The organism is Ruegeria sp. CDSA034 (assembly GCF_059612275.1).
In genome coordinates this window covers 1-55,721 of record NZ_JBXWQH010000005.1, presented here as the reverse complement: position 1 = coordinate 55,721, position 55,721 = coordinate 1, and the positions used below count along the sequence as shown (strand labels likewise).

Sequence of the window (55,721 nt, the reverse complement as noted above, 5' to 3'; positions counted from 1 at the left end):
AACAAGTCTCTCACAATTGCCTTAGAACTGTTTCCCACTGACTAGGGTTGAATTTTTTCGACCAGAGTGCACTCTTGATTGTGGATGAGCGTCTAAAGTCGATTGAGCTGAGAGAGGACTACTATAAATTGAACGAATTCTACGCACCGCGCAAACTTATGGGCAAAAAATGCAAACTTATGCGCAAATCTCGCGCAAGGTTATGGGCGTAGAATCCGTAATTTTCTGAATGTAATCAGTGTTGGGCGCGCAGCGATATGCGCGCGCCTACAGATATTGTGGAAGTTCGATATCGGGTTCATCTGCCTTGGAATCGTTATGATCTAAGGTGGTAAAATCTGGTTTGTAGATCGAATGGTCTGGGTCTGGCGCGACTTCCAAAAAAGTGGCGGGTCGTTGAGTGATCTTGAAACTGAGCGCTGAGGAATTGCCCTCTTGGAACAGTTCGCGGCTGCCTGTTCCCGTTTGGGTCAGATCGCACCCATTTTCCGGCGTAGATACTGCGCGAACTCCGCCACTCGGCGAGGTTGGGCTCGGCCGGGTGGAAACATCATTTGTAGCGGCTTGGGTGGTGGGAGGAATTCGCCTAACAGGGCCACAAGCTTTCCGGCTCTGACATCATCGCCAACATCCAGTTCCGATTTCAACACAATGCCATGGCCTGCCAGAGCCCAACTGCGGATAAGCGAGCCATCATTTACAATTCGGTTTCCCTTGACTGGGACAAGCTGGCGCTCTCGGCCTGCGACAAACTCCCAAACGTTGTCGAGCGAACCACCGAAACGCATAACCAGGCAGTTATGATTTGCGAGGTCTTCGGGCAGTTCTGGTGCTCCATATGTCGCCAGATAGCTGGGTGCTGCGCAGACGAAACGCTGGTAGCTTCCAAGGTTGCGTATTCGGAGTGAGCTGTCGGTGATGTCCCCAAACCGAACAGCCAAGTCAAAACCCTGACCCACGAGATCGACATAGCCATCGGATAGCGACAGTTCTATTGACACAGCCGGGTTCTCTTCGGTGAATTCAGAGATCACGTCAGAGACAACACCACGACCTAAATCAATAGGCGCACTGACGCGGATCAGGCCAGAAAGGGTTTCGGCGCCGAGGCGAATGCGGGTGTCGAGGTCGGTGACTTCACTGAGAACGCTCTTGGCGCCATCGATCAGGACCCGACCCTCTTCGGTCAAACTGATTGAGCGTGTCGTTCGGTTGAACAATACCACACCGTAGTGTGATTCCAGCGCAGCGAGCCGTTCGGAGACAGTTGTGCTCGATAAACCTGTCTCTCGGGCCGCCGCGACAAGGCTGCCTTTCTCGGCGATGGTCAGGAAGAGGCGGAGGTTGTCGAGCAGCATTAGTCGATATTTCCGGATTATATTTCCGATGAATGACTGTTTATCCCGTTTTGACGGCGGCGTAAATCTACGACACCAACGTAACAGCAAAGGAACGACCTGATGGCCAAGCTGACCATTGTCGCCAACATCAAAGCCAACCCCGGCAAGATCGACCTTGTCAAAGCAGAGCTCACCAAGCTCATCGACATAACGCGTGCCGAAGAGGGTTGCATTAACTATGACCTGCACCAGGACAACGACAACCCGGCACATTTTGTGTTCTACGAAAATTGGGAAAGCCGAGAGCTTTGGCAAAGCCACATGGGTGCTCAGCACCTTGCGGCTTACCTGGAGGCGACAGAGGGCGCCGTTGCAGAGTTCACGTTGAATGAGATGACAGTCATCGGTTGATACAGAACCGGACAAAGGAGCACGTTATGAAAGCCGTGGGATACCGTGAGGCAGGGTCGATTGATCGGGCGGATGCCTTAATCGACTTCGATACCGACAGACCGACGCCGAAGGGGCACGACTTGTTGGTCAAGGTGCAGGCCGTGTCAGTGAACCCAGTCGATACGAAAATTCGTCAAAAACGAGCTCCTGCAGGTGCAGCACCGGATATTCTGGGGTGGGACGCAGTAGGGATCGTCGAAGCAGTTGGCGAAACGGTTGAGACTTTCAGTCCGGGAGATACAGTTTGGTATGCCGGGGCGATAAACAGATTGGGAACCAATGCTGAGTTTCATCTGGTTGATGAACGTATTGTCGGAGCCGCGCCAAAATCCATACCTGCAAAAGCAGCTGCGGCGATGCCGCTAACGACGCTTACTGCCTTTGAGATGCTGTTCGACCGCTTGCGAGTCCAAGATGCCGTTCCCGGCGGGACAAAAACGTTGCTGGTTATAGGTGGCGCAGGCGGTGTCGGATCAATCACCATTCAATTGGCACGGGCTCTCACTGAATTGACAGTGATAGCGACGGCGTCCCGACCCGAAACACAAGACTGGGTTCGAGAGCTTGGCGCGCACCACGTCGTCAACCACGCGGAACCTTTTGGCTCACAACTCGAGGCTCTCGGTATCGACAGCGTGGATTTCATCTATTCAACGAGCCATTCCCAGCTTTATGCGTCTCAAGCCGGAGAGGTGATGACACCTCAAGGTCGGTTTGGGTTGATCGATGATCCTGAGACCTTTGACATCGCGCCATTCAAACCCAAATCGATCTCATTGCATTGGGAGTTCATGTACACTCGGTCGCTTTTTGGGACTAGAGATATGAACCGTCAAAGCGAAATACTGAATCAGGTTGCCGGGTTGATAGACGATGGAAAGATCAGATCCACAGCAACCGATACACTTGGTACAATCAATGCCGCAAACTTAATGAAAGCGCATGCTATCCTCGAAAGCGGCAAGGCCAAAGGAAAGCTCGTGCTTGAGGGTTTTTAGATGAGAATTGAGCGGCTAGATCATGTGAACATCGTAACAACTAAGTTGTCTGAAATGGCTACTTGGTATGAAGAGGTCTTGGGTTTGAAGCCTGGGGCCCGCCCTGATTTTCCGTTTCCCGGGGCTTGGTTGTATGCGGGTGATCACGCCGTGGTTCACCTTGTGGGTCACGAAGGCACGCCAAATGTCGGCTCCGAAGTGAGGCTTAAGCTCGAGCATTTTGCGCTCTCAGCCACGGGGCTGAGCGCATTCGAAGAAAAACTGATCTCGAGTCAAATCCAGTACCGCAAAACTGACGTCCCAGGGGCTCGAATGGTCCAAATTCACGTGGCGGATCCTGATGGGAATCATATTCATATTGACTTCGAAGAAACCGAGTAGGTGGCTAACCCGCGAAATAGATGGAACGCAAAATCAAGCTCGAAACTTCTTGTCGATTAGGGATTGAGATCCTTGCCGGGGTTGCTTCCTAGAACTACGCAGGTCAACATTTTCGGGAGGTGCAAACGTCGACTTGGAGATCAGCATGCCGGACCTCGAAACAAACAAGAAAAACGTCATCGCTTTCTACGAAATGATGTTCAACGAGTGTCGACCTGCCGAGGCCATAGCGACCTTTGTTGGTGAAACCTATACGCAGCACAACCCACATGTTGCCGACGGCAAGCAAGCCTTTGTCGAGTACTTCGAGCGCATGGCCGCCGAATACCCGGGAAAGCGAGTGGACATCAAACGTGCCTTTGCTGAAGACGATCACGTTATTCTGCATTGCCACCAAATCTGGCCCGATGGTCTCGAGTACGCAGGGATCGATATTTTTCGCCTGGATGCTGATGGTAAGGTTGTCGAGCACTGGGATGTTCTTCAGGAAATTCCAGCAAACAGCGCGAATGACAATTGCATGTTTTGACTTAACCATTCTGACAGCGGTGCATGGCACTTCGAAAGGCCCTGTTGGCTGAGCCACGATAGTCAAAAGTCATAAGTCTGATCCAAGAAACCCGCCGAAGCGTATTTATCGAGAACCCTTTAGCAAGGAGATAAATATGCTCCCGAAAAGTATTCTTGCGGCGACCCTTGGATTGCTTGCAGCTACTTCGCTTCAAGCTGGTGTACAAATTCGCTTCATAGAAGGCGCACCCAAGGACCGTTTTGTTCTGACAAATGTCGGAGCGTGCGAAGTAGATGCCTCGACCCTCAAAATCGACTTGTCGCAATCTGCCGGACGATTGATTTTTGACGTTACCGAAAAAGGTGCGGGCGTAGAGGTATTCCAACCTCTCGAATTCGTAGAGGGTGCGGATGCTCTGCGGCAAATTCCAGCGGTCGTGGACGGGCAAGATTCAATTGAACTTGAGATCACCTCCCTTCCAGCCGGGGACAAACTCGCCTTTACCATCGATGTAGACGACACCATCGGGCAACGCGAAATCACCGTAACAGGGTCGGAGATCGAAGGCGCTACGGTGTCTTATACTGATGAGGGAGAGACCAGTACTAAGACCTTCTCTTCCGAAGCGGTCGTCAACGTCACGACCAAAGACTGCTGAAAGCAGTCCCGAAATGTCGAACTTGTTGATCCGCATAGCATTTCTTGCGCTCATGTTGGGAGGCGGCATCCTGATCGGGACACTGACCGCACCTGGCGATTGGTATGCTCAGCTTTCTAAACCGGCTTTCAATCCACCAAATTGGGTATTTGGCCCGGTCTGGACGGTGCTTTATGTGTTGATCGCCATGGCGGGTTGGCGCCAGTTCGAAGCAGACCGAAGCTCGACTGCCATGAAGCTGTGGTGGGCGCAGATGGGTCTGAACTTTTTGTGGTCCCCAACCTTTTTCGTACTGCAACAGCCGTGGTTTGCGTTTGTGGTCATTGTCGGGTTGCTGATTGTCGTCGTCGTGTTCATCGCTCGGGTCAGGAATTCAGATCGGGTTTCCGCACTAGCTTTCCTGCCGTACTTTGCGTGGGTCGCATTTGCCACGGCCTTGAACTTTTCTATCGCGATACTGAACTGAGAAAGAACGATATGCGTGGAAACTTCGCTGGGCTTGTTTCAAGTCTTTTTATCATCGGATCTACAATGGCACTGGCTAGTGAAAATCTTGCAGAAGACTTCTCCGAGTCTCCGGAGACGCGTTGGGACTACGTTGCCGACACCGTCATGGGAGGAGTTTCCTCAGGGCAGGTGCAGTTTCGTTCAGACGGTGATGTTGCATTCGCGCGGTTGACCGGATCCGTCAGTACAAAAAACAACGGTGGCTTCATCCAGTTTCGACGCAAGTTGCCTGATCGGCCAGATGCGAGTGTATCGGGCGTCAGGCTGTTGGTACGGGGGAATGGCGAGCAATACTTCGTCCACCTCAGGACACGTGGCACGGTGCTTCCGTGGCAATACTATCAGGCCGAGTTCGCAACTTCTGACAAATGGACCGAAGTCTCTTTACCTCTGTCAGGCTTTAAGGCTTCAGGTGCCATGTTGCGCGCTATTCCCGTTGCTAACGAAATCACCTCTGTTGGAGTTGTAGCCTACGGGCGCGATCACGAGGCCAGCGTAGATGTCAGCGAGATTGGATTCTACTGAAGGTCTCTCAAACGAGGGCTGTGTTCTTCAAATAGGTCCGCAACGCCGGTATTTCTTCTTCTGTCAGTTCCTGAATGCGGATGTGCTGTTTCTTCTTTTTAGATGCTGAACCTGTCTTTTCTGAGCGAACATTCAGAGTGTGCTGCTTTCTGAAGAGACAACTCGACTGGCAGTCCCAAGTTAAAAATACTTAATCAAAGCAAAGTACTTTTAGCAAAAAACAACTCCCACATGACGCTTATCTAAAGGAGTGAGTATCATGAAGAGGATTGCAGCATTGGGCCTTGTTGCCCTGACCCTATCATTTGTTGGCACTGGTGCGTTTGCGGAGTGCTACTTTGGGAACGATGAGGTAACCGGGGCGGAAACGATCATCTGTGAGACAGAGAGTGGCTTTTCCAGCTGGGGCACAATGATCGCTGAAGCTTGAGCGCTTCGGGGCACAACACCAGGCTTTCTGTGAGTTAGGGTAAATCAGATCGAACTCTGCAATTGGTAGCACCAAAGCCGAGAAACACGCAGCGCCGAGAGTAGTGACTCAACAGACTCTTCGGTAGTTGTTGCACGACGCGGAACCTCGGGTTTCGCTGCGATTCAAAAAGCTGCTCCAGTTCTTCACCTTGGTTTGCGTCGCCGGAAATTTCAAACTCACGCAACATTGCGCAAATTCTTGGCGTTCTCCGGCTCTCTGGCCAGGCAATGTGATGGCCTCTTTTGTCAGGAGTTCTATTGTTCTTTGTATTGACCCGTCACGTCACTGCCCCACCTTTCCAACTCAGTTTTGGGAGCATCCTGAGTGTTTGTGAGGCCCACCGCCTTATTGATTTTTGCTGTGTCTACCCCGGGCATGGCACTGCAGCTTCGCGAAACAGGGCGTTATGATCTCAATCAACCCGCAAGTCTTCCCCCGGGGTCGAGATTGCATAATGTTCTAAGAATTTGGCTTCACATTCTGGCTAACACCAGTTTTTGCCTAGTCCCGTTCGCTGTCCAAAGCTTCGCGTATGAGCGTCAGATTCGGCAGAGAATTGTGAAATGGACTTGCCCCGAGTTCGGACAAAATTGGCACCAGAGATTCCGACATCTGCTCCATACAAGTTTCCAGGAACTCTGCGCCTTGCGGCGTTGACCGGGCAATTTTCGAACGCTTGTCCTTTGGGTTTGTCTCAAGAGTGATCAAGTTATGATTTTCAAGGCTGGCGAGCATATGCGTCATCGAAGTCTTGGGCACCTGAAACGCGTTTGAGAGTTGCAGTGGGGTTTCACCTTCGGGCCGCCGTACCAGATGGCCCAAAATTCCAAATTGAGTCGCCGTCATTCGACCAGGTAAGAACGCTTCAAGCTTGGTCGAGATCAACTGATTGATGATCCCGACCTCGGTGAAGAACCGGTAGACTTCGTTGGTCTCATCTTCAGGCTTCATTCAGAATTCGTGTCTCCAGCGGCCAGCGCGGTGTGGCGATTGGCTCGGGTCCATGCCCCAAACGCAGCAACATTTGCACTGTGTGGCCCGGTGACGCAAGAAGCTCATGAGCCAGCGCGTATTCGTTAGCCATCTCAGGATATTCCTGAAGGGCCTGACTGACCGGATGAACGCCCAGGCCCATTTCGGTTGTCTTCAAGTAAAAACGCATCAATTGACGTCCGGCATCGAGTTGATCGCTTCGCGTATTTGTGGCTGTCGTAAGGACTGCGTATTGCGGCGTCGCGTCTAGCATGGCGAAGTAGTCTCGCATGTGTGACTGAGTGCCTGGGTGGTCAACGTTCATCAGGGTCTCATTGTCCAATAGGCCGGTAAGTCGCAGCGTTTCCAGCATGGGATCGCGCAATTCAATCCCGTCCGGGTTGGCGTTGATTTCTTCTTTCCCGATCCGCATCAGGTCGACGGATTCTTTCAGGGTCTGCGGCGTTCGCATTTCGATTTCAAAAGCGCGTTTCGTAAGATCTTGAATACGGGTCACCAAATCTTCGTCGGTAATCAAAGTTGCATAGTCGCCAAGCGTAGCCACTTGATCGGCAGAGAGGCGCTGTTCAGTGTATGGTTCTTTGTTCGAATGCCGTTTGAGGATTTGATCTGATAGTGGATCGGATGCCCCGCCCGGCACAAACACTGCTTCTGCGACGGGTCCGTCATCCCCATCAGGCAGTAACTTGACCTCGGTATCAAACCCCTGTGCACCTGCCGCCAGGACCATAGTCTCAACAAATGCACCGAGGCCAATATAGAGCTGGCGGTGGTAAGGATCGGTTTCCGGAAGCTCGCGATCAGGATCACGGTGGATGCGCACCTTGTCTTGTCCAGCCAACTCAACCAGCCAAGGTTGCAAGTTGTGCGGATTGGGGGCGAGAATTGCGTAGGATAAAGCGGCTTTACGTGGGTCGTCATACGGTTTTGGCGTCCACGGAGCCAGCGCGTCATGCGGCGTGCGTGTAGCGAGGAACGCAACCGCGCCCGTTGCCGCCAGTATTGTGCCTCCGCCTAGAATCTTGAGAAAACGTCTTCGGTTTGGCATGTTGACTCTCCGGTAGTGCGATATCGGACTAATTTAATGCGAATTCGTACTACATCAACCCCAATCGATGCAGTGATTGGCTGAGTGATTTAAAAAAAGAAAATCAGAACAGCCGGGCTCAACTGCGGACTGCCTTGGCAGACAATTATTCGGAGCGCCTTTAACGCCGAAAACAAGCAGTTATTTTAGATGAGTAACGATTGAATACGAGAAGATCAGAGGCTGTTGAGCCGATGCTTTTCTAGTATCCCGCAAAGCATAGCCTGTGCTTGCAGCCTGTGTTCTCGATGGCGTTCACGGGCGACATCCGGTCGACCTTCACTAATCGCTTGGAAAACGACTCGGTGATCTTCATTGGATTTGACGGGCAGGGGCCTGATGAACAACGTCGTTGCGCGCGCGCGACGTACCTGGTCGCTCATCATGGCGACAATCGCTTCGACTCGTTTGTTGCCGCCCAACCGAACGAGCTCCTGGTGGAACAACTCGTCGGCCTCGGCCCAGGCTTCAAGGTCTTCGGCTTCGATGGCTTGGTCCATCTTTGCAATTGATCCGGCAAGTACCGCCAGTTCATCATCTGAATAACCCGCTTCGGCAGCGCGCTGTGCTGCGAGACTTTCGAGTTCCGTTAGGATGTCATAGATTTCGCGCATATCGTCCGACGAAACGGGCAGTATTCGCACACCTTTGCGGGGCCGCATTTCCAGCAACCCTTTACTTTCCAACATCAGCGCAGCTTCCCGTATCGGGGTGCGGGACATGCCAAGGGTCTCGGCGAGTTCCGACTCCAGATGGTCAGTTCCGGCTGCAAGTTCGCCGGACAGGATCATCTTTCGCAAATCCCTGACAGCGCGTTGCGTATTGGAAAGAGTTTTTGCGTCCTGATCCTTCACGGCGTCTCCAGGTTGATCTTTCGTCCCTCCGCGGCCGAGAGATAGATGTTCTCTTCGATGCGGATCACGTCCAAATAGTCGCGAGCCGTGTTTTCCAACGGCGTGCCCCGTAGAAGGCCTGAAACGACGTGACTTTGCAAGGCGTGGACACAGTCTCCTCCAAATCCATCGTGATCGCTTGGAGGTAGAATCTGCTGTCGCTCCTGTTTTCCAAAAGCGCGGAGTTCAACTGAACCGTCGCCGTTAAGAAACAGTGATCCTTCCGTTCCTTCGATGAGCGCTTCGCCCATGGTCTGACGCAGGTTTTCGGCGCTGTGGTCAAGGCATCTGTTGCCATCGAACAGAGCTCTTAAACCGTTGGCGTGGTCAAACAGGATGTAACCTGCGTCCTCGCCTGCGATAACTGGGTTAACTTGGCGCAAGTCCGCATAAACTGCGCTGGGCGCATCGAATAGAAACCGGAACGTGTCTACCCAGTGAACCGCTGTTTCATGAACCAGGAAACGCGGCATGTCCTGAAAGTACGGCTGCCGGTCTAGGTAGGCTCGTGGTCCCTGTCCGTCGCCGGGCCGAAGCCGGAAAGTAGCTTGGAGAGGTGTACCAATTCGACCCTCGGTCATCGCCTCTTTGATTGCGCGATACCAAGGCTGGAAGCGGAAGTTCTCGTGTACAACAATAGTTGCCCCAACCGCTTCAGCCTCTGAAACAATCTTCTCAGCTTCATCCAGAGATAAGCAAAATGGCTTTTGGCAGATCAGCCACTTGATACCAAATCGCAGTGCCGAGCGGATTGCCTCGGCCTGCGCCACAGGCGGAAGGATAATGTCTACGAGATCAGGTTCTTCCGCCTCCAGCATTTTTGACAGATCATCGTAAGCGGCCAGTCCTGTTTCTTTCGCCTTGTTGATATCACGGTTGCAGGATGCAATCGGAACCGCTCCGGGCATTCGGGACCAGCTTTCGTAGTGGAATTTGCTGAAGTATCCCGCTCCAACACACGCAACCCTGATGGCTTGTTGAGTATTCATGCCCGCAATGCTTCAGATACCGACGCGGCTGCATCCTGCGTTCCGGCGGTGCCACCTAGGTCACGGGTCAAGTTCTGTCCGTTCGCCGTCACCTTTTCCACGGCTTCACGCAATCGTTCGCCGTCGCTGGACAGGTCTGGATGATCATGGGTGAACCCCAACCATTCAAGCATCATTGCTGCGGACAGGATCATCGCAAACGGGTTGGCAATACCCTGTCCAGCAATGTCCGGAGCGGAGCCGTGGCAGGGTTGGAATACAGCGTGGTTCAACCCGATATCCGCTGACGGAGCCAGTCCCAGACCACCCATGAGACCCGCACCAAGGTCTGAGAGGATGTCTCCGAACATGTTCTCAGTCACCAAGACATCAAATTCCCAAGGCTTCTGGACCATCCACAGAGCGGTAGCATCAACATAAGCATGGTCTGCTTGTAATTCGGGATGGTGGGCGGCTTCTGCATCAAACATCGATCTGAAGAACGCAAAGGCGCGGAATACATTGGCTTTGTCGACACATGTAACTCGACCCCGACCGCGCCCGGTTCTTTTGCGGTTCTGGGCGAGTTCAAACGCGAACCGGAACAGTTTTTCGGACACCTCACGAGTGATCAGCAGAGTTTCACGTGCTTCGTCATCGGTAACTTCGCCAGCGCCTTGGGTGAAGAACAGCCCTTCTGTGCTTTCGCGTATCAAGACAAAGTCGATCTCTTTTCCACTGGGGAGCGACAAAGGGGTCATTTGTCCGCTGCTTACCTTTACTGGCCGCACACCAGCAAAAAGTCCCAGTTGCTTTCGCAGATCAATCTGCGGTGAAATCTCGGTTCCGTCAGGATATCGAACATCCGGCAAGCCCATTGCAGACAGCAGAATTGCGTCAGCATTGCGTGCAGTTTCGAGTGATCCAGCCGGAAACGATTCTCCTGTTTTGGCGTAGTGGCCTGCGCCTGCCGGCGCGTCTGTAAACGCCAGCTCGTAGCTGGGACTGTTGCCCGAGAGCTGGCGCAGGATTTCAAGCGTAGGGGCCATAATTTCCGGGCCGATCCCGTCCCCGTGGAACACCGCAACATCGTACATTTTTTTCATCTTGGCCCGTTTCCTTCCCGTTTCGCATTCATAGCGCGATAGCAGCTTCCACTACAGTACGTTGACAATGCATTCTTTAATGTATACGCAAATAAATGCAATAATAAACGCAAAGATGTTTGGGAGGACTTGGAAATGAAACTAAAGCTAGGGCGGTTGGCGGCCGCAGCCGTGATGGCGACCGGGATTACAGGGGCAGCTGCTGCGCAGGATTATCCCTATCGTGATATCACCACAGCTGTAGTCTGGGGGGCCGGAGGAGGTACGGATACGATCAACCGGATGATCATGGCCGAGATGGAAAAACACCTTCCGGTCTCGATCAATGTGATCAATCAAACAGGTGGTGTCGCAGGCTCCAATGGTATGGTTTACGTCATGAACCAACCAGACGATGGCTATACATTGGTTGGTTTGTCAGAGTCGAACGTCACCGCTGCTGTGCAGGGTGGTTGGGATAAGAAATTTGATTTTTGGTATCCGTTCATTGTTGGCGGATCACCTGATCTGATCTCGGTCCCGGCGGACAGCCCTTACAATACGCTGGAAGAACTGGTCGACGCTGCGAAAGCCGCTCCTGGCACTATTCCCGCGGCGGCTTCCGGCGCAGGTTCAATCCACCACTTGAACCTTCTGGCCATCGAAAAAGGGTCAGGGACTGAGTTCAAGTTTGTTCCATACAAAGGCTCAGCGCCAGGTCAGGAAGCAGCGATAGCGGGTGAAGTTGCGTTGGTTGTGACGTCACTGGCTGAACAGGCTCCGTTGATTGAAGGCGGTCAACTTAAACCGCTCGCGATGTTGACGCCCGAAGATGCGCAGATTGCAGGGGCAACAGTGCCTTCTGCCTTTGGCATCTATGACGGTCTCGATCAGTATTTGCCGCTCAAACAGGCCATCGGGTTTGCAGTTCACAGTTCAGCCGGGGACGATGTAAAGGCCGCGCTTGGTGATGCCTTCGAGCAAGCTATTGCTTCCGACACCGTCGCCGAATGGGCCTCTGCAAACAACTATGATGTCGGTGGTCAACACGGTGAAGAAGCTCAAGAACTGTTTGCGAACCTCGAGGCTACTTTTGCCTACACCTTGCAGGACCTTGGCGCTGCCACAGTGGATCCGGCCTCGCTGGGTATCGAGCAGCCCTAATCCGATCAATTTTGAAGGGGCGCGCTTGATCGCGCCCTTTCCCTCAGGAGGCAGGCAATGGACAAACCTGACGAAACACTGGTCATGCGGTCGCGCGACTTTTGGGCAGCAATTGTTCTTATAACAGTGTCCGTCTTTTTTCTTTGGAAGACATCGGACATTCCACTTTGGGGCGAAAACCGCGCAGGTGTAAGTGGATCGGATTGGTACAACTCGGCTGCAATTGTACCGCTGTTCATCTTCGGTGGATTGCTTAGCTTGTCCTTCGTTTTGCTGGCTATTTCAATCCGCTCAGGTGGGGCCCTAAACGCGCTCAGTGCTTTGGGCATCGGATGGGATAAGTCGGAAGCCTATCGAGCTTCTACAATTGGCCTGATCCTTCTTGCATATGTCGTCGGACTGGTTCCCAGAGTGGACTTCATTCTGTGTTCTGGGTTGCTGATTACAGCTCTGACTTACGGCTACTACGGGGGTCATGCGCGGCGTGCTTTGGTGGCCTGTAGCGCGGTTGTCTCTGCCGGGCTATTTGCGTTTGCTGTGTTTCCCGCGCAGGCGGACTGGAACGCACACAGTGATGATTGGTTTACACTGGCCTTATGGGTCTCGCTCACACTTGTGGTGTTGAGCAAGGCGGTTTCCGAACGCGTTTTGCGATTCGTTCCGTTGGTGGCAATACTTGCCCCGTTCATTCTGGTTTGCGCGATGGCCTTTGTTTTCCGACAGAACGTGCCCGCGCGCGGCGGGCTGATCTTCGAGCAAATCGAATACCACTACTACGTGACGCTTCGTCCGCTATGGAAAGATTGACCGGATGGACTTTATCCTTTCGCAACTGGCTGGATTTGGGACCGCATTCGTGGGCCTGGCAGTAGACCCGCTGACCTATCTGTATTTGATCGCATCCGTGTTCCTGGGCATCACATTCGGCGCATTGCCCGGCCTGACCGCAACGTTGGCAGTGACGATCCTGACGGGTTTCTTCGGCAACAAGATCCCATTGGACTATTCGCTTATCGCTTTGCTCGGGGCCTATGTCGGCGCGATTTACGGTGGCTCTTATCCGTCAATCCTGCTGAACATTCCGGGCACGGCGGCCAGCGCGGCGACAGCCATGGATGGATACCCTCTGGCCAAAGCGGGTCGAGGGGGCGAAGCACTAGGGCTGACCACGACGGCCAGTTTCATTGGTACAGTTATCGGGACCATCACGCTTTTGATTTTCGTGTGGGCGCTGCTTTTGGTTTCAAAGAACATCGCAAGCCCGGAGAAAGCGTTGCTGGCCCTTTTCGGCATTCTGCTTTCTGGCACTTTGATGAGCGAAGACCTGGTGATTAAGGGATGGATCGCTGGTTTGATCGGGCTTGCGATGTCCATGGTGGGACTCGACCCTTTGTTGTCTGAGCCGCGCTATACCTTCGGCTGGTCTTACTTGATGAGCGGGTTTCAGGTCGTGCCAGTTTTGATGGGGGCCTTCGCCATTCCCCAAATCATCGACGGTTTAAGGCACGTTGAGGCCGGGAAAGCTCTGGCCCTGAAAGGTCGCATCCTTCCGAACCTACGCTCCATCCGACGTTACTTGCCGACCATTGGCCGTTCAGGAGTGATCGGGACCGGGGTCGGAGCGCTTCCCGGCGTGGGCGAAGATGTCGCCGGTTGGGTCAGTTACGGTGTCGGCAAGACCGTATCTGCCGAGGGCGATAAGTTTGGAAAAGGCTCTTTGGAAGGTCTGCTGTGCTCTGAAACGGCAAACAACGCCTGCATTGGGGGCGCGCTAATCCCGCTTTTGGTTTTGGGCATTCCCGGCTCACCACCCGCCGCGGCTTTGATGGGGGCTTTCAAGATTAACAACGTGATCCCAGGTCCGACGATAGACCCCGAGATCATTCTGCGCGTGGTTGCAATTTTAGTGCTGGCCTCCCTGACAATGTTCTTGATGGGCCTGTTCACTGCTCGGGTCTTTATCAAAATACTCGCCATCCCGCAGACCATCTTCTTGCCCGTCGTTATGGTTCTGACAACAATTGGGTCTTTCAGCGTTGGTGGTGGCATCAATGATCTTTACCTGATGCTTGGCGTCGGCGCCGTTGCCTATTTCATGAACCTGATGAAATACCCAATCGCGCCCTTGGTGATCGGGGTTATTCTAGGCAGCCTGTTTGACGAAACCTTCCGCCGGTCGCTGTTCTTGTCGGACGGGGATCTTTCGGTCTTCTTTTCACGACCCGGTGCGGCCATTCTGCTGGTGCTCAACATTGGTCTGATCCTCAGCCAGCTGCCCGTTGCAAAGCGCGCTTTCTCACGTCTGAAAGGACTTTCTGTCTGATGTTTGTAGTCACTGTCACTTTCACTCTCAAACCCGGTACGAGAGACACTTTTTTACCGCTGATGGTCGCAAACGCTTCGACCTCTTTGCGTGACGAAGCCGGATGCCAGCAGTTTGACGTTTGCCTCGGCGACGATCCCGAGACGGTGTTCCTCTATGAGGTATACGATGACGCTGCCGCGTTTGGCGCTCACCTCGAAAGCGCGCATTTCAAGAATTTCGATACGGCGGTGGCTGATATGATAAAAGGCAAAGTTGTTCACCAGTATACCGAGGTCATCCGATGAACAATTGGGAGATTCACGCCGTCAAGTATGCGGATCGCAATGCCCGCACTCGACGCGACAGCTTCATCTTGGATGACAATCACGACGCACCTCACGCGATGGACTATTTCGTTTGGGTGTTGACGCGCGGCAACGAAGTCATTCTGGTCGATACCGGCTACGACTCCGATGAGGCCGCCGCCCGTGGTCGTCCCATTGCGATGGACCCACGCGAGGCTCTGCGCCCCTTGGACATCACGCCGGAAGCGGTGACAGACATCATCGTGACCCATCTTCATTATGACCACGCGGGGGGGCTGCATATGTTCCCGAACGCGAAGTTGCATATGCAATCGGCGGAGATGGCCTTCGCCACAGGCCCCTGCATGTGCCACGACCATCTGCGCGCACCTTTCACGGCGGGCCATATTTGCGAGGTCGTAAAGCGTCTCTATTCAGGGAAGGTCGTGTTCTACGATGGAGAAGCCGAGATTATAGATGGGGTCACGGTGCACTGCATTGGTGGGCATTCGCGAGGGTTACAATGCGTTCGCGTAAGGACGGAAGCCGGGTGGATGGTGCTCGCCTCTGATGCCTCGCATTACTATGAGAATTTCATGGCGCGCAAAGCCTTTCCCATCGTCGTCGACCTGCAGGACATGATGGATGGGTTTAAGACGCTCGAGAGGTTGGCCTCGCACCCTCGACTCATCGTGCCCGGCCATGATCCACTTGTGCGTGAGGTTTTTCCCGTCGGTGCGGCACCGCATATCCATAGGTTGGATCTTGGGCCAAACAGAGACATCGAACTATGAAAATCGGTGTCATAGCCGATGACTTTACCGGTGCGAGCGATATTGCAAACACCCTGGCGAAGGGCATGGAGCCAGAAGGTGGGTTACGAACCGCGCAGTTTCCAGGTATTCCGAATACCCCAGCCGACGAGGAGATCGAAGCGGGCGTGATCTCTCTCAAGAGCCGCACCGCACGGGTCGAGGAAGCTGTTGCAGACAGTCTGCGTGCCTTGCGGTGGCTCGTGGACCAAGGATGCCAGCAGTTCATCTTCAAATATTGTTCGACCTTTGATTCCACGACGGCGGGAAACATCGGTCCCGTTGCGGAAGCGCTGGCCAACGAACTGGGCGCGGAAAAAGTGATTTTCTGTCCGGCCTTTCCGACAACGGGGCGTACTATCTATTACGGTCATCTCTTTGTGCTTGGTAAGCTGTTGCACGAGTCTGGGATGGAAAATCACCCTCTTACTCCGATGACGGATGCCAATATCAGGCGATGGTTGCAGTATCAGACTGAAGAAGCGGTTGGGTTGGTGCCAATTGACACTGTGAAGCAAGGTTCAAAGGCGATTGCTGATGCTTTGCAGAAGGCCGACGAACGATTTGTGATTGGCGATGCGATTTCGGATGAAGATTTGTTGGCCTGGGGCGAGGCTCTAAAGGATGACAAGCTCATTACAGGGGGATCCGGGATAGCGCTGGGGCTACCCAGAAACTTCTTAAGAGAGGCTTCATCCAAAAGTGCTGGCAGTTTGTTCACCGGAGCCGCAGGGCCTGCCGCGATCCTTGCTGGGTCGTGTTCCGGTGCGACCCGTGGGCAGATACATGTACATGCGGAATCCCATCCGACGTTCGCCATCGATGTTCCGAGTGTCATGTCCGGGGAGATGACCACGCAAACGCTTCTGGATTTCTTTGAAACGCATTCAGGTGAGGCCCCTCTCGCTTACTCATCAGGAAGCCCGGAAGAGGTGCGAGCGATCCAAAATCAATTTGGTCAGGAAGCTGTAGCGAACAGGCTGGAAAATCTCTTTGCAGAAACTGCACGGGAACTTGTCCAAACGGGTTATGAGCGCCTTGTCGTGGCCGGTGGAGAGACGTCGGGAGCTGTCGCCCAGGCCGTCTCTGAGGCACTGGGGTCACCGGCTATGTCAATCGGGCCAGAGATTGACCCGGGCGTGCCAGTCCTGAGCGTTGGGAAATCTGAACCCATTGCGCTGGCTTTGAAGTCTGGAAACTTTGGCGCTCCGGATTTTTTCGCGAAAGCGCTGAGAATGATGGAGTCGGGCAAATGAGCTCTGAAGAAATGGCGCTGCGGCAGCAGATGTCGGAGCTGTGTGCCTCGCTGTTTGTGCGTGGCTTTTCCGTTGGCACTGCAGGCAATGTCTCTGCGCGTTTATCGGACGGGATTCTCATGACGCCAACGAATTCGACTTTGGGCAATATCGACCCCGAGCGCATCGCCAAGATTGATTTGGATGGGAACCACGTCTCCGGAGACAAGCCGACCAAGGAGGTCTTTCTGCACCAAGCCTTCTATGAGACGCGGCCGGAAGCTGGTGCAGTGGTGCATCTGCATTCGACCTGGGCCACCGCACTGTCGTGTCTGGAAGACACCGATCCCAATGACTGTATTCCGCCGCTTACACCATACGTGGTCATGCGCGTAGGCACGGTTAAACTGGTTCGATACGTAAAGCCGGGTGATCCAAAATCCGGTGATTTGATCCGCGAACTGGGCGGCAAGTATAGTGCTGTTCTGTTGGCCAATCACGGTCCCGTCGTATCAGGAAAGAATCTCTTTTCAGCGGTCTGCGCAGCGGAAGAGTTGGAAGAAACAGCCAAGCTGCTCGTGGCACTGCGGGGAATGCCAACCCGGATGTTGGATGCAGAACAAGTTGCAGAACTCAAAGAGACTTTCGGAAGGATGTAGTTGGAAACCGATAGGGGGAGTGTGCAAACTTTTGGCTAAATCGTGCAAAATTATGCGCAAATACCACGCAATGTTATGGGCAAGAACATCTGAATTTAATGATTGAAATCAATAGCAGAAGCGCAGCGTTATGCGCGTCCCTACAGATTTTGTAGGATCACCCATAATCGTTCGCGACGCCCTTAAACGTTCGCGAACGACCCCAACCGTTTGTTTAGGAGAATTTGACGGAATTCCAAGACTCGCGATATATGTCACCGCTAGATAAAATACCACTTTCCGAAGAAGCGGACATAAGAAGAGCCGTCAAGCATCTTTCTGTAGGGCTCACTTCCCACCGCTCTTAAGTTCACTATTGTGTTGAATGTTGCTGTTGGTCTTGATCTCAAAACCCTTCCAACTGGTTCGTAGTCGCTTAATGATGTGGAGATGCATGAAGTAGCACCGCTTTTGCCAAGTGTAGGTGAAACGAATAACGACGTATTTCTCTCAAGTGTCTCAAAGTTATTCGGCGAACTATTTCCAGCAAAGTTCAAAACTTGATCCGAAAACTGGCGCCTTGCTTTGGGGTCATTGTTTCAATCGCTACACCTGCCTGTTTCAAAACAGCGGTAACAATGGATAGGCCCAAACCAGTGCCGCCTTGGTCCCGTCTGGTTGTGAAGAATGGTTCTGTGATGCGTGCACTGTTTCGCGGGCAAATGCCCGAACCATTGTCGGAAACGATCAGGCTGTTTGAAGCCGCGTCAAAACTTATGTCGACACGTGTTGCGCCGTGTTGAAACGCGTTTTGAAGAAGGTGATGCAGAACGATATGGCCCTGATCTTTGGACAAAGGCAGGTACGTTTCTGGCGGCGCCTGCAACTCGACAACCTTTTCTGAAAACGCGGCTGACGCCGCCTGGACCATATCCGCCAGTGACGTTGGGGTAGGGTCAGTTCGAATACTGGCCCGTGCCAGTTCGCGAAGACGGCTCAGCAAGGCGTTCATACGCAGACCTTCTTGCTGAATGTTATGAACCAGTTTCTGGTTGCGATCACCGGATACCGCTGACGGCCCATCAGACAACAGCTCTGCCGCACCCAAAATTGCCGTGACCGGCGATTTCAACTCATGGGTTACGTGGCTCGTGTAAGTCTCGATCGCAGTCGACCGCTCTGACAAGGTTGCAGCCATCGAAACGACGTTGTTACCCAGTTCCGCCAGTTCCTTCACGCCATAGTGCTGCACGGGATCGGGGATCGGTTTCAATCCGCTGGCGACATCCTGGCTTTGACAGCTGAGATCGCGAATTGGCTTCGAGATCAGCCGCCACATCATCCAACCGACCACAGCTGCAGACACCAGCATGAACACCACGACAGAGCCAAGCGTGAACCGTTCCTGAAACAGGAATTTCCGAAGGTCCATTGGCGTGCGCGACAGGTAAACGGCCCCGATGACCCTGTCATTCAACACCACCGGGTGGGCGACAAACACGCGGTATGAGGTATCGCGACTGATCGAGTTCAGCAGGTGCCGATTGGACGTGTCATCGCGCTGTCGCAGCAATGAAACGGTTTCACCCTCCAACGCTTGCGACACTTCGGGTACATGCAGAAAAGACCCGCTGGCTGATCCACTGCTGGCGATGATCCGCCCAGAGTGATCCATGAAAACATACCCCGACAGAGTGGTTTTCTTAGCCGACCTCGCCAGCTGTGACAGTGATTGAGAGATCTCCGAATACGGCGCGTCCAGCGGTTCATCACTTGAAACCGGGTCGGGGCGCGGCGGCGAGACCTGACCGCGAAACAGATCCAAACTGGCTGGGATGGGATGAAAGTCCTGAGTAAGGCGTTCCATCTGCTCAGTGGACAAACTGTGGCCGACATCGGGTGCGGCCTGGATCTCAGAAAAGGCCGTGGCATAGATTTCGCCAAAGATAACGGCCTGAGACAAAAGACTGCGTTCGGTTTCGCGTGCGAACTGGTTGCTGGACAGGCGGGCACCCAAAACACCAATGATCGGAAGGGTCACAAGGGCGATGCAGACCAGCGAAATCACCAGCGCAAGCGGCGGTCGCCATTTTTGCGTTACGGTCAGCACTGGCAAACGCCCAGCTTCACCCCAACCCCGTGCACGGTTTGAATCAAATCTGGATATCCCAAAGTGCGCGCCTTCTGACGGATATTACGGATATGGCTATCCACCGTGCGACCAGACAGATAGGTGTTGTGGCCGTAAACCAGCTCGATCAAGTGCGCGCGCGCATAGACGCGGCTTGGTGTTTTGGCCAGGATCGACAGGACCGCGAATTCGATCCCGGTCAGCTGGACCTCGGCCTCGGCAAGGGTGCAGCGATGCGCGCAATGATCCAGTTGCAGATCCTGAAAGACCGTCACGTCGTCCGGCGATTTAATGTCGGCCGAGCGGGCAAGGATGGCCTTGATCCGCAGCACCAGTTCACGCGGACTGAAGGGTTTGGTGACATAGTCATCGCCACCAAGCTGAAACCCTAGAATGCGGTCAATCTCATCATCTCGTGCCGTCAGAAACAGGATCGGCACGGTTGAGCTTTTGCGCAATTCCCGGCAGGCCTCCAACCCATCCATTTCGGGCATTCCGATATCCAGCACGACCAGATCGGCCGGGGTATTGCTAAAAACCTCCAATGCGTCCTGACCAGTGGATGCTTCGGTTGTTCGAAAGCCGGATTCTTCCAGCGCAAAGCGTACGACATCGCGAATACGGGCATCATCATCTACGATCAGGATGTTGTTCACTGTATGCGTCCGCCGTCGAAATACTACCGAAGTCACGATCAGAGATCATACTGCCATTGTCCGGGTCAAGTGGAGCTTGCACCTGTTGTCTGCGCCAGGTGAAATCATCCCCCAGCCACCAGGCATCGGTGCGCAGTTTGTAGGGTAACGCTCTCATGCCGAAACCCTCCGGCCTCGGCTCAGGCGCAGCGCGCCCAAAGCCATCAGCATTATCAGTCCGAAAATCGTTTGCGGCTCGGGTGTCGAAGACCCGCTGAACGCTGTTTTGGGATATGCTGCTGGGCCAACGCCCGCCACCTGCGGCAAGGCCACCGGCTTGGCATCTGCTGGCGCGTCGTCGGGGTTTACGACCATTTTTGAAACCGCAACAAAAGAGGTGAACTGCGTCTGAAGGTTGAATTTCAGCCCAAGATCGGTGATTTGCGCTTCAATCTTTCTGGGATCGCCGGCCTGCACCGCCATGGCGCGGTCAAGATCTGCGATTTTGGAACGTGCCCAGGTCAGTGGGATCGCAGTGCCCTGATGCGTATCACTTTCTGGACCGGATTCTGTTGGCAGGACTGTCGAGAGTGATATCTGTGCTTTTCTACCTTGCACCAGGCCATTGATCGTGATGTCCGCAGGCCCGCCACCTTCGTACCGAGCCAAAACCCGAATTGAGCCGCCATCGAACAGGTCGGGAATATGTTGTGGCACCACTTCGGTGACATTCAACCCACCCCAATCAATGGATACATCCGTCAGCACCGGCGATTTCAGATCCCGGGCCAGTGTGTCGGCGACATCCGAGGCGTGCTGGGTCGGATCAACGTAGCGGGCATAACCGCGCCCTTCTTCGGCCATCGCGTCCAACAGATAGCGATTTACTGCAGTACCCACGCCAAAGGCATAGATACGCGCATCGCCGATCTGTTGCCGGATTGTGCGCAACACGCGGGATTCCTGCCCAATATACCCATCGCTAAGGAAGACGACGATGCGCAATGTGTCGGCAGGTTGCCGCGTTGCAAAGGCATGACGGATTGCGTTGTCGATTTCTGTACCACCCCCGGCGCGCAGACTGCGCACGTAGCGTAAACCGGACTGGATGTTACCGCGTGTGGCAGGAACGGCTTGGGACGCGAACTCGGACGCGCCCGAGGAAAACCGGATCACGCGGAAATAATCCTCGGGGCGCAGACCTTTCAACGCGGCCTCCATAAACCGCTTGCTGGCATCCAAAGGCGCGCCGCCCATTGATCCCGAGGTGTCCAGCACAAAGACCAGCTCTCGTGCAGTTATCTGATCCGACTGCGGGATTTTTGGCGGCTCAACCAGCACCGATACAAAGCCACCCCGGTCATCATGGTGGGCCAGCACTCCGGCTGTCGTCTCATCACCACCAAGCGCGTAGCGTAGAACCAGATCGCGGTTGTCGATCACCCGCCCGTGCTTAAAAGTGGCGCTGATCACCCCCTCCGACTCATGGACTTGCAGATCATGCGTGGCGCTTGTCAGATTGGAAACGGGAACTGCACCGCGCAGATTGAGGTTCAGCGAGACCCGAGCGGGTTCAATTGTATCGGGGTTCGTCAGGCGCGGAACCAGAGGGTATTGCGGTAGCTTGGAAACCGTCCAGCCATCGACTTCGGTTATGGTAGAAGTGACCGGTTCTTCAGTATGGAAATCAGCCAACTCAAAGCCCTGAGACGTTTGGTCAAAATTCACCGCCCCTTGATAGCGCGGCCCGACGATCAGAGGGAGTACCAGCTCATAAGCTTCGTCTATCTTAGGGACGGCCTGCACATAACTCAGCGTCACGGTAATCGGCTGCCCCGGCATCAGATTGGCGACGTTCTGCGTGAACATGTTGGGACGATGTTGGGTCAAAAGGGCAGCGGCTTTGCCTTCTTGCTTTGCTGTCTCAAAGGTTTGTTCGGCCTCGTGCTTTTGTTGGATCTGCGCCTCAATCACTTCGTCGCCCACCTGCATCTGCATCGCGTAGACGGCGGCTTTTTGGTTGAGGGGGAACAGATACTCCGCCGACATCGGATCGTCCGAAGGGTTTATGAACACCTGCCGCACCTGAACGGTTGCCATATCGCCCTGAATATCAACGGAAAGGTCCGATTTCAGCAAGGGCAGATCCAATTGACCAGCCGCTCCGCTGCCGATCAATCGACCCGCGATGTCGTCTTTCGGCTGGGTGTACGCAGCCGCGGGGAATAGCAGAAAAATAAAAGCAAAATACCGTATCATATGTCCGTTCCTTTGATGGTGTGAATGTCGAGCGCTGCAATCGCGGCAGCGTCGAGTTGGGCGCGCAAGCTCGTGTGTAAGGCCCATGGGGTGATCCTTTGCACGCTGCTCCAGGTGCCGCCGGACCCGTTCAGCCAGCGCCAGATCGCTTCGCCCACGCTGGGTGTGACTTGCCCGTTTTGCGCGACGTAGCTGACCGCAACCAGCCATTGGTCCCCGTCCGGGCCGGTGGCACGGTAGTAGGCGCTGGGCACGCCGTCATAGCGTGTGCCCAGAAACCGAACCTTGTAGCCAAGACCCCGCAGGCAGATTTCAGGGGCATGCAAATGTCGCAGCGGCGCGCGCGTGCTGACCACATTCAGCCCCAGTGGACCGAATTGAGCCTTTTGCGCGTGTCCGCCATAGGCTTCGAAGTAATAAGCTTCCATCTGTGTCAGGGGCACTTTCTGCCCCAGATATCCTTGGATTTGTGCGGGCAGATTCGGGGTTACGACACTGCCTGAAACATCCACTGGGTTTGCCTTGAGAGACACGATCGCAATGCTGCCGATCAGGCATGCAAACCCCGCCAGTGCCCTGATGGGTTTGGGCAGAATGAACTGCTTGGGATGTGCGCGGCTTTTGTGCGTGTTTCTGCTGCGGGGCCGATAGAACAAGGCAAAAGGCGCAACTGTCAGGCCAAGGGTCACCAGCCCGATAAGGCTGTGCCAAGGCTCGGCCATAACATCCAGACCACGTGCAAGCCCAATCGCCAGCAGCGAAATGCGCAGGCTATTGCCCAAGGTGGCGCATCCGATCACGGCCAACAGGCTAAGGCCACCGACATGCCATCGCGGGCGCAAAACTGCGTTCTGCGTAACCACGAAGGCCAGCGACAGCAAAAGCCCCGAGGCTCCGGAACACGGCAAGTCCACCAGAATATCTCTCTGTTCCAAGGTGATGCGCACGCCGTCGCAGACAACATTCGAGAACAGTGCACTGAGCATGTGGCAGGACAGTTCCGCGGAAACCATCTGCAACGGGAACCCAAGTGTGCGTTGCAAGACCATTTCGGTCGGTAAGGAAAACAAGAACAGCGTAGCCATCCAAAACGGCGACAGCGCAAAAGGGCGCCGATTCAGCTGCAGCAACCCGACCAGCGCAAAAACATCCAAAGCAAGCGCAAGAGCGCTGAGAATGTTGATCGCCAAAATCTGCCCCAGAAACCGGATCAAAGCCGCCAAGAGCAACAAGGCAATCGCTGGAACGTCAGAGCCTGCCTCTTTCCGGCGGCCGCTCAGCAAGCTCATCCCGGCCAGACCCAAAATCAGTAGGACATAGACATACCCAAAAGACCCATAAGCCGGGCTAAGCCAGCTTCGAACAAGCCATTGCAAAGGTTGCGCGGCCAGAATTGCAGAGGCAATCGCGAAGGCACCCCATGTCAGTGTATCTGCGGTCAAGTGTTTCATGCCGCCAGAAGTGACGGGCGAATGCGCAGTTCCTCTGCCCAAGATGTGCAGATTTTGATGAGGTCCTCTTGGCTGAGGTCATTGCTGCGATTGTTATCTCGACTGAAATACGAGGTGGCGGACCAGCCCGTCAGTCAAAAACATCATATTCTGAACTACGTGAACTTTAGCGCGTATAGCGAAATGACAATTTTTTCGCACTGTTATGAATCGAGTTCCCGCGCTTTAAAGGTGCAGCTGTGTTTAGGCGCTGCCTGTCTGAATTTCCTGAGCGTTTGCTCTTTTGCACGTCGCCTCTTGGGTCAGTTGTGCCATGATCCATCAGGTCGACAGTCTCTGTATGAATTTCCAGATCTGCCATTGCGCCTTCAACCAGGGGCCTTGTCAGCTCTGCCAGACAGGGTCGCGCACCTGCATTCACGTTGTCATGTTCTCGCAGGATCGCGCGGCACATGACACCGGGAACAAAAGGACCGTGCCCCTTTTCCGCGATCAGCTTCCATTTTCGGGTCAGGCTCTGCCCGGCGCGCTTGCCGGAAACACTTACCTGCATACCGCCTCGGTCACTCCCGAAGGGATAAAGCGCTTTTGAAAGAACGTAGAGCGCAGAATAGGCAATGTCCGGTAATTCAAAGTGCCCGTACTGCCTGAGTTTAGCCAGCAGATGTAATGCCCAGTTCATCAACGGAAGTTCCAGACCTGCACGAAACATGACGCTCTTCGCGCCTGTCTTTTCCGGCAGCAGTGCGATGTCGGGAACTTCGACGCTGTATCCGGCGCGCCTCATACCCGGTTCCAACTCATACAACTTGCGATCCGTCCATCCGCTAGTTGTTTGCCAGGCACCATTGCGCCACACCTGATGCCGCCGTCCGACACCGCTGACAATACTCTTGATAACGGACATGCCTCGCGGTGCCCGGTTACCTGGCAGGATTGCGATGTCGATGACATCAACTTCATCCATACCTTCGATCAAGTTTTCGGCAATACAGGAGGACAGACCGGGCACACTGGATGCGCCGGAAAGGGCAAAAACACCTGCGGCCGTCGCTTCGGTGTTCAAAGCAGCAATACCCTTCGTGAACGTGGCGCTGTCCGACAGATCAAGATAGTGGCAGCCATGAGCGATACAGAGTTTCGGGACTTTATACGGATCATCACCATAGTGTTGGAACGGTCCTGCCGCATCAATCACAACGTCTGGCTTTACTTCGAAAACTGCCTCTGGTGCTTTGCCAATGTCCAATTTCAGGGTTTGCGCCCCGAGTTCCTGAGCCAGAGCGCGACCCTTTTCAGGGCGTCGCCCGGCCAGCCAAAGCTGATGCCCATCACGTGCCAGCAATCGGGCCGTCAGGGATCCGAAAACACCGTATCCGCCGATAATCACGACCTTCATGACGGGACACTCCCGATAACCTCAGCATCATGAAAGGTTGCGTCCTGCCAGATCAGCTGACCAAAAAGCGGATGCACCAGTTCCAGAGTGAACCGGAACTGCCCACCCCCAAGTTCTTCGTGGCCGACCACAAGCCCCCCAGGACAGACCCACCGTGGCAGAGGCAGTCGGTTTTGCCCCAGTTTCAGGAAGTAACGGTCGCTGACGAAATAGAGACCGTTCGCTGTGCTTTCGAGCTTTAGCGAGATGCCGATCCCAAAGCCGATGTATTCTTCCAATCCGGTTGGCCCGGCAAAGCGTTTGGAGCTACCGACCATCTGTGGAAACCCGGCCGCCCGACCATATTGCCGGATCCAAAACTGCCCGCCCGTTGCCGCATCTTCGGTGACGGTGACCACAGCGGATCGACCGACAGAGGTGCGATCAAACGGCAGCGGTGCCCCGATCACGCGCAGGGCAAAGGCCAGTGCACGCCCGACGGGGTTCATCCGCATTTGGGTCACGCGACCCTGATAGGCAAGGCTGGCATCCCCCAGCAGACGCTTGCTGAACCGGCGCTGAATTGCTTTGGGCAGGCGAGACCATGCCGAAGCCCCCAGCAAGTTCTTGAACCGATCATCCAGACTGCTGACCGCATCGGATTGCGGTTGAGCCGGCTTCGGGCCCGGCAGCGCTATCTTTTTGCTAATTTCGATCATTCTGTTTTTTCCGTCAAAAGAGAAATTGCGGGACAAATTTTTAGCTGCTTTTTTTGCCTCCGGTGAAGCTGAGCAGGGAAACGACTTTGGTTCCCATTTTCATCAACATTACCAGTTTCGGACGGGGCACAGTAAGCATATCGCTGAACCACGTATCGGCGGTGGCCAGAAATTCTTGCATGTCCTGCATGCGCCGCAACGCTGTTGGGTCAAGACTGCTTTCGGTTTCAGCCTGGGCCACGCACGCGCGCAGGGCTTGTGTCGCCGGATCAATCTCGCGTTCCTTGCGCCCTTGGGCGATGCGGATCCCCATTTCCCAGACATCCACTTCGGCCTCATAATGCTCGCGCCGGTCGCCTGGCACCGGAATGCGGCGAATGAGGCGCCAGCTCACCAATTCTTTGAGCGAGTTGGAAACGTTGGATCGCGCAATACCCAACGACTCGGCGATCTGCTCGGCATTAAGGGGTTTGGAGCTAAGGTAAAGCAGCGCGTGAATCTGCGCCACAGAGCGATTGACGCCCCATTGATTGCCCATATCACCCCAATAGAGAATGAATTGGCTTGCAGCGTCTGATTTCGTTATGTCATAAATTTCTGTCATGACAGAAATATCAGACAAGATGGAGCGAAAATCAAGACCTTTGTTGATTCAATGACAACTAAACTCGTGCTGACGCGACGGCCAAATGCCCAAACACGATCAAACAGCTGATTTAAACGGATCTCTCCCCACAGCATTCATGCAGCCGTTCAGCGTTAAAACTTGCGCCGGTAAATCTCAGGAATATGTATCGCAGCCATCAACAAGAAATGACATGGAAAGCAACCGACATGGGCGTCGAAGAGATGTATCAAGTGATCTTGAATGATAGGGTCAGCCGCGCAAAAGAATAACATGTGGATGCACCGGAACGCTCGCCTGATCAGATCGACCGGTTTGGAGCGCCCGCGGGTGACACGCAATCTGTGCAAGAATTGACGCGTTTCAAAACAGCCAGCCGACAGTAGTCTTGGGTGCAAGGCAAACAACTTGATCTGACATTTTCGCCCTTCTGGTGCGCAAGCAAGGCGAGGCGATCAATGACAAGCATTCCGGAAAAGACCATCGATCCGAAACTCGGGTTGCTGGAATTGGTCGGGCAGGTCAGCAGTGTTTCGCAGACCTATGAAGCAATGGGATACAGCCGGGAAATTTTTTATCCGGTTTAAGGAGCTCCCAATGCTCAAATTGTACTTTGTCAGGGTAGCGAGGTTTGAGCGCGACCCGACAATAAAAGTGACATTCGGGCGGTCGGCTTTGGCAGAAATATCCCCGCCGACTTCCTTTGCTATCCTGGGGTACAAGCGGCGGATATGTCGACCACCTTGCTGACGGCGGAAAGAGAAGTTGGTTGGACGCTGGCGGAATTCAGGACTTGCGCCGAAAAGAAAAAAACCGGTTGATGACGAAGCGATGCGACTGCAGGCAAGGTTGATTTCAAACGTTGGCTTTACCGAAACATAGTTCGGATCCGGATTTGAGCAGACATTAACGGGAACGGAATTTGATAAGTGCCATAATTAACGCGGCTTCGCAGCGTTACATGGATATTCGTCTGGGTATTCCGGGTGAATACCACGTACGCATTGTCGAACGCCCCGGCCTCTGGATGCCGAGCGATGAACTGGACAACCTAGTCGAGAATCTGCGGAGCGTGGCGTCGAAAACGTTGCCTACCGGGGAACTGGCGTATGGCGTTTTCGCCGGGGATCGCGACCGGCTTGAGCATTCGGTAATCACTCTGATTTCGCGCCGAGATGACAATACGCCGGTTGCCTTCAATGCCTTGGCACTGATGGATGTCGATCTAGGACACCGGTCCGAACCGGTGTTGCATCTGGGATTGGTCATGGTTGATCCAGCTCTTCGCAACCAGGGCTTCAGCTGGGTTCTCTATGGGTTGACCTGTGTGCTGCTCTTGTTTCGAAATGGTATGCGCCCGCTTTGGGTTTCGAATGTGACACAAGTCCCTGCAGTTGTGGGGCTGGTTGGTCAGGGCTTTGCCCGTGTGTTTCCCACGGCGCAGACAGGGCCGCAGAACCGACGCAGTCTTCTGCATCTGCATTTGGCGCGAAGTATCATCAAGGATCACCGCCATGTTTTCGGCGTCGGACCTGATGCAGGGTTTGACGAAGACCGCTTTGTGATCACCAACGCCTATACTGGCGGGTCGGATTATCTGAAGAAAACCTTCGAGGATGCGCCGAAACATCGGGATCAGGTCGTCAATGCGTTCTGCGAGAACCAGCTCGACTATGATCGGGGTGATGACATCCTGCAATTGGGGCAAATGGATATGCCAACCGCCCTGTCTTATGTCGGGCGCGAAGTTCCGCGCGGATCCGTTGCTGCACTTGCCCTTGCTGTCATAGCCGCGGTTTTGCAGCGGCTGGCGATGCCGCTTTGGCAATGGGCAGACACGCGGCACGAATTTGGCATCCTTAGGCCACGAGAGCAGAATAAATGACGGAATTTACCTATCAGGACTTCACCACCCGCAACCTCGGTTTTGTGTCCGGGGACGAACAATCACACCTGCGCAACGCCTGTGTGTTCGTCTGCGGCACCGGAGGAATGGGGGGCAGCGCGATCATGACCCTGATCCGCGCCGGGGTGGGCCGGTTGATCCTAGCCGATTTGGATGCGTTCGAAGTGTCCAACCTGAACCGACAACTGTTTGCAACGCTGAAGACAGTCGATCAGGACAAAGCGCAGGCAACCCGGGATCAGTGTCTACAAATCAATCCCGAAGCTGAGATTGAGGTGCTTGGTGCGGAATGGTCCGACCATGTGGATCGTCTGGTTCAAAGCGCGGATGTCGTGATCAATGGCACCGACGATCTTGGTGCCAGCTTGCTGTTATATCGCACGGCGCGGGCCAAAGGGCGCGCGGTGATCGATGCCTATGCGTCGCCGTTGCCGTCAGTCTATGTCACAACCCCCGACGACCCCATGCCCGAGGAGCGTCTGGGCTACACCACAAGCGGCACCAGCTGGAACGCGCTGACCCCCGAGTTGCGGGATGCGGCGGCCAAAGCCGAGGCCGAATATGTGCTGACCCATTCCTCATCCCGGCACCACGTTGATCTGGCTCTGGCAGGTGAGGTGATTGCTGGAACCCGCAGCCGCATGTCCTTTGCACCGATGGTGATTATGGCAGGAACATTGATGGGAGGAGAGGCGCTTCAATCTGTTCTGGGCCGCCCTCACGGCGCGGACTATCGCGGTTGGTTTCTGAACCCACACACTGGCAAGGTTGAGCGGCCTTTACCGCGCTTTCTTGCCGCGCTGATGCGTCCGCTGGTTCGACGGCAGATGAACAAGTTGCTGGCGTCATGATGGATACTGCGGCTTTTCTGGCGGATGCCTGGGTTTCGCTCTGTGCGGCGCTGGGTGCGGCAACTGTGTTGCTGCATCTTCAGGACCTGGTGCAGAGGCCGGAAATCGCTAAACGGTTTCAATTCTGCTTGTGGGTTCTGGTTGTTCTGATGCTGGCGCGGATTGGTCACTGGGGCGGCTGGGGCTGGCTGTTTTCGGCGGTCACAAATTTCTGCGCGGCACTGATACCTTTGGCTGCACTTGTTCTGTCCGAAGGGCTTACGCGCCGCCACGCGCCGCCGGTTCTGAAACAATTCTGTGCTTGGGGGGGCGTGGTATTCGGGCTGTTGGGCCTTTTCCAGTTCAGCAGTGTTGAGATCACCCGGCTGGCCGGTCTGCTGCTGTTTCAACTGTTCGGTTTGGGCGGCGTCGCTCTGTTTGTGTTGCGGCGTGACAAAGACAGCCTGTCATCGGCGGAAAATAGAACCATCAATTGGATAAGCCTGTCCTTTCTGCTGATCCTGCCGTTTCTGGCGACAGATTTCATGCGTGGGACAACGCTTGACCTGCCGGTCAGACTGGGTGGCGTGGCCGTGCTGGGACTGTGCTGGTTGTCGATCGGGATGAACCGTTCCGGATTGCGGCCGTGGGATACGCTGAGAGGTTTCGGCATCGTTATAGTCATGGCCGTTCTGCTACCGCTGATCTTTTCGGCGATCGTGCCGGTGGATATGAGGTCTGGCGTGCAGGTAATGGCGATCACTTTGTCCACGCTCATGCTATTGGCAATTTGGCAGGCAGCGATTGCCTTGCGGATTAAGGATCGCCAGCTGATCGCTCTGCGCGAGATTGCGGATGTCAAAGGGCAGGGACCACAAGCCAGCCTGACTTTGCTGCGCCGTGCTGCCGGATCTCCGGACTTGATACTGGTTGAAGAAGCAGATTTGATGGACATGAATCTTGATGATTTGCGCGCCAGCTTCACCACAACACCCGTGCAACAATTGGGGGCAACGGATGACGAACAGGTCAATTGGCTGTTCGCCCGTTTTGATGCGACCCATGCGGTGTTCCTGTCCGGCACCCCAATGCGGGTGGTCATGCTCAACAGCCCTGAAATCGCGACCCTGGACAGTACCGGTGCAGCCTTGCGCGCCGTACAGCGCATGGCGCGCGTCTTGGTACATGAGGGGGCAGTATGATTGAGCTGCTCGAAAGGGATTTTGCAAGTTTCTTCGCGGCCCCGTTTCACGCCTATGGTGCCGGCACTCCGTATGTGTCGCCGATGAAGGCAGATCTGAAACGTTTCCTGTCGATCAAGAATCCGTTGTTTTTCGATGCATCGGATTTCACCTATTTCTCGGTGAAACGCCAAGGCAAGCCTGTGGGTCGCATCACGGCCCATCTACATCGGGGGTCGAACGACCTGCATCATGAGGCGCGAGGATGCTTTGGCTTTTTCGATTGCGCAAATGATCCCGAGGCCGCTGCGCAATTGCTGCAGGCGGCGGAAAGCTGGTCCCGCGCGAAAGGCATGACCCGGTTGACCGGCAATTTCAACCTGACCGCGATGCAGCAGGCCGGGATCATGACGGATGGTTTTGACCGGGCCCCTTTTACCGATCAGATCTGCGGGCCTGCGCACCTGCCAGGGCTGCTTGAGGCGAATGGATATCAGCCACACTTTGCGATGACGACGTTCGAGCGGCGTCTAGACTCAAACCCGGCCCCGCAGGTTTTGCCCGACGAGCAGCGCGCGCAATTGTTAGAGCAAGGGTTCTCTTTCGCGCCTGTCACCCGTGCGACCATCGCGGAGCGGCTTGAAGACGCCCGTGCCATTCTGAACCGCAGCTTCAAAGACAACCCAATGTTTGTTCCGGTGACGGCTGAAGAGTTCCACTTTCAGGCCAAAGACATGAAATGGATCATGGACCCGCGGATTTCAAAGGTTGTGCATTATCGTGGTCAACCTGCGGGCGCGGTGATTGCCATTCCCGATCTCAACCCGTTGCTCCGGCGGATCGGATCGCGATTGCGCCTGTCGTTGCCGTATCACTACCTCAAATACAAGGCCCGCCGTGACCGCGCAGTGGTCATTTTTCAGGGCGTAATGCCCGAGTTTCAGGGCCGTTCGGTCAATCCATTGATGCTGAGCGAGATGACACGGGACATGATGGCCGCGGGATACAAAACGGTTGGTGGCACGTGGATTGCTGACGAAAATGCGGCCAGTTTACGCCAAACTGAAAAGGCGGGGGCCGTGCCGTTGCACAGATTGCACCTGTTTTCCAAGGAGCTGACGTAGTGGATCGCGCAGAATTTGAAGCAATTGTTGCGCAGGCGATGCTTGCCCCTTCGGCGCATAACACGCAGCCAGCGCGATGGCGGTTGGATGGCGCGTGTATCGAGGTCCATGCTGATCTGTCACGGCGCCTGCCTGTTGGTGATCCGGACGATCGTGATCTGGACGTCTCCTGTGGTGCGGCGGTCGAGGGCACGGTGTTGGCCCTGGCGGCGCGCGGATTTGGTGCCGACGTAACCTTGTCGGAAGCGCCGGTCGAGGCGGGAATGCGCATGATTGCTCGCATTGTCCCCAAGACAACCGCCGATACCGGTGATGTTGTGCTGGCCAAGGAGGTTTCAAAGCGTCTGACGCATCGAGCAGGTTTTATACCTGCACCGCAAGAAGCCTTCCGAAATTGGCGCGCCGACCACATGACATTGGTCCAGGATGCGTCCCAGATCGAATGGCTTGCCGGGCAAATCGACATCGCCTCGGCCCGTGTTATGCGGTCCAGGGACTTTCGTTCCGAGTTGCTGCACTGGATGCGCTTGCGCGAGGGCGATCCCAACTACCACACCGACGGTCTGAACCGAGAGGTACTTGCTATGGATGCGGCTACTGCAAGGATTGCACCAACCATTCTGGGTGGCAGGCTTTATGATTTTTTATCGTTTCTGGGCCTTGGCCCGCACCTGTCGGGCGAGGCTGCGCGCAGCCGTGGTGCAGGTGCAATCGCACTGTTTCACTGGCCTGAAAGTGGGTCGATGGTCACCGCTGGCCGGGCGTTCTATCGGTCCTGGTTACAAGCTGCAGCCCGTGGGTTGGTGGGTTGGCCTGCCGCGGCTTTGGCGGATGACCCACTTACACGCGCCGCTGTTTCGGATCGTTTTTCCATACCAGCCGACAGGGTTCTTTTTAACGCGTTAAGACTGGGGGTCGCCAACGGTGCCACCCCCAGTCGAACGCGCCTGACGGTGCGCGAGGTTATCGTTTAGGCGGCGATGTTCTCGCCCACCTCTTTCAGCAGCTTTTCGGTCTTTGCGTCTTCAATCCGATTGTGCAGACGTTGCGATTCCTCACGGTCGCGCAGGGTTTTTGTGATCGAAACGGTGGTATGTACCAACATCAACGCGGACATGGAGTAGAACCCTTTTGCCGCAAAGCTGGCTTCCAGGAAGTAGATGCCGCCGGCCATCATCGCTGCCGCGACAATGAACGAAATAATGGTGAACATGTTCCAGGCGTTGGATTGCGGCAGGTTCAGGTTTTCTTCGGTATTCATGGATCAATTCCTTTCAATTTCTCTGTTGGTTCAATTCAGTTCGGTCGTCAGCTCGATTTCGATTTATTAGATTTCTGCGCCTTCTTTTTCAGGCGATCGAGAACGTCGTCAGCGTTTGACCGCAAAGGCTTGCCGCACCCGGCTTCGGCCAACTTGTCGCGAATGTGCTCGGCCGAACCCGTTGCTTCCAGCTCGGTCATGGCGCGCGCGGTGGCGTCCATCTCGCTTTGACGCTCTTGCAAACGCTGCAAGGTGTCTTCCGCCTCGCGGAGTGTGGACAACCCACCGTCGGGCGCGACTTGCTGAAGGCGCTGCGTCTTGTCCGTGGCTGTGGCAAGGCGCTGACCACGCTGTAACTGCCTTAGCCGGGTTTCGGCCTCGCGCAGGACAGTGCGTAGGCGGCTGATCTCGGTTTCAAACCGGGCCTGCGCTTGCGTTGACACGTCACGCTCTGCCTCAAGATGGGCGATTGTCTCGGCAGCATCCCGGGCCAGATCCTCGCGGTCTTGTTGCAAGGCATCCAGCGTGCGCGTTTCGAGGTCCGCGATCTGTTGGGTCAACCTCTTGTGCTGTTTGATCTCTTGTTCGTTCTGCGCCATTGCGACGGCGACCGCCTTGCGCGACACCTGAATGGCATGGGCGCAATCCCGGATTTGCTGACGCAAAATGGGCAGAGCGTGACGATCCGTAACAACGGTTGCCGCCTCAAAGGCCCGGCCTCTTAACAAAGTGGCAAACTGTTTGAACATCTTTGGCTCCTCGTTTATGAACATTGTTCATGAAATGACTATGCGATGATTCTGAACATTGTTCAACAGAAAAAATGAACGATGTTCATAAATTTTGAGCCTGCGAGGTTTAAATGGCAGAAAGTAAAAGAGAAATTCTGAAAAAAAAGATCTTAGATGCTGCGGAAAAGCGTATTGAATCGCAAGGTTTGGCCGCTCTGCGCGCACGTGACATCACAAAAGATGCCGGGTGTGCGCTGGGCAGTCTTTATAATGCGTTTGAAGATCTGGACCTTCTGATACTGGCGGTGAACTCGCGCACACTGGCGCGTTTGCACGTCTCACTACAAAACGCCCCCGCATCGCAGGAGACGCCCAAGGAAAAGCTGCTTGCACTTGCGTTGGCTTACCTGGATTTCGGTACCGAGAACCCAAACCTATGGGCCGCTTTATTCGATCACCGGATGCAGCCGGGCGTACCGGTCCCGCAATGGCACCTTGAGGAACACGCGGTGCTCATCGCCGAGATCATCGCTCCGTTATCGCAATTGAACCCTCAGTTGGACGACGACACCTTGGCTTCGCGTGCACGAACTGTGTTTTCTGCCGTGCACGGCATAGTAAAGCTATCGCTGGAAGGTCGCTTCGTCGCGTTGGACCCGGATGCGGTACAAGCTGAATTGTCCGAGTTCATGTCCCAATATCTGCAAGGGTATCAGCTAGGGTAGATTTTTTGATTTCCCGAATTTGGATGCATATGGAATTGACATTAATGCCATCGCATTGCGACGCTGCCAAACAAGTTAAGAAAGCGGAAAATCCGAATATTCTACGGAGGAATCATGCGTAACATGTTTAAGGCGGCGTTGGCTGTAACGCTCATCGCGTCGGCTCCGATCATGGTGCAGGCCGAAACAATCATCCGAGTCACGTTACAGTTGCCAGAGACTCATTCGCTTGGACAGAACTGGATCGCGTTCAAGGATATCGTTGAAGAGAAGTCCGGCGGTGAGCTAACGGTTCAGTTGTTCCCGTCAGCGCAGCTTTACAAAGATAAGGAGGTTCCAGAAGCAGTGGGTACAGGCGCTGTCGAAGCCGGTTCGGCGTTTCTTGGCCGATTTACTGGGGCGGTCCCAGCGGTAGACGTTGTGAACCTGCCCTTCTTTTTCCGTGATGAAGACCATCTGCGGGCGGCCGTTGCCACTGGATCACCAATGCGCAACATACTGGATGCCGCTGTACTTGAGGAAACCGGGGCCAAGGTTCTGTGGTGGCAGGCGTTTGGGCGTAACGTCTATTTGTCGAACGGGTCTGCCATCCGAACACCCGCCGATCTCAAGGACCAAAAAGTCCGGACCTACGGTAAGGTGATTGGTTGGACGGTCGAGGCGCTTGGTGGCGCACCCACGCTGATGTCGGGGTCCAAACAGTTTCTGGCCTATCAGCAGGGTGCTGTCGATGTGGGAATGACAGGTGCGTCTGCCGTGAAGTCACGAAAACTGCACGAAGTGATGGATCACATGACCTTGTCATATGACAGTGCCATCGAATTTGTCGCCGTCATGAACAACGACTTTTTCGAAAGCCTTTCGCCTGAGCATCAGCAGATCATTCTGGACGCCGCCGCTGAGGTCGAACAGCAATTGCGTGACGCGATCTACGCAGAAGAAGATGCAACGATCGACGAAATGCGCGGCCTGATGACCGTGGTCGACCTGACCGATGAAGAGCGTCAGCAATGGATTGAGGCGACCTCGAGCGTTTCTCAGCGTTTCGTCGATGACGCAGGCGATACAGCCGCCGAAGTGATTTCAGTCGTGTCCGGAATGTAATCCCTTCTTCATATTGTCAAAGCAAGCGGACATCTCTGGTTCGGTTGCTTCTTCTCTTGGCGAGGCGCTCCGAATGCTGCAAGCCCTGACCAGAACCGTCGATTGGCTGTCTGAACTCTTCGGTATTGTCGCCGGATGGATGTTCTTTGCCATAGGAATTTTCGTGGCTTACGAGGTCTTCATGCGCTACGCGCTCACCAGCCCGACGGTCTGGGTGGATGAGGTCGCAAGGATCTTTCAGGTGTGGGCTACTTTTGGCGCGACAGCCTATGTTCTAAAGCACCGCCAGAACATCGTCATTGATTTGGCGTTCCGGGATGCGAACACGCTTAGGCGCCGGATTGTCGAGACGTTTTCGTTGCTTGTTATCGTGTTCTTCGGATGCGTCGCCGCACGGTATGGCTGGGACATCTGGCTGAAATCCACCCTCGCCGGGCACACGACGGACAGCTACCTTGCTGTACCCAAGGCCTATACTCAATCGGCGATCTGGGTTGGGTTTGGTTTGCTGTCACTTCAGGCTTTGGTGGAAATCTACCGGGTGTGGGCGGGTCAGGCGAACCTGCAAAGCCATGAACTTGGGGGTCACTGACCCTTGCAAACCATTCTGATCATCGGGGCCCTGCTGGGTTTGCTACTTTTGCGCGTGCCCGTCGCCTTTGCCATGGGCGCACTTGGCGTTGTGCTGTTATGGCTGAAAGGGCTCCCACTGATTGCCGTACCGCAGCGCCTATTCGGGACGATGGACAGTTTTGAACTTTTGGCCGTGCCTTTGTTCCTGCTCATGTCAAACGTGCTGTTGAAAGGCGGCGTCGGACGGGATCTCTTTGCCAGTGTGCAGGCTTGGGTCGGGCATTGGCCCGGGGGATTGGGCGTAGCTACGATCAAAAGCTGCACGCTTTTTTCCGCGATTTCGGGATCCTCGGTGGCGACGGCGGCCACAATTGGCACCGTCGCCATCCCCGAGATGGAAAAGCGCGGCTATGACCGTCCATTCATCTTGGGACAACTCGCCGCCGGAGGAACCCTGGGCATTCTGATCCCCCCATCGATCCCGCTGATCATCTATGGCGTCATTACCGAGACTTCGATTCCAACGCTTTTCCTTGCCGGAATTGGACCTGGCTTGTTCCTTGCAACGCTCTTTATCATCTACGCCATGCTTTATGCGCGCGGCAAAGAGAGCTTAAAAGTCGAGCGCATGCCAATGAAACAACGGCTGCTGGTGACATTAAGTGCGCTTCCGACTGTCATCTTGGCTATAGCAATCATTGGATCAATCTATGCAGGAATAGCCACGCCATCAGAAAGCGCGGGCATAGGGTTCGTGATCGCGATGGTCATAACATTCGCGATGGGAAGAATGAACTTCGCAAAACTGCGAGAAGCCGTGCATGATTCACTGATAACCACCGTGATGATCTTCATCATCGTCGCGGGTGCCAAAGTTTTTTCTTACGCCATTACTTTGTATCTGATTCCGCAATCGATCAGCAGCTTTCTCACTGAAAACATCTCAAACCCGACGATATTTATCTTCGCGGTCGGGCTTGTGTTGCTGATTATCGGCTTTTTCCTCGAAGCACTTTCCATGATGCTGATTATGGTTCCGGTGCTCTTCCCTGCGCTTGAAGCCATGGGAATTGATCCGATCTGGTTCGGCATCTTTTTCGTCGTCCTGATCGAGACAGCGCTAATCACTCCGCCGGTCGGATTGAACCTGTTTGTTCTTCAGGCTGTCGGAAAGGCGCGCCTTGAAGAGGTTATTCAAGGGGCCATCCCATTTGCATTCATAATGCTGACAACGGCCGTGTTGTTGTGGTTCTGGCAGGATTTAGCGCTTTGGATTCCTTACAAGCTGTTCTGACGGCAAAAGCGGCGCACTCTATGGATTCATCCAAGCAGCCATACCCGGAAACCGCCAGGTCGAAACGGTGCCGTCCGACGGTGAATATTTCGCCTGGGGTTTCGTATACGGCCTCGGATCGCCCAAGTTACTCGAGCTGAATTATGACGGCTTCAAAATCCTGATCGCTTGTGACCCTGGTGTGGTGACCCTTTCCCACCTTGTCTTCCATGTGCCACACGTCGCCGGGGCCGATGTCACGATAGTTTCCATCGCTTGCAGTGACGCGGATTGTGCCTGCAAGGCATATCAGCCTTTGCGCCACCGGGGTCGGATGGATAGGCTCGTTCCAACCGGATCGAAGCCGCAGGAACATTGTCTGTTTGACGCGCTCTGGCTCGGATACCTCGATGGCCTGCGCGGGCGGGGCGAAACTCCGTTCCTCGAGGTTGACGTCAATGTCATCCCAATGGCTTTCGCCAGCAGCATCGGCATAAAGCTTGCAATACTTCACGGTGAACGTCCTTTCAGCTTTTCGCAGCGGTAAACCTAAGAATGATCGGTCGCGTTAGTCGTTACTTGCGGGCCTAAAGCTGTGACCCGATCGGTAAAATACTCAGAAAACCAGAGACGATGTGATCCCAGACCGACCCCGTGGGCTCGGAATCGTATTCCAGTATTTCCCCGTCCGCTCCTCGTGTTCTCCATTTAAGCTGGCCTGCGCGTTCCAACGTCACCTGGTAGGTGTAGGCGGGCAGGGCCGCGTCCAATGCACCCATCGTTTGAACGGCCATCGCGGGAGAGTCGATCAGAATGCCCATTTCGGTATTGATGTTCACAGACCGCGGGTCCCAATTGAATGAGCCAACAAAGAGGTAACGGTCGTCGATGGCAAAAGCCTTGGAATGCAGGCCGGATCGGGATTGTGCCCAGTTGATACCGCGACGTTGAACCTGATAGGCATCTGGCCGCAATTCATAAAGCTCAACACCACCGCGCAGCAACGCTCTGCGTTTCTTGGCGTAATGCGCATAGACCGGCACGACGTCATTTGACCCTAAGGAATTGGTCACGACCTTGACGTCCACACCGCGATTTTCCAACTCGGTCATCCATCGGACGCCATTGTTGCGCGGCACGAAATAGGCCGAGATGATATTTACCTCGCTGCTGGCAATTTCAAAATACGGCAGCAATTGCGATGCAAGAATGGGGTCGGACGTTTCAACGCCCGCAGCTTTTGAAGGCGGGTCCGCATACAAACGCGCAGGAACCCAATTCAGCCGCAGCGCGCCGTCGGCAAAATTCTCTTGCGCGGATTTCCTGAGCGCAGCGCCGTACTGGGTCTGTTTTGCTTCCTCCACCAACTCATTCAGCCTTGTGCGCGCATCGTTCAGGTCAAACGGTTCCGGTTGTCCAACAACCACGCGTGCGGGAACGGCAAATTCACTGTTCCAATAGGCGTCAAAGCTCTGGGAAACTTCAGTCACGACTGGGCCTGCCGCCAGCACGTCCAGATCGGCATAGTTCATTTCTTCCCGGGCCAGGAAATATTCGGCCCCAATGTTGCGCCCACCAACAATCGTGAACATGTTGTCTGCGGTCATGGATTTGTTGTGCATCCGGCGATTGATGCGTTTGAAATCCGTCAGTCCCGCAATCAGCAGGCTTTGATCCCGCCAAAAGGGGTTGAACAGCCGAATCTCGATATTCTCGTGATAGTCCAGCGCTGCGGTCATAGCGTCGTAGCTAGACGTGTCCATGTCATCCAAAAGCAGCCGGACACGAACGCCCCTGTCTGCCGCCTGCAAAAGGCTGGCCGCAAACAGGTGGCCCGTGGGGTCATTGTGCAAAAGGTAGTACTGCGCGTCGATGGTACGCTCAGCTGCAGCGGCCAGCAAAAGCCTTGAAACCAGCGCTTGTTCCCCATCACTGATCAGTTTTACCCCGGACCGCCCGTCCTTGGGATCGCCAAGCCGGTTGGCCGCGCGCACTAGGGCGCTGTTTGCGGGGGCCGCAAAGGACGACGAAACGGTCTTTTCGTAACTTCGCGTTTTGGGGGCGCAAGCGGCAATGGCCAGCGTACCGCACAGACAAACCACGACGGCCCATGGCTTCATCGACATTCTCCCCCCGTTCCATCTCAGGTGACTACGCTTGTGGGGGTGATTGCAAGTTTGTTTCCGGATTCGCCGGGTCGTTTCCTAAGCCTGTGTCGTTTGGGCGAAACCCCAGAAGGCCTGCGCAGGGGTGTTCCCTGATCTCGTCGTTTTCAATTGAAGACGGAGTCTCGGATACCGAAGTTGAAGGTTTTTTGCCGGGTTTTGCAGGTCCGATCGGCGCCCCAATTCTGACCATAAAGCACCTAACTGTATCATGGCACCGGCACCGTCCCACAGATGGGCGACGAGCATCAGGTTCGGGGTTTGCGGCTCAGCAACCCGTATTTCATAGCCCAGGATCGGAATGAACGACGTTTGCGTTTTTCTGATTTCACTGCGCGCGTGGACTGTGCGCCGCCTTGTCGATTGAATTCGTACACATCAATCACCCTCTCGGCACAGCCGCAGGCTTCACCCATGCCAACTTTGGCAAAGTAGAACTTCTCGAAACTTTCCGGGTTTTTCATGACAAATCTCCTGACACGATTGAACCCGTTTCGGGGGAAAATACCAAATCACATTCGGGATGGTCGCTGAAAACGTCATCGCGACCGAGTGTTTCCAAAATACAAGTCCTCAGAATTCATGGCCGCGAATTCGTTGTTTTAGTTTTTCGTAAACAAAGACTGGGTTACGATCTTTCAAACGCATTGCGCGTCAATAACGATGCGCTTGGCAGTCGACAAAAACCGACAGGCGAACCCGCGATTGAAAAGACTTGTTGCGTACACATCGTTTTTGATCTGGAGTTTCGCCCAGCCTGCCACCGCGCAAAACCTTGATCCAGACGCCTCTGAAGCCGCCGCCCGCGCCGCGCTTGCGGTGCTGAGCGTCGCGGCCACACCGAACGAAACACTATCGTCCTTGTCCTTTCTGAGCGCATCTGGTGACGCGAGAAATCTGCGGTCCACGCAGCTGCGCGGCGGATTCAAACCGTTGGACAATGGCCTGTATCTAGAAGGCCAGTTTGCGTATCAGAATTATAACCCGCTGGTGATTTTTCCCGAGATTGGCTCTGATACCGAGCTGGATGTGACGTGGTCAAGCATCGCCGCGACCCTTGGCGTCGGGTGGGAGCTTCCGCTTACCAATAACTGGTACATCCGGCCAGTTGCGCATCTGTCGCTTGGCCATGTCACCACCGATGCGGTGTTTTCCAATTTTCCGCTGTTTCCGTCCCGTTCGAACGGGGCAGGCGCAGTGGACGGTAACCTTAACGCCTTTGGTGTCGGGGCGTCCCTGAGCGTCTTTCGCGAGGCACAATTCGGCCGTTGGGAGGCCGAGTACAGGTTGCGTCAGACGTTTTTGGAGTTCTATCCGATAAACGAACCGCAAGCGGGGGATGCCCGCGCAAATTCGAACCAGACGACGTTGTTTTCGCGCTACCGTTATCCACTTGATAAGGTCAAGCTGCTGGGCCGTCCGTCCAAGTTGGTTTTGGATGGGGGCGTTGTGCTTTACCACGGCGACAGCGCGATGGTGTTGGATACGGATTGGCTGGCGACGGTCGGTGTCGGAATTGAGGTCGATACCACAAAGATTGGGCTGCCCGCCGTCGAGGGCGCGCGCGTCATGCTGAACGGCGTTATCGCCGATTCATTTTCCGGGTTTTCAGTTGGGTTTGGGGTGCGGTTCTGAACCAGCCACCAAAGGAAAAGGGCGCAGAAAACCTGCGCCCTTCATACTGCTCTGGTTTTTGCCTGGATTATTTCCAGCCGGCTTCGTTAAAGATCTTTTGTGCTGTCGGCAGGTTTTCGGCGACGTCGGACAGGACGACCTCATCCGCTTTGAACTCACCCAGCGATTTCACCGAGTCCGCAAGTGCGACGCCTTCAACTGCGGGGAATTCGTCATTGCCGGCCGAGAAATATTGCTGGGCGCTGTCGCTTGCCAAATATTCGAGGAAGAGAACGGCATTCTCTTTGTTCGGTGCATTTGCAGCCACACCTGCACCGGACAGGTTCATATGCGCGCCATAGCTGTCCTGGTTCGGGAAGACCCAACCGATTGCGTCGATATCGGCCGAAACACCTTTGACATCTTTGCGGATTGCACGCGCAAAGTAATAGGTGTTTGAAACCGCGATGTCGCATTCGCCGGATACGATACCCCGCAGTTGGTCGGTGTCACCGCCCTGTGGTTCACGGGCCATGTTGGCCACGATGCCTTCGGCCCATGCCTTGGCGGCCTCGGGACCTTCATGGGTGACGATCGAAGCCAACAAGGTCTGGTTATACGTATTGCTGGACGACCGGATGCAGACCTGACCCTTGTATTCGGGCTTGGCAAGATCGGCATATGTCGCCGGCGGGTTGGCGACGTTTTCCTTGTCGAAGAATATAATGCGGCCACGCTGCGAGAAGCCGAACCATTCATTGTCGCTATCCTGAAGGTTGTTCGGGATGCGCTCTTCCAGAACGGCGCTTTCGATCGGTTGCAAAATGCCTGCATTCTTGGCCCGTGAAAGGCGCGAGGTGTCGACGGTCAGCAAAATATCCGCGGGCGAGTTCGCGCCTTCGGCTTCCATCCGCGCGATCAGCTCATCGGCTTTGCCTTCGATGCGGTTGATGGTGATGCCGGTGGCCTTTTCGAAATCACTGTACAGGTTTTCGTCGGTGTCATAGTGGCGCGAGGAATAGAGGTTCAACTCACCCTCAGCAGCGGCAGAAGTGGCGATCAAGGCCGACAATGCGGCGGCGAAGCAGGTAGAGGATTTGAGCATCATAACTCCCAACATTGAAATGTGCGGCGTAGTAATCCGACTGAAATTGTCAATTAAACGATTCCCGAGAGGATGCAAGGAAATCTGACAAAATTAGTTGGTCAAATGGTCGCTGTTTTATTCCGCGTATTTTCAGGTTGCCCAGATGTGGCACGATATCTATTGACAAAATGTAATAACATAACGATAGATTGTACGCCGTATCAGAGGTTTTCGCCCAAATGATGCGCCTTTTCACCTGAGTCCTTCAAATAGGTAGACACCCAATGACCGACACCCGCCTTCCCGTAACTGTTCTGTCCGGATTTCTTGGCGCAGGCAAAACGACATTGTTGAACCGCGTTCTGAACAACCGGGACGGCCGTCGCGTTGCCGTGATCGTCAACGATATGTCCGAAGTGAACATCGACGCTGACTTGGTGCGCGCCGACACTGAACTATCCCGCACGGATGAGACGCTGGTTGAGATGTCAAATGGCTGCATCTGCTGTACCCTTCGCGACGATCTGCTGGACGAAGTTCGGCGATTGGCCGGCGAAGGTCGCTTTGACTATCTGCTAATCGAATCCACCGGGATTTCTGAGCCATTGCCTGTCGCCGCGACGTTTGATTTCCAGGATGAGGCCGGCGTAAGCCTGTCGGATGTTTCGCGCTTGGACACAATGGTCACGGTGGTCGATGCGGTTAACCTGTTGGAAGACTTCTCTAGCCACGATTTTCTGGCCGATCGCGGCGAAACGCTCGGTGAAGAGGATGAACGCACGCTGGTCCATCTGCTGACCGATCAGATCGAATTTGCTGACGTGGTTATTCTCAACAAGATCGCCGATGCCGGAGCAGAAAGAGTAGACGCCGCGCGGAAAATCATTCGAAGCTTGAACGCTGACGCAAGGATTATCGAAACGAACCACTCGGACGTGTCAGCCGATGAAATCCTGGATACCGGCCTGTTCGATTTCGAAAAGGCGCATGAACATCCGATGTGGGCCAAAGAACTGTATGGGTTCGCGGATCATGTACCCGAAACTGAAGAGTACGGCGTCACCAGCTATGTATACCGCGCGCGACAACCCTTTGTGCCAGAGAAGATTCTGACGATCTTGAATGGCGATCTGCCGGGCGTCATCCGTGCAAAGGGGCATTTCTGGATCGCGACGCGCCCGGATTGGGTTGCCGAATTCTCATTGGCCGGTGCGCTGTCCTCGGTACAGCCACTGGGCACCTGGTGGGCGACAGTACCCGAAGAACGCAGACCAGATCACGAAAGCGCGCGGACCTATATGCAAGCGCATTGGCAAGAGCCCTGGGGCGACCGGCGACAAGAGATCGTCTTCATCGGCAGCGGAATAGATTGGCCCCTGCTCAAAGCCCGGCTTGATTCTGCATTAGTTCCTGCCGCAGCCGCGGGACGCCTAGAAGATCTTCCCGATCTGCCCGACCCATTCCCAGTTTGGCGTCGGTCAGAGGCTGCAGCATGAATTTGGTGCGTGAAGTCGTCAAAGATGCCGCAATAGGTGTCGGCATAGCAGAAACGCCCGAGGACTTGTCGGTCATTCACAACCCCGGTTGCGCCGCTGCTATTTGGCGGCGCGACCCCTTGCCAGGCTTTCAGAGCTGGATCAACAAGTTGGATCCCGCACGCCTGCCCAAAGCGCGCGTGATCCTGCGCCCCGAGACAGTGCGCAGCGCGATGGTTGAGCTGGGCGAGGCGCATGGTACGCCCGAAGGTCTGGAACGTGACTTGTTGTTGGATGACGTTGCCGCGATGGCAACCTTGTTTGCTGGTCTTATGGAAGCAAAATAGCTTCGCCTGCGTTTGGATGTGGTAAACACAAATGCCTGCCGCAGGTTTCACATCGACGCAGTCACGTCGCGTTTGGTCTGCACCTATCGAGGGACTGGAACGCAATACGGAATTTCAAACGATGGCAACGAGCCGAAACGTGTTTTCACCGTGCCAACAGGTGCGCCGATACTGTTGCGCGGAACGCTTTGGCCGGAAAGTCCGAAGTCCGGGCTTTTGCATCGTTCGCCACCAATTGAGGGAACAGGTGAAACACGGCTGGTGCTTGTTCTTGATCCTGTGGCGGACCCGGATAATGAACCCGACCATCTGTTCGCCCACTGATTTACGGGTTTGCCTTTGACCGTTCCGGTCTTTTTTGCGCATCAATCGTTCGAACAAAAAAAACCGCGCTGAGAAGCGCGGTTTTTCTTTAACGGTATGTGCAGTTCTTAGCCCTGGCGAGCTTTGAACTTGCGCTGCGTCTTGTTGATCACGTAGACGCGGCCTTTGCGACGCACAACACGGCAATCACGGTGCCGGTTCTTGAGCGAGCGGAGCGAGTTCTTGACCTTCATGGGTCTGTCTCCAATCTGCGGCGCCTTCATCAAGGACGTGGCCAGCGCCTGGGTTTGCGGGTGTCCCGGGTCAGACCCGAAACAGTGAATAGATGGTGGGCGGTACAAGGATCGAACTTGTGACCCCTTCGATGTCAACGAAGTGCTCTACCGCTGAGCTAACCGCCCACTTAACCTTTGCGGTGCCCTGCCCCATAACGAAATGGGGCGCGGAACCCCGCGCCGGTAGCGGGGTCTATAAAAGGAGTCGCAAAGGGGTTCAAGGGGTTTGGTAGAACTATTTTCCGGTCTATGTTCAATGCGAACAAGGAGTCACCATGAAGAACGCTGCTTACGTATTGGATATGCCCGTCAAGCGCACGTCTTGCGTTGTTTTTTCTTCTCCTCACAGTGGCCGGAACTACCCTGAAGCGATGCTGAACCGGACGGTTCTGAGCCAGAATGTGATTCGATCTTCGGAAGATGCATTCGTGGATCAGTTGTTTTCCGCAGCGACTGACCATGGTGCGCCCCTAATATCCGCAACAAAATCAAGAGCCTATCTGGATCTTAACCGCAGTGCTGAGGAGCTGGACCCGGCTTTGATCCAGGGCGCGCGCCGCCACGGCCATAACCCGCGTGTCGCTTCGGGGCTGGGCGTGATTCCCAGGGTCGTCGCCAATGGGCGCGCAATCTATCGCGGGAAGCTGACGATGGATGAGGCGCGTCTGCGCATCGACACCTGCTGGCGTCCTTATCATGCGCGTCTCAAGTCGCTGCTGGCCGAATCGCACGCGGCTTTTGGTCAGGCCATTTTGATTGATTGCCATTCGATGCCGCATGAAGCGGTTTCGATGGCCAGTACGACCACGTCCCAGCGCCCGCAGATCGTGTTGGGTGACAGATTTGGCGCTTCGGCTTCGACCGAGATTGTGGACCGGATCGAATCCGCGTTTGCCTCGGCGGGTCTGATCGTGGCGCGCAACGCGCCCTTCGCCGGCGCATACGTTACGCAGACCTACGGGCGGCCAGGGCGCAATCAGCACGCTATCCAGATTGAGATCGACCGATCTCTGTATATGGATGAGGTCAAAATCGCGCCGAACGGCAATTTCGCAGCGTTTCAGGACATGTTGCGGCAGGTCATACGGGAAATCTCGGGTATTGGCCGCGATCCGTTGCGTCTGGCCGCCGAGTAACCTCAGCGCAAAGCCCGGCCTTTGACAATCGCATCCGTTCCGAATCTGCGCCGGATTTCATCCGTTGCGCGTTCCGCCTGAGACCGCCTTGATGCGTCGGGATCCAAAAGGTCCCCCGAGATGTCCGCCTGATCTTCGGGGCACAGATCGGATATTCCGCAACCCAACAGACGATATGGCCCTTTGTCGCCGACCTGATCGAATAGCCCACGTGCGGTGCGGTAGATGCGGTCTGCGATCTGCGTGGCGTCCCGCAACGAGACACGTCGGGTGATGACCTTGTGGTTTGCTTGTTTAAGTTTCAGGGTTACGACCCGTCCGGCCAGCCCTTTGGCTTTGGCGCGATCCGCAACTTTTTCGGACATGCGCCACAGATGCCCATCAAGGATGTCCAGGCTGGCTGTATCCTCGAAAAACGTGGTTTCGTTGCTGATCGACTTCATTGGCTCGTGCGAAGACACGCGCCGTTTGTCCTGACCGCGCGCCAGATGCCATAGCCGATACCCCATAGATCCGAAGCGGGCTGTCAGTGCCTCCTGATCCCAGCGTAATAAATCCGAGAAGGCGCGGATGCCGGCACGATCCAGCGATTCCTGTGCCGCCGGGCCGATACCCCAGATCAGGCGCACCGGTTTGTCATACAGAAACTCGGCGGTCTCAGCTTCTCCAATAACTGAAAACCCACGCGGCTTGTCCAGATCTGAGGCGACTTTGGCTAGAAACTTGTTGTGCGACAGACCGATCGAGCCTGTTACACCTAGTTCGTCTTTCATCCGCTTAACCAGCCTTGCCAGCATGGCCGCAGGTGGCGCGCCATGCAGTCGCTGCGTACCGGACAGATCCATGAATGCTTCGTCCAGTGACAGCGGTTCGATCACAGGGGTCAATTCGTCCATCATGGCTCTGATCTGGCGTGACACCTCGGCGTAGACCGACATGCGAGGCTTGATGACAACGGCGTCCGGGCACAGTTGCAAGGCTTTGAACATTGGCATCGCAGAGCGGACGCCGCGAATACGCGCCACATAACAAGCGGTCGAGACGACACCGCGTTTGCCGCCTCCGATGATCACCGGTTTGTCGGCCAGATCGGGATTGTCCCGCTTTTCAACCGAGGCATAGAATGCGTCGCAATCCATATGCGCGATGGACAGGTCGAACAGCTCGGGGTGCGTCTTGATCCGCGGGCTGCCGCAGGAAGGGCAGCGCGCTTCCTGTTCCAGAATCGAAAAGCAGTCGCGGCATAAAGCGGGCATTACATTTACATCTCAGTTTTATGCGCTTTGTCATATCAGGCGTTACTGGCTAAAATTTATCTGGTCGGGCAGCAAAGAGAAAGCGCTCATGCAATTCACGGGGGCGAAGGTCGCACTGTTTCTTGGATCGGACCTGTTGGTGATTCAACGGGACGACAAGAAGGACATTCCATTCCCGGGCTATTTCGACTTTCCCGGCGGTGGGCGCGAAGGGGCAGAAACGCCGCTGCAATGTGTCAGGCGCGAAACACTGGAAGAAGTCGGTCTGCACCTCGCCAAGGCTGATTTTGTCTGGTCGCGCATGTATGGGCAAAACTGGTTCTTCGCAGCACACCGGCCACCTAGCGACGTCAACCTGATTAGGTTTGGCGATGAGGGGCAGGGATGGTGTTTGATGTCGCCGGACATTTACCTTGAGAATGCATTGGCGGTGCCGAATTTCGCGATCCGCCTACGTGACTACTTGGTCCAAGGTAGGCCGTCTTTTGACATGTGAGGTTTTCAGAAGAAGACCCCCCGCGATTGGCGGGGGGAGGTGACGGACCTCAGGAAGAGATGGTCCGCGGGGAGTATCACGTCTCCAGAATCGCGCAAATTCCGGGATTTAGATAGGATCCAGATCACACAGCGAAAACTCGCATATCTCATGTGTGTTTTGGGGCACAGGGACGATTTGGCGCGGAAATGGCAAAAAGTGACGTAAGGTCAACTGCTTGAGTCGCAGAAATCGACAGTAATTGCCTGCGCGGACGCGGCCATCCGGCATCAAACCCTAAAAATTTTAACCTGCAAGGCGTCGAGAATTAAGCCCTGTTCGGTGCTTTTGCCTGCGATGAGGCCAATTCGGCAAGGATTGCCTCGGCAGCAGCTTTAGGGTCGTCAGCCTGATAGACAGGTCGGCCCACGACGATGTGGTCCACGCCATCTGCGACGGCATTTGCGGGTGTAGCAACGCGTTTCTGATCGCCAAGCGCGGCACCTGCGGGGCGGACGCCAGGGGTCACGATCAGACGACCTTCGGCCTGGGGCAGGGCACGGATTAGCGCGGCTTCTTGCGGGCTGGCGATGACGCCGTCGGCACCAGCCTCAAGCGCGCGTGCAGCGCGTTCGACAACCAGATCCTGAACGTCGCCCTCTTTCAGAAGGCTGGCATCCAGGTCGTCGCGGTTCAGCGAGGTCAGGATGGTAACGGCCAAAATCTTGAGGTCTTTGCCAGCGGCCCCTTCTTTCGCGGCCTGAACCACATGCGGATCACCATGCACCGTCAGGAAATCCAGATCGAATTGCGCCAGCCCGCGAACGGCGTTTTCGACGGTGTTACCGATATCGAACAGCTTCATGTCTAGAAAGATGCGCTTGCCGTGTTCCTGTTTCAGTTCATTGGCCAATGCCAGCCCGCCACCGGTCAGCATGCCCAGCCCGATCTTGTAGAAGGAAACGCTGTCGCCCAGTTGTTCGGCCATGGCCAGCCCCTGCAGAGCGTTGGGAACATCTAGGGCTACGATCAGGCGATCATCGGACATGGGGCAGGCTCCTTTTTGGCAAACGTCTGCGTCCTAGCGGTTTCGGACGGCTGTGTCCATGCAGGGCGCGCGGGTGATCGAGATCACGCAGCTTTGGGCCAACTGTGATATGGTGCCGACCATCCACAAGAATTATCGATGGGGGAACTATGAAACAGGTTTTTGGTGTTGGGATTATTCTGATCTTGGTGGGATGTCAGGATATGCCACTAGAAAATGAGGCGGCAGATACGGTCATCAAATCTCCGACCAATGAAAATTTGCGGTTGGTGGGGGGGTACCGTTCGACCGACGATGACTGCCAATTGACGGGTGAGACGTCGTTTACGGTCAATTTTCTGGATGATGCAGCAGACCTTGTTTCCTGCCCGACGGGCAGCGACGCCGCGGAATCGCTGGTGGACATGTACGCCGCGCGCGAGGTTGCGCAGACCGGAGGCTACACCGTCTATTCCATACCTCGACGATAAGTCTGAAATTGCGCGCCAGCCTCTTGAATGAACAAAGATATTTCCCAGATTGAATGTGAGGCCCAGACCGACGCGTGCCGCCAAGCGGGCGCATCACATTCAGGGCGCTTAGGAAAAGGAGAATACTATGGACTTGAACAAGTTCACCGAGCGGGCACGGGGATTCGTGCAGGCGGCGCAGACGATTGCGCTGCGCGAGGGGCACCAGCGACTGATGCCCGAACATCTTTTGAAAGCATTGATGGATGACGATCAGGGGCTGGCCAGCAACCTGATCACACGCGCCGGCGGCGCGCCGACCCGCGTGGTCGAAGCGCTGGACGCCGTGCTGTCTAAGATTCCGAAGGTTAGCGGTGATGCGAGCCAGATTTACATGGATGGCCAGACTGCCAAGGTTTTTGCAGAAGCCGAGAAAATCGCGACCAAAGCAGGCGACAGCTTTGTGCCGGTCGAACGCGTTCTGATGGCCCTGTGCATGGTGAAATCCAAGGCCAAAGAGGCGTTGGAAGCCGGTGCCGTATCTGCTCAAAAGCTGAATGAAGCGATCAATGACATCCGCAAGGGTCGCACGGCTGACACCGCATCGGCGGAAGAAGGCTATGACGCGCTCAAGAAATACGCGCGTGACCTGACCGAAGCCGCAGCTGAGGGCAAGATCGATCCGATCATCGGGCGCGATGAAGAAATCCGCCGCTCGATGCAGGTTCTGTCGCGTCGCACCAAGAACAACCCGGTTCTGATCGGGGAACCCGGCGTCGGTAAAACCGCGATTGCCGAGGGCATGGCCCTGCGCATCATCAACGGTGATGTGCCGGAGTCGTTGAAAGACAAGAAGCTGCTTGCGCTCGACATGGGTGCGCTGATCGCCGGTGCAAAATACCGCGGTGAGTTCGAAGAACGCCTCAAGGCCGTTCTGACCGAGGTCACCGAGGCCGCCGGTGAAATCATCCTGTTCATCGACGAGATGCACACGCTGGTCGGTGCCGGGAAATCCGATGGCGCGATGGACGCCGCCAACCTGATCAAGCCCGCGCTTGCGCGAGGTGAGCTGCATTGTATCGGCGCGACCACGCTGGATGAGTATCGCAAATACGTGGAAAAAGACGCGGCCCTTGCGCGCCGGTTCCAGCCGGTTGTGGTACAGGAGCCGACTGTCGAGGACACGATCAGCATCCTGCGCGGCATCAAGGAAAAGTACGAGCTACACCACGGTGTGCGTATCTCAGACTCGGCTTTGGTGTCGGCAGCGACCCTGTCGCATCGCTACATCACTGATCGCTTCCTGCCCGACAAGGCCATCGACTTAGTCGATGAAGCGTCGGCTCGCTTGCGGATGGAAGTGGACAGCAAGCCAGAGGAACTCGATCAACTGGATCGCCAGATTCTGCAGATGCAGATCGAGGAACAGGCGCTGAAGCTCGAAGATGATGCGGCCTCCAAGGACCGTCTGGAAACCTTGCAAAAGGATCTGGCCGATCTGCAGGAGAAATCTGCCGAGATGACCGCCCAGTGGCAGGCTGAACGCGACAAGCTTGCTGGCGCGCGCGATCTGAAAGAGCAACTCGACAAGGCGCGCGCTGATCTCGAGATTGCCAAGCGTGAAGGCAACCTCGCCAAAGCGGGTGAGCTGTCCTATGGCGTCATCCCAGAGCTTGAGAAAAAGCTGACCGAGGCCGAAAATGCCGAAAGCAGCCAGATGATGGCTGAAGAAACGGTGCGTCCGGAACAGATCGCTTCGGTGGTTGAACGCTGGACTGGTATCCCGACCTCGAAGATGCTGGAAGGCGAGCGCGAGAAGTTGCTGCGGATGGAAGACGATTTGCATTCCCGCGTGATCGGTCAGGATGCGGCGGTCACTGCTGTGGCCAATGCTGTACGTCGTGCGCGTGCGGGCCTGAACGACGAAGGCCGCCCGCTGGGCTCGTTCCTGTTCCTCGGGCCCACTGGTGTAGGTAAGACCGAGCTGACCAAAGCTGTGGCAAACTTCCTGTTCGACGACGACAACGCGATGGTGCGTATCGATATGTCCGAGTTCATGGAGAAACACGCGGTTGCCCGTCTGATTGGCGCCCCTCCGGGCTATGTCGGCTATGACGAAGGCGGCGTGCTGACCGAAGCCGTGCGGCGCCGGCCCTATCAGGTCGTTCTGTTCGATGAGGTCGAAAAGGCGCACCCGGATGTGTTCAACGTGCTGTTGCAGGTTCTGGATGATGGGGTTCTGACCGATGGTCAGGGCCGTACCGTGGACTTCAAGCAGACGTTGATCATCCTGACGTCGAACCTCGGCTCTCAGGCGCTGAGCCAGTTGCCCGAAGGTGCGGACAGCGCGCAAGCCAAGCGTGATGTGATGGACGCGGTCCGGGCGCATTTCCGGCCCGAGTTCCTGAACCGTTTGGACGAGACGATCATCTTTGACCGGCTTAAGCGGGAAGACATGGATGGCATTGTCGATATTCAGATGGCGCGTTTGCAGAAACGCTTGGCCGCCCGCAAGATCGAGCTGGTCTTGGATGGCGCCGCCAAGGAATGGCTTGCCGACGAGGGCTATGACCCAGTCTTCGGTGCCCGTCCGCTCAAGCGGGTGATCCAGCGTGCCTTGCAAAACCCGCTGGCCGAGGCGTTGCTTGCTGGTGAGATCAAGGACGGAGAAACCGTCCCTGTAACCGCCGGGCCCGATGGCCTGATCATTGGCGATCGGCTGGGCACGTCCGAGCGTCCGCGTCCAGATGATGCCGTGGTGCACTAAACCGAACAAAGGCCCGCTTAATTGGCGGGCCTTTTTTTATTTGCGATTGTAGCCCTAAAACTATGCTGTTCAGGCAGGTCGCAACCGAACCAGAGAAAATGAGGAGGCGTCCAGAGCGTTCATCGGAAAATCCATTGTCTCTGGACCCAACCCCAGCTCGGCCAGATAGCTTTCGGTCCCTTTGCGCCCAAATATGTGCTCAAGCACAGAAAACCCTTGTTGGGTCGCGTAGGTGCCAACCTCATCAGGCGAGATGTTGAAACGAAATGGTTCACCGACCCCGGCCACGGCCTTCCCAATACTATCGACTTCTTGTTGTGCCTGCGACGCTGCAGCGGTCGAAGCGTAGGTCGTCAGAAATCGCGTTTCCTTCGCGCCATTTGACCGGATCATTGCGTAAACGTCCGCAACTTCGGGCGGCGCCACATATTCCAGCGAAACCTCGGCAATAAAGACTGTGCCCATTTCGTGGTCGTAGCCGAGGGACTGCAACTTTTCGAGAGTTGCCTCACGGGAGAAATCAACTGCGGTGTATTGAACGTTCGGCGGTACGCCAAAATTGGCACTGACCAACGACCGCTTGGCTTCGATGGTTTCGGGGCGGTCGACCTCGAAAACCGGAATGTGGCTGTGACCGTTGGACAGCCTCAGGCCAAGCGTATCGAGGCCCGCGCCAAGCACAACGATCTGACGTGCACCATTCTTGATCGCAGTAAGCGCGCGGCTTTGCATGAACGTCTTGCGCCACAGGACCGACGCGACAAGGCGACGAGCCACCGAGCGATCATCGGCGAATTTAAGCACGGCGTCCCAATCGGTTGCCTGGTCCAGGACCTCGGGCCCTTCCACTGACCCGTTTCGAAATAGCTGTTCGGCAAATGGGTCGTAGAATACGCGTCGGTATGTCGGGTTACGGTTTACCAATGCGCAAAAGGCGCAAACCCCAAGGGCGGTGCGGCTTAGTCCGGGAATTGAGCTTTGCGGAACATAAAACATATGAAACTCACCGTGGTTGCATTCACAGGAACAGAGTTTGAATACCCTGACAACCAGCAGAGTTCAGATCACTCCGTCAATGTAGCCGGCTTTCGGGAAATTGAGCCCGCCAGGCAGGCGGGCCACTTCATTAAATCATCGCGAAAATACGCGCAGGTCCTCCGGTGCCACCGGCGTGTTTCGGGGCACCAATCACAATCGTCGCGCCAGCGGCCGGCACACGATCCAAGCCTGCGATATTCTCAATTCCGAAACGGCCCGTGGGCAGCCATGCATAGTGAGTTGCGAAGTCGGTTGAGATGCCGTGGTCGAGGGACAGCGTGTCTGATGCAATAGAGCGCGCGCCGGTCTCTTCGATCAACATCATTGCGGCTTCGGGGTGGAAGCCGGGGTAATGTTGTGCCTGACCGTCGAAACCGCGATAGGCGTCGCTGTCGGCTTTGGCGGCCCAACCGGAATACAAGGCCACGCAAGCGCCATCAGGAATATCGCCGTTGGCAGACATCCACGCCTTCAGATCATCCGGGGTTAGCAGCGTATCAGCATCCTCGGCGGCCCGGGCCGCGATGTCGACGACGCATAGCGGCGCGACAAGATCAGAGACCGGGATTTCATCCACCGAGGCACCGTCCGCCGAAAAGTGCAGTGGCGCGTCGATATGGGTGCCCGTGTGTTCATTGACCGTCAGGCGCTGCAGGTTAAAGCCGTGTTCGCCGAAATTGAAAACCTGTTCGGAGGCATATCCCGGCTCACCAAAAAAAGTTGGGAAATCGGCGCTGAGCGTGTGGGTCATGTCCTCAACCTTGCCCACACCAGCGGCCAGGGCAATTGGTGCACTGGCTCCAGTGGCGGCAACGGCCACACCAGTGGCGGCGGCGGCTTTGAAGAACCCTCTTCTAGACAGCATACGGTCTTTGACCGCGTTCATCACGCAGATGTCACACATTCGTCTTCTCCCTTTAGTCTTGCCCGACAATCGGGTGGACAGCGGATCTAAGGGCCTGTTGGCCAATCCTGGCAACAAGACTGCAAGTTGCGTGAAGCAGTTGTAAAGATTGAAGGTCCGGGTATTCCGCCTGAATTGGGCGTTGCGAGTTCAACTTGGCGTGACAGGTGCTAACGGTTTTGGCGCAATTCGCCCTCGGGGATGTCTGAGGTGGTTTGGTATGGACTTGGCGTGAATCGTTACAGTCTCGTCTCCCAATCGTGACGCATGTTGCCTTGGTGGTGTGGTATCAGCGGATTATCTGGAATCTCAGGCTAGCTTACCAAGGAGACTTAAATGGCGCATCGCTGGACCAATACACTGACACATGCCGACGTCACGCCACAGGCGGCGTTTTTGAATCGGCGGCAGGTGATGGCCGGCCTGGCGGGTGTAGGATTGGCGGGGCTGACCAGACCGGCAGCGGCGCAGGAAGCACTTGAACCCAACACTTGGGAAGAGATCACCTCGTACAATAACTACTACGAATTCGGGACCCGCAAGGACGATCCCGCGAAATACGCGCATACCCTGGTGACCGAACCCTGGAGCGTCACGATCGACGGTCTGGTCGACAAGCCGGGTGAATATGACTTCAAGGACATCATGTCCGAAATGACGGTCGAAGAGCGTATCTACAGATTCCGCTGTGTCGAGGCCTGGTCGATGGTCGTCCCGTGGAATGGCTTTGAACTGGCGGACCTTCTGAATATGGCTGGCGTACAAGAAGGTGCCAAGTATGTGGCCTTTGAAACGGCATACCGACCCGATGAGATGCCGGGCGTTCAGTTCCCGATCCTCGAATGGCCATACCGGGAAGGCTTGCGCCTGGATGAGGCGATGCACCCGCTGACTATTATGGCGACTGGTATCTACGACAAACCTATCCCGAACCAAAATGGCGCGCCGCTGCGTCTGGTGGTGCCGTGGAAGTACGGTTTCAAGTCTATCAAGTCTATTGTTCGCATCACCGTTTCGGATGTCGAGCCGCCCACCAGTTGGAACATGTCTGCCCCGCGCGAGTATGGCTTCTATAGTAACGTGAACCCCAACGTGGATCATCCGCGCTGGTCGCAGGCCTCGGAACGTCAGATTGGCGGCGGTCTCTTTGCCAAGCGTATCCCGACGCTGATGTTCAACGGTTACGAAGAAGAGGTCAGCGGACTTTACGACGGTATGGATCTGAAGGAATTCTACTAAGACCATGCAGACGCTGAATCAGATATTGCGCCGCATTCCGGTGTGGCTGGTCTACTTCCTGGGGGCGCTTCCGGCGCCCTGGCTGTTTTACCAGGGGCTGACCGGCGGTCTGGGCGTGGATCCGATTGAGGCGTTGGAGCACCGGTACGGCGAACTCGCACTTCAGCTGTTGATCGTCGTGTTGGCAATATCGCCGCTGCGGCGGTTTTTTGGGCTGAACCTGCTCAAGTTCCGCCGGGCGCTGGGCGTGCTGACCTTTGCCTATGTCAGCCTGCATCTTTTGGTGTGGCTGGTGTTGGACGTGCAGCTTCCCAGCCAGATCTGGGCGGATATCTTGAAGCGTCCCTATATTACCGTCGGCATGGCAGCGTTTATCCTGATGATCCCGCTGGCGGTAACATCAAACAACCTGTCCCTGCGCAAATTGGGGGCCCGTTGGCGCATCCTGCAGCGGCTTGTCTTTCCCGCCGCGATTCTGGGCGGGCTGCACTATGTCATGCTTGCCAAGGGATTTCAGATCGAACCGCTGGTCTACCTGTCTCTGATCGTTAGCCTGATCATGCTGCGTATTTCGGTTTCCGGCCTGCTGACTCGGTTCCGCGCGGCCGATTCCGCCTGACTTGGTACCGAGTCTGTGGGTAACTCTGTCTAATACTCCAGATTCGCTGCCAGCCACTCTGTCGATCGCTTTGTTTGGAATGGTCGTCGCTTGGTAATATATTGTTTTTATGCAATAAATTAAGAAAATTCGGTTTTTTGTAAGTTTGTCTAATTTTCTGCTTGCGGACTTATGCGGTTATACTTAGAACCCCCTTCACCGGCGCTGCTGAGGCGGCGCTGACGGGTCGGAGAGACGGCCGGACGCATCGGAGAGACGGTGGAGACG

57 protein-coding genes, 1 tRNA gene and 1 pseudogene are annotated in these 55,721 nt (G+C 55.3%); 34 read left to right on the top strand and 25 right to left on the bottom strand.

Translation table 11 applies throughout. The annotated features are described in order from the left end of the window. Positions 1–470 precede the first annotated feature (470 nt). Positions 471–1,358 carry a LysR family transcriptional regulator gene (locus AC2FLJ_RS10910; RefSeq protein ID WP_282121335.1) on the bottom strand — a complete coding sequence of 296 codons (888 nt, stop codon included), beginning with the start codon at positions 1,356–1,358 and terminating at the stop codon, positions 471–473. Between the two features lie 102 nt (positions 1,359–1,460). Here AC2FLJ_RS10910 and AC2FLJ_RS10905 point away from each other — a divergent pair, with 102 nt between their 5' ends. The 8 genes from AC2FLJ_RS10905 (at position 1,461) to AC2FLJ_RS10870 (ending at position 5,803) form a co-directional block, all read left to right on the top strand. Then, positions 1,461–1,751 (top strand): putative quinol monooxygenase, encoded by a 291-nt coding sequence (locus AC2FLJ_RS10905; RefSeq protein WP_282121334.1) that lies wholly within the window; start codon positions 1,461–1,463, stop codon positions 1,749–1,751. A gap of 26 nt (positions 1,752–1,777) precedes the next feature. Next, a complete protein-coding gene (locus tag AC2FLJ_RS10900; protein WP_496705765.1) occupies positions 1,778–2,791 on the top strand; it encodes a zinc-binding alcohol dehydrogenase family protein in 1,014 nt (337 codons plus the stop codon). After that, positions 2,792–3,172 carry a VOC family protein gene (locus AC2FLJ_RS10895; protein WP_496705763.1) on the top strand — a complete coding sequence of 127 codons (381 nt, stop codon included), beginning with the start codon at positions 2,792–2,794 and terminating at the stop codon, positions 3,170–3,172. A 145-nt stretch (positions 3,173–3,317) separates the two neighbouring features. Continuing rightward, positions 3,318–3,701 carry a nuclear transport factor 2 family protein gene (locus AC2FLJ_RS10890; RefSeq protein WP_496705761.1) on the top strand — a complete coding sequence of 128 codons (384 nt, stop codon included), beginning with the start codon at positions 3,318–3,320 and terminating at the stop codon, positions 3,699–3,701. 136 nt (positions 3,702–3,837) lie between these two features. Next, the gene (locus AC2FLJ_RS10885) at positions 3,838–4,341 is read left to right on the top strand and encodes an aggregation factor core (RefSeq protein WP_496705760.1); all 504 of its coding nucleotides are present in this window, start codon (positions 3,838–3,840) and stop codon (positions 4,339–4,341) included. A gap of 13 nt (positions 4,342–4,354) precedes the next feature. Then, positions 4,355–4,807: a TspO/MBR family protein gene (locus AC2FLJ_RS10880; RefSeq protein WP_496705759.1), complete on the top strand. Its 453-nt coding sequence runs from the start codon at positions 4,355–4,357 to the stop codon at positions 4,805–4,807. Positions 4,808–4,872: 65 nt separating this feature from the next. Further along, a complete protein-coding gene (locus tag AC2FLJ_RS10875) occupies positions 4,873–5,373 on the top strand; it encodes a CIA30 family protein (RefSeq protein ID WP_496705758.1) in 501 nt (166 codons plus the stop codon). Between the two features lie 259 nt (positions 5,374–5,632). Continuing rightward, positions 5,633–5,803: a hypothetical protein gene (locus AC2FLJ_RS10870; protein WP_282121329.1), complete on the top strand. Its 171-nt coding sequence runs from the start codon at positions 5,633–5,635 to the stop codon at positions 5,801–5,803. 543 nt (positions 5,804–6,346) lie between these two features. Here AC2FLJ_RS10870 and AC2FLJ_RS10865 read toward each other — a convergent pair. The 5 genes from AC2FLJ_RS10865 to AC2FLJ_RS10845 all read right to left on the bottom strand — a co-directional run bounded on the left by AC2FLJ_RS10865 (position 6,347) and on the right by AC2FLJ_RS10845 (position 10,892). After that, positions 6,347–6,796 (bottom strand): MarR family winged helix-turn-helix transcriptional regulator, encoded by a 450-nt coding sequence (locus tag AC2FLJ_RS10865; RefSeq protein ID WP_496699900.1) that lies wholly within the window; start codon positions 6,794–6,796, stop codon positions 6,347–6,349. Further along, positions 6,786–7,886: an Acg family FMN-binding oxidoreductase gene (locus AC2FLJ_RS10860; RefSeq protein ID WP_496705757.1), complete on the bottom strand. Its 1,101-nt coding sequence runs from the start codon at positions 7,884–7,886 to the stop codon at positions 6,786–6,788. The genes AC2FLJ_RS10865 and AC2FLJ_RS10860 overlap by 11 nt, the downstream gene beginning before the upstream one ends. Positions 7,887–8,101: 215 nt before the next feature. Further along, complete coding sequence (locus AC2FLJ_RS10855; protein WP_496705756.1) at positions 8,102–8,779, bottom strand: GntR family transcriptional regulator; 678 nt, start codon at positions 8,777–8,779, stop codon at positions 8,102–8,104. Next, positions 8,776–9,807 (bottom strand): Gfo/Idh/MocA family protein, encoded by a 1,032-nt coding sequence (locus AC2FLJ_RS10850; RefSeq protein WP_496705755.1) that lies wholly within the window; start codon positions 9,805–9,807, stop codon positions 8,776–8,778. The genes AC2FLJ_RS10855 and AC2FLJ_RS10850 overlap by 4 nt, the downstream gene beginning before the upstream one ends. Continuing rightward, positions 9,804–10,892, bottom strand: a complete 1,089-nt coding sequence (locus AC2FLJ_RS10845) for an isocitrate/isopropylmalate dehydrogenase family protein (protein WP_496705754.1) — start codon at positions 10,890–10,892, stop codon at positions 9,804–9,806. Before AC2FLJ_RS10845 ends, AC2FLJ_RS10850 begins: the two co-directional genes overlap by 4 nt. A gap of 135 nt (positions 10,893–11,027) precedes the next feature. Here AC2FLJ_RS10845 and AC2FLJ_RS10840 point away from each other — a divergent pair, with 135 nt between their 5' ends. From AC2FLJ_RS10840 to otnC, 7 genes are read left to right on the top strand one after another with little or no spacing between them, the layout of a single operon-like run. Further along, positions 11,028–12,035 (top strand): Bug family tripartite tricarboxylate transporter substrate binding protein, encoded by a 1,008-nt coding sequence (locus AC2FLJ_RS10840; RefSeq protein WP_496705752.1) that lies wholly within the window; start codon positions 11,028–11,030, stop codon positions 12,033–12,035. Positions 12,036–12,092: 57 nt separating this feature from the next. Then, positions 12,093–12,842 carry a hypothetical protein gene (locus AC2FLJ_RS10835; protein WP_496699895.1) on the top strand — a complete coding sequence of 250 codons (750 nt, stop codon included), beginning with the start codon at positions 12,093–12,095 and terminating at the stop codon, positions 12,840–12,842. A 4-nt stretch (positions 12,843–12,846) separates the two neighbouring features. Then, a complete protein-coding gene (locus AC2FLJ_RS10830) occupies positions 12,847–14,358 on the top strand; it encodes a tripartite tricarboxylate transporter permease (RefSeq protein ID WP_282121321.1) in 1,512 nt (503 codons plus the stop codon). Further along, complete coding sequence (locus AC2FLJ_RS10825) at positions 14,358–14,645, top strand: putative quinol monooxygenase (RefSeq protein ID WP_496699894.1); 288 nt, start codon at positions 14,358–14,360, stop codon at positions 14,643–14,645. Before AC2FLJ_RS10830 ends, AC2FLJ_RS10825 begins: the two co-directional genes overlap by 1 nt. Then, the gene (locus tag AC2FLJ_RS10820) at positions 14,642–15,439 is read left to right on the top strand and encodes an N-acyl homoserine lactonase family protein (protein WP_496699893.1); all 798 of its coding nucleotides are present in this window, start codon (positions 14,642–14,644) and stop codon (positions 15,437–15,439) included. The genes AC2FLJ_RS10825 and AC2FLJ_RS10820 overlap by 4 nt, the downstream gene beginning before the upstream one ends. Next, the gene (gene otnK, locus AC2FLJ_RS10815) at positions 15,436–16,713 is read left to right on the top strand and encodes a 3-oxo-tetronate kinase (RefSeq protein WP_496705749.1); all 1,278 of its coding nucleotides are present in this window, start codon (positions 15,436–15,438) and stop codon (positions 16,711–16,713) included. Before AC2FLJ_RS10820 ends, otnK begins: the two co-directional genes overlap by 4 nt. Then, a complete protein-coding gene (otnC, locus tag AC2FLJ_RS10810) occupies positions 16,710–17,351 on the top strand; it encodes a 3-oxo-tetronate 4-phosphate decarboxylase (RefSeq protein WP_496705747.1) in 642 nt (213 codons plus the stop codon). The genes otnK and otnC overlap by 4 nt, the downstream gene beginning before the upstream one ends. Before the next feature lie 532 nt (positions 17,352–17,883). On the opposite strand, the gene AC2FLJ_RS10805 is transcribed toward otnC, so the two are convergent. The 7 genes from AC2FLJ_RS10805 to AC2FLJ_RS10775 form a co-directional block, all read right to left on the bottom strand. Continuing rightward, positions 17,884–19,440 (bottom strand): ATP-binding protein, encoded by a 1,557-nt coding sequence (locus AC2FLJ_RS10805; protein WP_282121316.1) that lies wholly within the window; start codon positions 19,438–19,440, stop codon positions 17,884–17,886. Then, a complete protein-coding gene (locus AC2FLJ_RS10800) occupies positions 19,434–20,117 on the bottom strand; it encodes a response regulator transcription factor (RefSeq protein ID WP_496705744.1) in 684 nt (227 codons plus the stop codon). Before AC2FLJ_RS10800 ends, AC2FLJ_RS10805 begins: the two co-directional genes overlap by 7 nt. Positions 20,118–20,270: 153 nt before the next feature. Then, a complete protein-coding gene (locus AC2FLJ_RS10795; protein ID WP_496705742.1) occupies positions 20,271–22,355 on the bottom strand; it encodes a VIT and vWA domain-containing protein in 2,085 nt (694 codons plus the stop codon). Next, positions 22,352–23,806 (bottom strand): exosortase T, encoded by a 1,455-nt coding sequence (xrtT, locus tag AC2FLJ_RS10790; RefSeq protein ID WP_496705740.1) that lies wholly within the window; start codon positions 23,804–23,806, stop codon positions 22,352–22,354. Before xrtT ends, AC2FLJ_RS10795 begins: the two co-directional genes overlap by 4 nt. A 166-nt stretch (positions 23,807–23,972) precedes the next feature. Continuing rightward, entirely contained in the window at positions 23,973–25,205 is a 1,233-nt protein-coding gene (locus AC2FLJ_RS10785; protein ID WP_496705738.1) for a saccharopine dehydrogenase family protein, read from the bottom strand. Continuing rightward, positions 25,202–25,903, bottom strand: coding sequence for a DUF4166 domain-containing protein (locus AC2FLJ_RS10780; protein ID WP_496705737.1), 702 nt, complete (start codon positions 25,901–25,903; stop codon positions 25,202–25,204). The genes AC2FLJ_RS10785 and AC2FLJ_RS10780 overlap by 4 nt, the downstream gene beginning before the upstream one ends. A gap of 40 nt (positions 25,904–25,943) precedes the next feature. Then, on the bottom strand, positions 25,944–26,441 hold the full coding sequence (locus AC2FLJ_RS10775; RefSeq protein ID WP_496705735.1) for a GbsR/MarR family transcriptional regulator: 498 nt from the start codon (positions 26,439–26,441) through the stop codon (positions 25,944–25,946). Between the two features lie 545 nt (positions 26,442–26,986). Here AC2FLJ_RS10775 and AC2FLJ_RS10770 point away from each other — a divergent pair. From AC2FLJ_RS10770 to AC2FLJ_RS10745, 6 genes are all read left to right on the top strand, one after another. Further along, positions 26,987–27,115: a hypothetical protein gene (locus AC2FLJ_RS10770; protein WP_496699886.1), complete on the top strand. Its 129-nt coding sequence runs from the start codon at positions 26,987–26,989 to the stop codon at positions 27,113–27,115. A gap of 374 nt (positions 27,116–27,489) precedes the next feature. Further along, the gene (locus AC2FLJ_RS10765; RefSeq protein ID WP_496699885.1) at positions 27,490–28,413 is read left to right on the top strand and encodes a hypothetical protein; all 924 of its coding nucleotides are present in this window, start codon (positions 27,490–27,492) and stop codon (positions 28,411–28,413) included. Continuing rightward, positions 28,410–29,285: a ThiF family adenylyltransferase gene (locus tag AC2FLJ_RS10760; RefSeq protein ID WP_496699884.1), complete on the top strand. Its 876-nt coding sequence runs from the start codon at positions 28,410–28,412 to the stop codon at positions 29,283–29,285. The genes AC2FLJ_RS10765 and AC2FLJ_RS10760 overlap by 4 nt, the downstream gene beginning before the upstream one ends. Then, positions 29,282–30,466 carry a hypothetical protein gene (locus tag AC2FLJ_RS10755; protein ID WP_496705732.1) on the top strand — a complete coding sequence of 395 codons (1,185 nt, stop codon included), beginning with the start codon at positions 29,282–29,284 and terminating at the stop codon, positions 30,464–30,466. Before AC2FLJ_RS10760 ends, AC2FLJ_RS10755 begins: the two co-directional genes overlap by 4 nt. Continuing rightward, entirely contained in the window at positions 30,463–31,569 is a 1,107-nt protein-coding gene (locus AC2FLJ_RS10750; RefSeq protein WP_496699882.1) for a hypothetical protein, read from the top strand. Before AC2FLJ_RS10755 ends, AC2FLJ_RS10750 begins: the two co-directional genes overlap by 4 nt. Next, positions 31,569–32,543 carry a hypothetical protein gene (locus tag AC2FLJ_RS10745; RefSeq protein WP_496705730.1) on the top strand — a complete coding sequence of 325 codons (975 nt, stop codon included), beginning with the start codon at positions 31,569–31,571 and terminating at the stop codon, positions 32,541–32,543. Before AC2FLJ_RS10750 ends, AC2FLJ_RS10745 begins: the two co-directional genes overlap by 1 nt. Here AC2FLJ_RS10745 and AC2FLJ_RS10740 read toward each other — a convergent pair. Beyond that, entirely contained in the window at positions 32,540–32,830 is a 291-nt protein-coding gene (locus AC2FLJ_RS10740; RefSeq protein WP_113790425.1) for a YiaA/YiaB family inner membrane protein, read from the bottom strand. The two genes, AC2FLJ_RS10745 and AC2FLJ_RS10740, sit on opposite strands and share 4 nt — an antisense overlap. A gap of 47 nt (positions 32,831–32,877) precedes the next feature. Continuing rightward, positions 32,878–33,579 (bottom strand): PspA/IM30 family protein, encoded by a 702-nt coding sequence (locus AC2FLJ_RS10735; RefSeq protein ID WP_496699880.1) that lies wholly within the window; start codon positions 33,577–33,579, stop codon positions 32,878–32,880. Between the two features lie 113 nt (positions 33,580–33,692). On the opposite strand from AC2FLJ_RS10735, the gene AC2FLJ_RS10730 reads away from it, so the two are divergent. The 4 genes from AC2FLJ_RS10730 (at position 33,693) to AC2FLJ_RS10715 (ending at position 37,257) form a co-directional block, all read left to right on the top strand. After that, the gene (locus tag AC2FLJ_RS10730) at positions 33,693–34,286 is read left to right on the top strand and encodes a TetR/AcrR family transcriptional regulator (protein WP_496699879.1); all 594 of its coding nucleotides are present in this window, start codon (positions 33,693–33,695) and stop codon (positions 34,284–34,286) included. 114 nt (positions 34,287–34,400) lie between these two features. Next, positions 34,401–35,390 (top strand): TRAP transporter substrate-binding protein, encoded by a 990-nt coding sequence (locus AC2FLJ_RS10725; RefSeq protein ID WP_496699878.1) that lies wholly within the window; start codon positions 34,401–34,403, stop codon positions 35,388–35,390. A gap of 73 nt (positions 35,391–35,463) precedes the next feature. Then, the gene (locus AC2FLJ_RS10720) at positions 35,464–35,982 is read left to right on the top strand and encodes a TRAP transporter small permease (RefSeq protein WP_496705727.1); all 519 of its coding nucleotides are present in this window, start codon (positions 35,464–35,466) and stop codon (positions 35,980–35,982) included. A 3-nt stretch (positions 35,983–35,985) separates the two neighbouring features. Beyond that, a complete protein-coding gene (locus AC2FLJ_RS10715; protein WP_496699876.1) occupies positions 35,986–37,257 on the top strand; it encodes a TRAP transporter large permease in 1,272 nt (423 codons plus the stop codon). 127 nt (positions 37,258–37,384) lie between these two features. On the opposite strand, the gene AC2FLJ_RS10710 is transcribed toward AC2FLJ_RS10715, so the two are convergent. From AC2FLJ_RS10710 to AC2FLJ_RS10700, 3 genes are all read right to left on the bottom strand, one after another. Next, positions 37,385–37,750, bottom strand: coding sequence for a cupin domain-containing protein (locus AC2FLJ_RS10710; protein WP_282171019.1), 366 nt, complete (start codon positions 37,748–37,750; stop codon positions 37,385–37,387). Positions 37,751–37,823: 73 nt separating this feature from the next. Then, complete coding sequence (locus AC2FLJ_RS10705; RefSeq protein ID WP_496699875.1) at positions 37,824–39,356, bottom strand: phospholipase D family protein; 1,533 nt, start codon at positions 39,354–39,356, stop codon at positions 37,824–37,826. A gap of 293 nt (positions 39,357–39,649) precedes the next feature. After that, complete coding sequence (locus AC2FLJ_RS10700; RefSeq protein WP_496699874.1) at positions 39,650–39,865, bottom strand: hypothetical protein; 216 nt, start codon at positions 39,863–39,865, stop codon at positions 39,650–39,652. 241 nt (positions 39,866–40,106) lie between these two features. On the opposite strand from AC2FLJ_RS10700, the gene AC2FLJ_RS10695 reads away from it, so the two are divergent. Then, complete coding sequence (locus AC2FLJ_RS10695; protein WP_496699873.1) at positions 40,107–41,036, top strand: autotransporter domain-containing protein; 930 nt, start codon at positions 40,107–40,109, stop codon at positions 41,034–41,036. Positions 41,037–41,103: 67 nt separating this feature from the next. On the opposite strand, the gene AC2FLJ_RS10690 is transcribed toward AC2FLJ_RS10695, so the two are convergent. Further along, positions 41,104–42,120, bottom strand: a complete 1,017-nt coding sequence (locus AC2FLJ_RS10690) for a Fe(3+) ABC transporter substrate-binding protein (RefSeq protein WP_282152749.1) — start codon at positions 42,118–42,120, stop codon at positions 41,104–41,106. A gap of 266 nt (positions 42,121–42,386) precedes the next feature. Between AC2FLJ_RS10690 and AC2FLJ_RS10685 the strand changes: the two genes are divergently transcribed. Both AC2FLJ_RS10685 and AC2FLJ_RS10680 read left to right on the top strand, forming a co-directional pair. Beyond that, entirely contained in the window at positions 42,387–43,598 is a 1,212-nt protein-coding gene (locus AC2FLJ_RS10685; RefSeq protein WP_496699872.1) for a GTP-binding protein, read from the top strand. Then, positions 43,595–44,248 (top strand): annotated as a pseudogene (locus AC2FLJ_RS10680) (DUF1826 domain-containing protein). Before AC2FLJ_RS10685 ends, AC2FLJ_RS10680 begins: the two are co-directional and overlap by 4 nt. 107 nt (positions 44,249–44,355) lie before the next feature. On the opposite strand, the gene ykgO reads toward AC2FLJ_RS10680, so the two are convergent. Together ykgO and AC2FLJ_RS10670 are read right to left on the bottom strand one after the other, a co-directional pair. After that, a complete protein-coding gene (ykgO, locus tag AC2FLJ_RS10675; RefSeq protein WP_005648635.1) occupies positions 44,356–44,481 on the bottom strand; it encodes a type B 50S ribosomal protein L36 in 126 nt (41 codons plus the stop codon). Positions 44,482–44,574: 93 nt separating this feature from the next. Further along, positions 44,575–44,649, bottom strand: a tRNA-Val gene (locus AC2FLJ_RS10670). Between the two features lie 149 nt (positions 44,650–44,798). Between AC2FLJ_RS10670 and AC2FLJ_RS10665 the strand changes: the two genes are divergently transcribed. Beyond that, complete coding sequence (locus tag AC2FLJ_RS10665) at positions 44,799–45,659, top strand: N-formylglutamate amidohydrolase (RefSeq protein WP_496699870.1); 861 nt, start codon at positions 44,799–44,801, stop codon at positions 45,657–45,659. Positions 45,660–45,661: 2 nt separating this feature from the next. On the opposite strand, the gene AC2FLJ_RS10660 is transcribed toward AC2FLJ_RS10665, so the two are convergent. Further along, positions 45,662–46,915, bottom strand: a complete 1,254-nt coding sequence (locus tag AC2FLJ_RS10660) for a DNA polymerase IV (RefSeq protein ID WP_496705722.1) — start codon at positions 46,913–46,915, stop codon at positions 45,662–45,664. Between the two features lie 88 nt (positions 46,916–47,003). Between AC2FLJ_RS10660 and AC2FLJ_RS10655 the strand changes: the two genes are divergently transcribed. Then, positions 47,004–47,411, top strand: a complete 408-nt coding sequence (locus AC2FLJ_RS10655; RefSeq protein WP_058271371.1) for an NUDIX domain-containing protein — start codon at positions 47,004–47,006, stop codon at positions 47,409–47,411. 307 nt (positions 47,412–47,718) lie between these two features. On the opposite strand, the gene pyrF is transcribed toward AC2FLJ_RS10655, so the two are convergent. Then, positions 47,719–48,438 carry an orotidine-5'-phosphate decarboxylase gene (gene pyrF, locus AC2FLJ_RS10650; protein ID WP_496699867.1) on the bottom strand — a complete coding sequence of 240 codons (720 nt, stop codon included), beginning with the start codon at positions 48,436–48,438 and terminating at the stop codon, positions 47,719–47,721. 149 nt (positions 48,439–48,587) lie between these two features. Between pyrF and AC2FLJ_RS10645 the strand changes: the two genes are divergently transcribed. Then, positions 48,588–48,908 carry a hypothetical protein gene (locus AC2FLJ_RS10645; RefSeq protein WP_058278562.1) on the top strand — a complete coding sequence of 107 codons (321 nt, stop codon included), beginning with the start codon at positions 48,588–48,590 and terminating at the stop codon, positions 48,906–48,908. A 127-nt stretch (positions 48,909–49,035) separates the two neighbouring features. Further along, positions 49,036–51,654: an ATP-dependent chaperone ClpB gene (gene clpB, locus AC2FLJ_RS10640; protein WP_496705719.1), complete on the top strand. Its 2,619-nt coding sequence runs from the start codon at positions 49,036–49,038 to the stop codon at positions 51,652–51,654. Between the two features lie 69 nt (positions 51,655–51,723). On the opposite strand, the gene AC2FLJ_RS10635 is transcribed toward clpB, so the two are convergent. Then, the gene (locus tag AC2FLJ_RS10635; protein WP_282171009.1) at positions 51,724–52,650 is read right to left on the bottom strand and encodes a class I SAM-dependent methyltransferase; all 927 of its coding nucleotides are present in this window, start codon (positions 52,648–52,650) and stop codon (positions 51,724–51,726) included. Positions 52,651–52,780: 130 nt separating this feature from the next. After that, entirely contained in the window at positions 52,781–53,596 is an 816-nt protein-coding gene (locus AC2FLJ_RS10630; protein WP_058278565.1) for a cyclase family protein, read from the bottom strand. A gap of 336 nt (positions 53,597–53,932) precedes the next feature. On the opposite strand from AC2FLJ_RS10630, the gene msrP reads away from it, so the two are divergent. After that, complete coding sequence (msrP, locus tag AC2FLJ_RS10625; protein ID WP_496705716.1) at positions 53,933–54,835, top strand: protein-methionine-sulfoxide reductase catalytic subunit MsrP; 903 nt, start codon at positions 53,933–53,935, stop codon at positions 54,833–54,835. 4 nt (positions 54,836–54,839) lie between these two features. Beyond that, positions 54,840–55,454, top strand: a complete 615-nt coding sequence (gene msrQ / locus AC2FLJ_RS10620; protein ID WP_496705714.1) for a protein-methionine-sulfoxide reductase heme-binding subunit MsrQ — start codon at positions 54,840–54,842, stop codon at positions 55,452–55,454. Positions 55,455–55,721 lie beyond the last annotated feature (267 nt).

Excerpts from the sequence above, each read along its gene's own strand:
- AC2FLJ_RS10910 (WP_282121335.1), bottom strand. The coding sequence starts at position 1,358 with ATGCTGCTCGACAACCTCCGCCTCTTCCTGACCATCGCCGAGAAAGGC.
- AC2FLJ_RS10905 (WP_282121334.1), top strand. The coding sequence starts at position 1,461 with ATGGCCAAGCTGACCATTGTCGCCAACATCAAAGCCAACCCCGGCAAG.
- AC2FLJ_RS10900 (WP_496705765.1), top strand. The coding sequence starts at position 1,778 with ATGAAAGCCGTGGGATACCGTGAGGCAGGGTCGATTGATCGGGCGGAT.
- AC2FLJ_RS10895 (WP_496705763.1), top strand. The coding sequence starts at position 2,792 with ATGAGAATTGAGCGGCTAGATCATGTGAACATCGTAACAACTAAGTTG.
- AC2FLJ_RS10890 (WP_496705761.1), top strand. The coding sequence starts at position 3,318 with ATGCCGGACCTCGAAACAAACAAGAAAAACGTCATCGCTTTCTACGAA.
- AC2FLJ_RS10885 (WP_496705760.1), top strand. The coding sequence starts at position 3,838 with ATGCTCCCGAAAAGTATTCTTGCGGCGACCCTTGGATTGCTTGCAGCT.
- AC2FLJ_RS10880 (WP_496705759.1), top strand. The coding sequence starts at position 4,355 with ATGTCGAACTTGTTGATCCGCATAGCATTTCTTGCGCTCATGTTGGGA.
- AC2FLJ_RS10875 (WP_496705758.1), top strand. The coding sequence starts at position 4,873 with ATGGCACTGGCTAGTGAAAATCTTGCAGAAGACTTCTCCGAGTCTCCG.
- AC2FLJ_RS10870 (WP_282121329.1), top strand. The coding sequence starts at position 5,633 with ATGAAGAGGATTGCAGCATTGGGCCTTGTTGCCCTGACCCTATCATTT.
- AC2FLJ_RS10865 (WP_496699900.1), bottom strand. The coding sequence starts at position 6,796 with ATGAAGCCTGAAGATGAGACCAACGAAGTCTACCGGTTCTTCACCGAG.
- AC2FLJ_RS10860 (WP_496705757.1), bottom strand. The coding sequence starts at position 7,886 with ATGCCAAACCGAAGACGTTTTCTCAAGATTCTAGGCGGAGGCACAATA.
- AC2FLJ_RS10850 (WP_496705755.1), bottom strand. The coding sequence starts at position 9,807 with ATGAATACTCAACAAGCCATCAGGGTTGCGTGTGTTGGAGCGGGATAC.
- AC2FLJ_RS10845 (WP_496705754.1), bottom strand. The coding sequence starts at position 10,892 with ATGAAAAAAATGTACGATGTTGCGGTGTTCCACGGGGACGGGATCGGC.
- AC2FLJ_RS10840 (WP_496705752.1), top strand. The coding sequence starts at position 11,028 with ATGAAACTAAAGCTAGGGCGGTTGGCGGCCGCAGCCGTGATGGCGACC.
- AC2FLJ_RS10835 (WP_496699895.1), top strand. The coding sequence starts at position 12,093 with ATGGACAAACCTGACGAAACACTGGTCATGCGGTCGCGCGACTTTTGG.
- AC2FLJ_RS10830 (WP_282121321.1), top strand. The coding sequence starts at position 12,847 with ATGGACTTTATCCTTTCGCAACTGGCTGGATTTGGGACCGCATTCGTG.
- AC2FLJ_RS10825 (WP_496699894.1), top strand. The coding sequence starts at position 14,358 with ATGTTTGTAGTCACTGTCACTTTCACTCTCAAACCCGGTACGAGAGAC.
- AC2FLJ_RS10820 (WP_496699893.1), top strand. The coding sequence starts at position 14,642 with ATGAACAATTGGGAGATTCACGCCGTCAAGTATGCGGATCGCAATGCC.
- otnK (WP_496705749.1), top strand. The coding sequence starts at position 15,436 with ATGAAAATCGGTGTCATAGCCGATGACTTTACCGGTGCGAGCGATATT.
- otnC (WP_496705747.1), top strand. The coding sequence starts at position 16,710 with ATGAGCTCTGAAGAAATGGCGCTGCGGCAGCAGATGTCGGAGCTGTGT.
- AC2FLJ_RS10795 (WP_496705742.1), bottom strand. The coding sequence starts at position 22,355 with ATGATACGGTATTTTGCTTTTATTTTTCTGCTATTCCCCGCGGCTGCG.
- xrtT (WP_496705740.1), bottom strand. The coding sequence starts at position 23,806 with ATGAAACACTTGACCGCAGATACACTGACATGGGGTGCCTTCGCGATT.
- AC2FLJ_RS10785 (WP_496705738.1), bottom strand. The coding sequence starts at position 25,205 with ATGAAGGTCGTGATTATCGGCGGATACGGTGTTTTCGGATCCCTGACG.
- AC2FLJ_RS10780 (WP_496705737.1), bottom strand. The coding sequence starts at position 25,903 with ATGATCGAAATTAGCAAAAAGATAGCGCTGCCGGGCCCGAAGCCGGCT.
- AC2FLJ_RS10775 (WP_496705735.1), bottom strand. The coding sequence starts at position 26,441 with ATGGGCAATCAATGGGGCGTCAATCGCTCTGTGGCGCAGATTCACGCG.
- AC2FLJ_RS10770 (WP_496699886.1), top strand. The coding sequence starts at position 26,987 with ATGACAAGCATTCCGGAAAAGACCATCGATCCGAAACTCGGGTTGCTG.
- AC2FLJ_RS10765 (WP_496699885.1), top strand. The coding sequence starts at position 27,490 with ATGGATATTCGTCTGGGTATTCCGGGTGAATACCACGTACGCATTGTC.
- AC2FLJ_RS10760 (WP_496699884.1), top strand. The coding sequence starts at position 28,410 with ATGACGGAATTTACCTATCAGGACTTCACCACCCGCAACCTCGGTTTT.
- AC2FLJ_RS10755 (WP_496705732.1), top strand. The coding sequence starts at position 29,282 with ATGATGGATACTGCGGCTTTTCTGGCGGATGCCTGGGTTTCGCTCTGT.
- AC2FLJ_RS10750 (WP_496699882.1), top strand. The coding sequence starts at position 30,463 with ATGATTGAGCTGCTCGAAAGGGATTTTGCAAGTTTCTTCGCGGCCCCG.
- AC2FLJ_RS10740 (WP_113790425.1), bottom strand. The coding sequence starts at position 32,830 with ATGAATACCGAAGAAAACCTGAACCTGCCGCAATCCAACGCCTGGAAC.
- AC2FLJ_RS10735 (WP_496699880.1), bottom strand. The coding sequence starts at position 33,579 with ATGTTCAAACAGTTTGCCACTTTGTTAAGAGGCCGGGCCTTTGAGGCG.
- AC2FLJ_RS10730 (WP_496699879.1), top strand. The coding sequence starts at position 33,693 with ATGGCAGAAAGTAAAAGAGAAATTCTGAAAAAAAAGATCTTAGATGCT.
- AC2FLJ_RS10725 (WP_496699878.1), top strand. The coding sequence starts at position 34,401 with ATGCGTAACATGTTTAAGGCGGCGTTGGCTGTAACGCTCATCGCGTCG.
- AC2FLJ_RS10720 (WP_496705727.1), top strand. The coding sequence starts at position 35,464 with ATGCTGCAAGCCCTGACCAGAACCGTCGATTGGCTGTCTGAACTCTTC.
- AC2FLJ_RS10705 (WP_496699875.1), bottom strand. The coding sequence starts at position 39,356 with ATGAAGCCATGGGCCGTCGTGGTTTGTCTGTGCGGTACGCTGGCCATT.
- AC2FLJ_RS10700 (WP_496699874.1), bottom strand. The coding sequence starts at position 39,865 with ATGAAAAACCCGGAAAGTTTCGAGAAGTTCTACTTTGCCAAAGTTGGC.
- AC2FLJ_RS10690 (WP_282152749.1), bottom strand. The coding sequence starts at position 42,120 with ATGCTCAAATCCTCTACCTGCTTCGCCGCCGCATTGTCGGCCTTGATC.
- AC2FLJ_RS10685 (WP_496699872.1), top strand. The coding sequence starts at position 42,387 with ATGACCGACACCCGCCTTCCCGTAACTGTTCTGTCCGGATTTCTTGGC.
- ykgO (WP_005648635.1), bottom strand. The coding sequence starts at position 44,481 with ATGAAGGTCAAGAACTCGCTCCGCTCGCTCAAGAACCGGCACCGTGAT.
- AC2FLJ_RS10665 (WP_496699870.1), top strand. The coding sequence starts at position 44,799 with ATGAAGAACGCTGCTTACGTATTGGATATGCCCGTCAAGCGCACGTCT.
- AC2FLJ_RS10660 (WP_496705722.1), bottom strand. The coding sequence starts at position 46,915 with ATGCCCGCTTTATGCCGCGACTGCTTTTCGATTCTGGAACAGGAAGCG.
- AC2FLJ_RS10655 (WP_058271371.1), top strand. The coding sequence starts at position 47,004 with ATGCAATTCACGGGGGCGAAGGTCGCACTGTTTCTTGGATCGGACCTG.
- pyrF (WP_496699867.1), bottom strand. The coding sequence starts at position 48,438 with ATGTCCGATGATCGCCTGATCGTAGCCCTAGATGTTCCCAACGCTCTG.
- AC2FLJ_RS10645 (WP_058278562.1), top strand. The coding sequence starts at position 48,588 with ATGAAACAGGTTTTTGGTGTTGGGATTATTCTGATCTTGGTGGGATGT.
- clpB (WP_496705719.1), top strand. The coding sequence starts at position 49,036 with ATGGACTTGAACAAGTTCACCGAGCGGGCACGGGGATTCGTGCAGGCG.
- AC2FLJ_RS10635 (WP_282171009.1), bottom strand. The coding sequence starts at position 52,650 with ATGTTTTATGTTCCGCAAAGCTCAATTCCCGGACTAAGCCGCACCGCC.
- AC2FLJ_RS10630 (WP_058278565.1), bottom strand. The coding sequence starts at position 53,596 with ATGTGTGACATCTGCGTGATGAACGCGGTCAAAGACCGTATGCTGTCT.
- msrP (WP_496705716.1), top strand. The coding sequence starts at position 53,933 with ATGGCGCATCGCTGGACCAATACACTGACACATGCCGACGTCACGCCA.
- msrQ (WP_496705714.1), top strand. The coding sequence starts at position 54,840 with ATGCAGACGCTGAATCAGATATTGCGCCGCATTCCGGTGTGGCTGGTC.